Here is a 56,688-nt window from a genome sequence, read left to right as displayed (position 1 = left end):
GGAGATCGCCGCCACCATGAGGCCGATGACGACCGAGATCTGCGCGCCGTAGATGCAGCGCGACAGCAGGTCGCGGCCCAGGTTGTCGGTGCCGAACGGATGGCCCCACGAAGGCGCCTGCAGCCGCGCGCCCATGTCGACCTCGTTCATGCCGTAGGGCGCCAGCACGTCGGCGAACACGCCGAAGAACAGGAACACCACGGCGATCATGAAGCCGGCCGCGCCCAGGCGCTTTTCGCGGAACAGCTTGCGCACGAACCACCGGAGCTTGCCGGGGCGCACGGGCGGCGCGCTGCTGGCGGTCGCCAGGCCGGGGGCCTGCGCGGTGGAATGGATCTGCATGTTGGCGGCCATCAGCGTTGCCTCACTTTCGGGTCGATCAAGCCGTAGCTCAGGTCCACGAGCAGGTTGATCAGCATGACGGTCAGCCCGACGACGAAGAACACGCCGGTGACCACGGGGTAATCGCGCTGGTTGACCGCGTCGAGCAGCAGCATGCCCATCCCGGGCAGCACGAAGATCTGCTCCAGGATCACGGCGCCGCCGATCAGGATGGGCGCCTGCGCGCCGATCAGCGTGATGACGGGGATGAGGCCGTTGCGGATGGCGTGGCGCGTGAGGATCAGCGACTCGCGCAGGCCCTTGGCGCGCGCGGTGCGGATGTAGTCCTGGCGCAGCACCTCCAGCATCATGGTGCGCGTCATGCGCATGGTGATGGCGGAGAGCGACAGGCCCAGGATGATCGCGGGGATGATCATCTGGCGCAGGTTCTGCACCGGGTCTTCGCGGAACGGCATGTAGTGGATCTCGGGCGACCAGCCCCACCAGATCGACGGGAACACCGTGACCATGGTGCCGATCCAGAAGCTGGGCATGGCCAGCATCAAGAGCGAGAACGAGCGCGCGATGTAGTCGCCCGCGGCGTCCTGCTTGACGGCCGAGTACACGCCCACCGGGATCGCCACGCTGAGCGCGATGATCATCGCCAACAGGCCCAGCTCGAACGTGACTGGCAGCCGCGTGGCGATCATGCTGATCACCGAGTCGCCCTGCCACAGCGAGTTGCCCAGGTTGCCGTGGAAGGCCAGCTGGCCGATCCAGATGCCGTACTGCTGCCACATGGGCTTGTCCAGGCCGAGCGTTTGCAGCAGCTGGTCACGCGTGAGCTGGTTGGAGCCGGCGTCGTTCTGGCTCAGCATCAGGTCGACCACGTCGCCCGGCACCATGCGCACGATCACGAAGACGATCACGCTGGCGATGAACAGCGTGGGCAGCAGGGCCAGCAGGCGCCGCAGGATGTAGGCCTGCATGGTTACCTGCCGCCCGGCCGCGGGCCGGAAGTGGAGGCCGGCATGGGGTGGCCGCCATGGCCGCGCCGCGCTTGGGCAAAGGGCCGCGCTGCGGCCCGCCTGGATTCAATGTTCACCGTTGTCTCCTGTACTTCGCTTGTCGAACCACCGGCCGGTCTGGCGCCGCTGCTGGCCTGCCTGCCTGTCGCGAGGCGCCCCATCTGCGTGGGCGGCGTACCGCGAATGCCAATCCGTGGAGCGATGGGCCTCAGCCCCCGCTACACGCCCTGGCAAGCTTGGTGAATGAATCATACCGAGACCACTAAATCGGTCAAACGAATCTGCCGATACGGCCCGATTTCTAGGGTATCCCCCTAGACATTCGCTCGGTTTGAGTGCCAACCATGACCCTGGACGGGATTCCGAACGCATCGCAAGGCCGACCGAACGACAAACCGGCTTCACAAAAACGATGCCAGTGACGGATGGAAGCGTAAATTCTCCCTGCGTGCTACGATTCAAGAGCACATACCGCAATCACTAATCAACGTGCCGCGTCATGGAGTGGACGGCGCGGGCATCGGGAATCCGGCGGTTGGGCGATCCAAGTCGTTGTTTATGAATGACTTTTCAAACCGCAGGCGGCGTCGCTGCCACAAAAACATACCGAGACCATGATTTCCCAACGTGACCCCCATGTGACCGCCACGCTGGACAGCTCTGCCAGCGACGAGGCCCAGTACAACGCGCAGGTCATGCGCGACCTGCCGCGCAACTTCATGGCCAACCTGGCGCACGGCATGCTGGGCCTGACGGGGTTCAGGCTCATGAGTGCGCCGACCTTCGTTCCGGCCTACATCTACATGCTCTCGGGCTCCAAGCTGGCCGTGGGCCTGGCGCTGGGCGCGCAGTTCCTGGGCATGGCGCTGTCCTCCATCTGGGGCGCCACGCTGATCGAGCACCGCGACCAGGTCATGAAGGTCGTGTACTCGGTCGGCTGGATGATGCGGCTGCAGATCCTGGGCCTGTCGCTGAGCGCATTCGTCCTCACCGGGTCCTGGGCGTTGGGCGCGGCCTGCGTGTTCCTGGCGCTGTTCGGCTTCTTCGGCGGTGTGCAGGGCGTGACCTTCAACGTGCTGATGTCCAAGGTGATCCCGGTCACCAAGCGCGGCAAGCTGACCGGGTTGCGCAATTTCCTGGGCGGGCTGACGGCCTCCGGCGTGGCCTACCTGGGCGGCGAGTACCTGGTCGGCATGAATGCCTTCGGCAACGGCTACGCGTCCACCTTCATGCTGGCCTTCATCCTGACTAGCATCGGCATCAGCGCACTGACCTTCGTGCGCGAGCCCAAGTCGCTCTCGGTGCGCGCATCGCCGTCACGCTTCATGCAGCGGCTGGCCGACGTGCCCAGCCTCTTGCGCGCCGACCCGCACTACCGGCGCTTCTTCTTTGCGCGTGCGCTGGCCGCGCTCGGCACCTCCGCCGTGCCGTTCTACATCCTGCACGTGGGCCAGTTCGTGAGCCTGTCGGGCGCCACGCTGGGTTATTTCTCGCTGGCCTTTTTGCTGTCGCAGACCATCAGCAACCTGGCCTGGGGCCGCATCGCCGACCGGCATGGCTACCGGCTGGTGTTCATCCTGAGCGTGTGCATGTGGTGCGCGGCCACGCTGCTGCTGGTGCTGGGGTCTTCGTTGCCGCTGTTCCTGCTGGCCTTCTGCGGGCTGGGGGCGGGCTTCGGCGGCTACCAGGTGGCGGCGCAGAACTTCGTGCTGGAGTTCGGCAAGGCGCACGAGCTGCCCATGCTCATCGCCGTCTCCGACACGGCCTCGCATCTGATGATGGCTATCGGCCCGCTGGTGGGCGGCATCATCGCCACGCAGCTGGGCTATGCCCACATCTTCTGGATGGCGCTGGCATTCAAGACGGCCGCGCTGGCGATGGTGCTGAGCATCGAGGAGCCGCGGCACCGGCACCGTGCGGCGATGCCGGCGCGCTGACCGGGTCGCGCCATCGGCTCAAAAGCCAGACAACAAAAAAGCGGCCGAGGCCGCTTTTTACTGGTGTGCGAGGCTTATGCCTTGTCGACCATGTCCTTGACGGCTTCTTTGCCATCGCCAACCTGCTTCTGGGTCTTGCCTTCGACCTGCTTGGCGATGCCCTTGGCTTCTTGCTCGCGGCTGCCGGTGACTTCGCCGACCTTCTCTTGCACCTTGCCGGCTGCATCCTTCAGGGCGCCCTTGACTTGATCCGAGTTCATGGTCATTTCCTCTTGGGTTGTGCCACCTGTGCGGCGGCGGGGTTGCGATGGACAAATGTTAGGACTGGCCTCGGCGCCGCCGCGCCGGGCGGCGACCCGTTCAGCCGTGGGCCATCGCCTACGGCGCGTGCAAGGGACGGCGTGCCGTCCGACAGCGCGACGGCGCCAGCGTCGCAGTGCGCCACGCGGGACGGGCCGCCAGCATTGCAGGGCTTCGTTGCAGCCCGCTGCGAGTGACTGTCCCGAACCTGGAACCAACGCCGTGCCCCAGCGCATCACACCTGCAGTGAGCAGGACCTACAAGTGCCAATGCGGCCGCCCCGTCTTCTTCCGCAACACGCAGTGCGTCATCTGCGGCAGCCAGCTCGGCTTCATTACCGAGCGCCTGACCGTGGTCGCGCTCGTGCCCGAAACGGCGCCCGACCTCTGGCGCATCGCCGGTGACGCATCGGGCACGGCCTACCGCTGCTGCGCGAACCGCTTGAGCGCCTCGGCGTGCAACTGGATGGTGCGGGCGAGCGCCGACGCGCTCGACCCGGACCGCGCCGACCCGCCCCTGTGCCTGGCCTGCCAGCTCACGCGCGGCATGTTCGACGTGAGCGGGCCGGCGGGCCAGCACCGCTGGCTCCAGCTGGAGACCGCCAAGCGGCGCCTGGTGGCGCAGCTGCTCACGCTGGGCCTGCCCGTGGAGCCGCGCGGCGAGGGCGACGACGGCATCGCCTTCGACCTGCTGGAGGCCACGCAGCCCGGCGAATGCGTGCTGACCGGCCATGCCAACGGGGTGATCACCGTGAACGCGGCCGAAGCCGACGACGCCCGCCGCGAAGCCATCCGCACCGCGATGCGCGAGCCCTACCGCACGCTGCTGGGGCACTTTCGCCACGAGATCGGCCACTACTACTGGGACCGCCTGGTGCGCGACGACCCGGCGCGGCTGGCGCAATTCCGCGCCCTGTTCGGCGACGAACGCCAGGACTACGGCAAGGCCTTGCAGCGCCACTACCGCGACGGGCCTGCGCCCTGCTGGGCGCTGACCTACCTCACGAGCTATGCCTCGGCCCACCCCTGGGAGGACTGGGCCGAGACCTGGGCGCACTACCTGCACATGACCGACACCCTGGACGCGGCGGCCAGCTTCGACATCGACGCGCTGCATGCCGAGTCCGAGTCCGACCCCTTCGAGGCGCGCCACCTGTGGGATCCACAGCACCCGGGCGCGCAGGATTTCCTGGGCCTGCTTAACTCGTGGGTCGAGCTCACGCAGGTGATGAACGAGCTCACGCGCAGCATGGGCCAGCCCGACTGCTACCCGTTCATCCTGCCGTACCGCGCGGTGGGCAAGCTCCAATTCATCCACGAGACGATCCGCGCGCAACGGGCGCAGGCGGCGCCGGTGGCGACGGACGCAGCGCTGGCCTGAGCCAGGCACTTCGGTCGACACCACATGCTCAAGATCCACCATCTCGGGGTTTCCCAATCCGAACGCGTCGTCTGGCTCTGCGAGGAACTGGCGCTGCCCTACCAACTGGTGCACCACACGCGCGACCCTGTGACCCGGCTCTCGCCGCCGTCGCTCACGGCGCTGCACCCGCTGGGCGCGGCACCGCTGATGGAAGACGGCGACCTGCTGCTGGCCGAGTCGGCCGCGATCGTGGAATACATCATCGTGAAGCACGGCGGCGGGCGGCTGAAGCTGGAGGCCGACCACCCGGATTACGCGGCCTACCTGTATTGGTTTCACTTTGCCAATGGCAACCTGCAGCCGGTGGTGGGGCGGCTCATGATGGTCACGCGCACGAAGGTGGCGGCGGAGCATCCGGTGCTGGTGGCCGTGCAGGGAAGGCTCGACAAGGTGCTGGCGCTGCTGGAGGCGCGGCTGGGCGAGGTGCCTTATCTGGCAGGTGAGGAATTCACGGCGGCGGACATCATGAGCGTGTTCTCGCTCACGACGATGCGGGCGTTCCAGCCGTTTGATCTGGGGCCGCATCCGCACATCCGCGCCTACCTGCAGCGGATTGGCGAGCGGCCGGCGTATCGGCGTGCGATGGCCAAGGGCGATCCCGGGCTGGTGCCGATGCTGGACTGAGGGCGGCGGCGCAGTCGCGCCGCAAGGACGCCAAGCGCCACCTGCTCGCGGGCCGCGTTCATGCGGGCATGCCTCTGCTTACCGCAGCCACAGCAGGGCCGTCTCGCACGGCGCTACAGCGGCTACGCGCCTGCTCCCTCTGCCGCGCGCGGGAGAGGGTCGGGGTGAAGGTTGGCCCCAACACTGACGCCCCTGTCAAAACTAGCATCCACCAAACAGTGGAAATTCGTTCCGACCAGTCCAGACCACGCCCGAATCGCCCTTAAGATCGTTGCACAACGTATCTAAATCGGCATTCCGCACAGGGGGACGGCACATGGGGCGGCGGCGTAAATCCAGTACCGCAGACGATCTGATGGACCTCGTTGCGTTGCTGCCCTGGTGGGCCGGCGTGGGTCTGGCGGGACTCTCCTACTGGCTGCTCCACGGCGTGGCAACGCGGCCACTGCCTGTGGTGCAAACCGGCAGACAAATCAGCGAGGCCTTGCCCTCGATGCTGTGGCAGGGCTTCGCCAACGGCGGCCAGTACCTCATTCCCTTCATCTGCCTCATGGGCGCCCTCGCGTCCTTCTTGCGCCGACGCAAGCGCCGGGCGCTGTTCGACCAAGCGTCGCAAGCCACCGGCGCGGACGCACTGCAGGGCATGTCGTGGCAGGAGTTCGAGATGCTGGTCGGTGAAGGCTTCAAGCGCCGCGGCTACGGGGTGCGCGAGACGGGCGGTGGCGGCGCAGATGGCGGCGTGGACCTGGTGCTGACCAAAGGCAGCGAGAAGTTCTTCGTGCAGTGCAAGCAGTGGAAGGCGTTCAAGGTGGGCGTGACCACGGTGCGGGAGCTGTATGGCGTGATGGCGGCCGGAGCGGCGACGGGCGGCTTCGTGGTGACGTCCGGGCGGTTCACCAAGGAGGCCGAGGCTTTTGCGGCGGGGCGCAATGTCGAGCTGGTCGATGGGCCGGCGCTGGCTGCCTTGCTGCGGGCTGCGAGGACGGCTGGGGCTGGCAGGCCGGGCGCCAGTGCTGCGCCCCGCGCTGAGACTGGCACCCCGCGCCCTGCGACTGACGCAAGGCAACACACGGCGCGTGGCACATCCGCAGGCACTGACGCGGCACCAGCTTGCCCGCGTTGCGACCGCCCCATGGTGCGGCGTACGGCGCGCAAGGGCTCAGCGGCCGGCAAGACGTTCTGGGGATGCTCCGGCTACTCCCAGGGCTGCCGTGGCACACGGGAGATCGCCGCACCGTGACTGCTCGTCCGCTGCTGAACATGCTGTGCCGGCCACTGCTGCTTACCACACTGGCCGCCACCTGCCAGTTGGCGCTGGGCCAGCGTCTACCCGCGCCGAGCCGCGACGTGTATCGGTGCGAAGTCAACGGCGAGGTCAGCTACTCGAATGCGCCCTGCCTGGGCGCTCGGCGCGTGGACGTGGAGCCGACGCGCGGATTGAGCAAGTCGTCGGGCAAAGACCGGACGGGGGCCGATGTGCGGAAGGAACGCAATAACGAATTGATGGCCGATGCACTGCGGCCGGTGTTCGGAGAAAGTGCGGCGCAACGAGCGCTGCGACACCGCAGGGCGAGGCTTGATCCGAACGCACGGGTTGCCTGTGAAAGGCTGGATGCCAGCTTGCCTTTGCTGGAACGGGAGCAAGGGCAGGTTTCGAAAGTAGACCGCAGCCGCGCGGAAGAGCGGTTGCTGTTTGATCGACAGCAATTTCAACGGTCGGGGTGCTGAATGGCCGACTACAGCCACTCAAGAGAAGGCAAAAGGCAAGACCTGACCCCGATTCACACGAGCGTTCACACCACCGCCACTTAAATAATTTAAAAAGATGAGCAAACCGTTCGATATAAAAGATTGCCAGTTTGGATTTATTCGTGCACAGTTTGACGCATCTTATCGTTTTAAAGGAGGCGATTGGGATAGCTTTGAATACAGGGGCTCTCAACTAGTGCACTACACCAACTTGAAAGGCCTAGCTGGAATAGTTGAGTCAGGTGGCTTCTGGCTTTCTGACTCGAGATTTCTTAACGATTCAGACGAGTACTTAAACGGCAGCAAATTGGCTATTGATCTACTATTGAATATTAAATCTCGGCCGCGCTATAAAAATTTCGAAAATGTACTTCGCTCGGTAATTGAAAAGTTAAAAAAGCCAGCTAAAGAAACATATTTTGTCTGCTCCTTTACCGATCTGCCAGATAGTCTCGAACAATGGAGAGGGTATGGAAATGGCCCCGATGCTGCAGCAATTGTTTTCAATCTAGAAGGAATTGGACGAAAGACTTTTACTGCTATGCCGATCATGGCTCCACAGAAAGTTATCTACAACGACTCAGTCAAAAAACTCAAATTACTTCGAGTCATAGCAAAATTTTCAATTGAATTTCGTAAAGATATATTTTTTAAATATCAGATCGATGAGGACGATTGGGCCGAAGCCCTTGCAAACGCGCTAGCAGGGGAATTCATAATATTCAAAGGAGAGGAGTTTTCGGCAGAGCAGGAAATTCGACTGGTTGCTGTCGCAAGCCATCTCCACCACTTTGAAGGTATAAAGCATCGCGTAGGAGGAAACTCAATAATTCCATATGTCAACACCGCGGATCTGAGACGTTCGAACAATGCAACCGAGGAAGGCAAAGAAAAGTTGCCCATCGTCGAAATCAGAATTGGACCAAACGCAAATCGTGCCGTCACTCTTTTAAGTACTAAGATATTTATGGAAAACTGTGGATATCAAGGCGTCACTATAAAACCATCGGCAAGTACCTATCGCAGCTGAAATTGGCAAGGCTCATTAGTCTGCTTCAACCCCTCAATTCAGAAAAATCCGGCCGACATTTCGATGGTGATCCACCACTATCAAAAAAATGCAGCCCTGCTGCGTCATCCACCTTGCTCAGAGGCTTGGACATTAACTAGTTGTTCTCACCCAAAAAGCGGCTCTGCTTGCCGAATCACGAAGAAACCGGTGCTTAATCTAGCATCCAATCGTGCAAGACAAGTGCGCCCAGCTTCAGGGGCTACTTGTTGCGACGGATTTCAGGGTTAGCTTCACCAACGGCGGCGATATTTAAAACAGTCAAAACCTGGCCCTACCGCCACTTTACAAGGAAAATAAATCTGTTGCGCAACTTACAATTTAAAGATCAAAATCGGAAAAATGAAATTTACCGACTTCATTCGATGAGCTTCAGCGCCAGCAGCTCAGGAGCGAACCAGACAGTTAGTCAAGAATAGAATACATCCCCACATGAAGAAAAACTCCGCCCGCATCGCGAGATAAAATCTTCATCAATTTCTCTGTGATCTATTTCGCGTAACAAGAGATTAGCTTAGAGCACACACTAAAATCGCAACAGCACACTATGACAAATAATCAAACAGCACTGATCCACGCAATTTTAAGACTTATGACACCATTTCTACTTTGGGGTGGACTCAAAACAGCGGCGCACATAGACGCTCTCGCGGGTGGGAAACTGCAAGGAACAATTGCGGCGATATTCAAAAGTGGCGCCGACATGACGCCTGCGATTTTTGTTGGTATTGGCTGCTTTTTAATAATTCTAGTAGGAGCCGGTATTGCAAAATTTACCGGCGATAGGAATATGCGCGGCTATGCCGGATTTTCTGCAATGTTTGTCGATGAGGCAGCGGGATTTGTCGCCCACTTTGCAGCGGCGCTGTTTTTCTTCAAGCTGGCAGAAGAACCATTGTATTTTGCAGTCGCTCTATTTTTGGCGTTTGTCGGCGCCTTTCTCGGGAAGCGCTTAGGCTCTTAGAGAAGAGCTGAACAACTTCGTTCCCGATGCAGTGTTGGGGCAGGTCTCGTCTGTTGCCCAGCCATCGACAGTTGAGCTACAGGCGCCCCATAAGGCGCTACGCCAGCACCCACCAAACGCTCAAACCGCTTCGTCTCCGAGGCCACGCTTTTCACCGAGCCCCGAGCCGATGCACAAGCGAAATCGGTGGACCAGGACTCGGTACTGTTCGTTTACTTCAAGTTCGTCAGATTTCCGAAGCTATCGCAGTGATAACGGCTTCGATCTGAGTAGCGTGGGAGAGAAATCCGGCGTTGAGCCACGCCGCTTGGCCCGGCTGTGGCTCGGAAACGTTCAACGGGCTTGGGGTCAGGTCTTGCCTATTGCCCAGACGTCGGTAGCCGATATGTGAAGTCGCCCCATAAGCTGGTGCTCCAGCAGCCGCCAAGCACGAAAACGCTTAATCGCCGAGGTCACACCGCTCGGCCGCTCTTCACTGCCCCCTGAGCCGCCCCACCAACGGCACCACCAGCACCGCCGCCCCCAAGGCCACCGCCGCCCCCACCCACCCCACGCTCGCCACGCCCCACAGCGGGATGCTCGCCCCGCCCATCACGGCGCCCAGCGCGATCCCGCCATTGGCCGCCGACACATTGATCGTCCCCGCCAGCGCCTGCGCCTGCGGCGCCGCCTTCATCACGCGGATCTGGCAGACGGGATACAGGGCCGTGTTGGCAATGCCCCAGACGGCCAGGGCGATGACCAGGCCCGTGTGGTGCGATGCCAGCGCCATGCTGGCCGCCATGCCGATGGCCAGCAGCGCGCTGAAGACGGCCGTGGTCAGCAAGGGCCTGCGGTCCACCCAGCGCCCGCCCAGCCAGTTGCCGGCCAGGCCCACGGCGCCGAAGCCCATGAGCCACCAGCCGACCAGGGCCGAGGGCACCAGCGCCACGCTTTCCAGCACCTCGGCCAGGTAGGTGTAGCCCGTGAACATGGCCGTGAACACGGCCACCGACAGCAGCACGTTGCCGACGAAGAAGCGGTCCTTGAGGATGCGCGCCTGCTCGGCCAGGCGCACGCGCTGGCCTGTCGCCATCTGCGGCATGACGACCTGCAGCAGCACCGCCACCAGCAGAGAGAGCGCGGCCAGCACCCAGAAGGCGCCGCGCCAGCCGATCGCGTCGCCGGCCACGGTGCCCAGCGGAATGCCGAACAGCATGGCGCCCGAGATGCCGAGGTAGACCAGCGCGACGGCGCGGCCGGCGCGCTCGGGGCCCGCCAGTTGCGCAGCCGTCTCGCTGGCCGTTCCCCAGAACACCGGCAGCGCCAATGCCGGCACGACGCGCGCGATGGCCAGCGTCCACAGGTTGGGCGCCATCGCGGCCAGGGCATTGGAGGCTGCGAACAGCAGCAGCACGCCGAGGAACAGCCGCTTGCGCTCGCGGTGCGCGAGCCAGGCGGTGAGCACCGGCCCGAACAGCATCACTACCACCGCGAACAGCGTGACCACCTGCCCCGCCGCGGACACCGAGACCGACAGGTCGCGGGCCAGTGCGGGCAGCAGGCCCACCATCAGGAATTCCGTGGTGACGATGACGAAGGCGGCAATGGCCAGAACCACGATGGAGGCTTGGCCGCCTGATGCAGCGGTGGCGGGGGAAACGGCAGGCGCAGTGGATGCGCCTGCGGGCAATGCCAGCCCGGCGGATTCAGCCACCGCTCAGGCCCGCCCGGAAAGGCGCGTGGTCGCAAGGTGGCGGTGATGCAGGCAGTGGTGAAGGAGCGGGTTCATCTGAAGGGTGTCCGTGGCGCGGCCAAAAGGGCAATGGCTTGCGGGAAGCCGGGCCACGGATCCTAGATTGATGCTGCTTTGCCTTCAATCACCCCGGATCGCAAATTTCAATTGTTCAAATAACATCAATGCAGCCGTGAAACGTGCCACCGGCCTGCCCCCCACACGAGACCCACATGCAACTGAACGCCCTGAGGTACTTCGCCATGGTGGCCGCGACCGGCAGCTTCGCCGCCACGGCCCGGCACTTCCAGGTGCCGGCCTCGTCGGTCTCTCGCTTCATCTCGGCGCTGGAGCGCGAGTTGGGCCAGCAGCTGCTGTACCGCAACACGCGCTCGGTACGCCTCACCGAGACCGGCGCGCGCTACGTGGCGCAGGTCAGGGAGGCGCTGGACGCGCTGGACCTGGCCACCGAGCAGGCGGCCGGCAAGGACTCGGCGGTCCGGGGCCTGATCCGCATCAACGCCCCGGTGGCGCTGGGCCGGCTGCACGTGGCGCAGATCATCCACAAGCTGCAGGCTGCGTACCCGGAGCTCACGGCCGAGCTGACGCTGACAGATGCGTTCATCGATCCGGTGCAGGAGGGTGTGGACATCACGGTGCGCATCGGCACCCTGCCGGACTCGGGCCTGATTGCCAGAAAGGTCGGCGATCAGAACACCGTGCTGTGCGCCAGCCCGGCCTATCTGCGCCAGCACGGCACGCCTGCGACGCCGCAGGATCTGGAACGGCACAGTTGCCTGGTCTACAAGGGCCAGTCGGGTGCGCAGCGGTGGTTCTTTCGGCGCACCAAGGACGATGCGCCGCTGATCGTGCGTGCAGAAGGGCCGCTGCGCAGCAACAACGCCGAGGTCCTGGTGGCCGCTGCGCTGGCGGGCCGCGGCATCGTGCTGTTCCCGACGTGGATCTTCGAGCGCGAGAGTTTCCGCGGCAGGAAGCTGGTCCGGCTGCTGCCGCAGTGGATGGGCACGGTGGATGTGCAGCCCGCCGAGATCCACCTGGTCTCACCGGAGAACCGGCTGCGGTCGCTGAAGGTGCGGACGGTGCTGGACTTCATGTTGAAGACGATTGGCAGCCCGCCGTACTGGGACGCGCTCTGAGGCCGGGTGGCGCCACGCCACAGCCGCGATGGCGGCGTCCACGCACGCAAAGCGTGCCTGGGCCGTGGCCTGCTTCCTGCTAAGCCTGGGCACTCCACCACCCGAGAGATGCCATGCGCAACTTCCATTCCACGCGGCGCGGCGCGCTGCAACTGCTGGCCGCCGGCGTCGCCGGTGCAGCCCTTCCGGCCTGGGCCCAGTGGCCCGACAAGGCCGTCAAGATCGTCGTGACGTTTCCTCCGGGCGGCTCCAGCGACGTGCTGGCGCGCATCATGGCCGAGCAGCTGGCCAAGAAGCTGGGCCAGCCCGTGGTAGTGGACAACAAGCCCGGCGCGGGCGGCACCATCGGCGGGGCGCAGGTGGCGGCCGCAGCGCCGGACGGCTACACGCTGATGCTGTCGAACACCACGCCGATCGCGTTGGGGCCGTTCACGCTGGACAAACAGCCCTACGACCCGCTGGCCGGCTTCACGCACATCGCCTACCTGGGCGCCGCGCCGCTGGTCATCATGGCCAGCAAGCCGTCGGGCATCAAGAGCTATGCCGAGTTCGAAGCGATGGCGCGCAAGGACGGGCGCATCGATTACGGCACCGGCGGCCCGGGCTCCATCGGCCACATCCACGGCGAGCTGCTCAAGCGCACGGCAGGGCTCAACATGGTGCATGTGCCCTACCGCGGCGGTGCGCCCATGACCACCGACCTGATCGCCAACACCATTCCGGTGGCGATCGACGTGATCACGTCTTACGTGCCTTTCTTCAAGAGCGGCCAGCTGGTGCCACTGGCCGTGACCGGCCACCAGCGCTCGCCGCTGATGCCGGACGTGCCGACCGTGGTGGAGCTCAAGCAGCCCAAGCTGGTGCTGGAGAACTTCTTCGGGCTCTCGGCGCCGGCCAGGCTGCCGGCCGACATCGTGGCGAAGCTGCACGCGGCCTGCAACGAGGTGCTGGCCATGCCCGACATCCAGAAGAAGCTGACCGAACTGGGCATCGTGGCCAAGGCCGAGACGGTGGCCGAGTTCAATGGCTTCGTCAAAGACCAGGTGGACGTGCTGGGCGCCACGGTGAAGAGCGCCGGCATCAAGCTGTGAGCCGGCGCGCCGGTCAGGGCAGCACGGGGCTGGCCACCGCCTGCTGGATGCGCAGGTCCGCATCGCGCTGCAGCAGCAGGCGCTCGGCCACCAGCTGGTTCGCCGCCGTCGTCACCGCCGCCACGTAGCCCGCCTGGTTGCCGTAGAGCGACTCCAGCGAGGGCCGCGTGTCGCCGGCTGCGAGCCGCGCGGCCTCCGTGGTGTGGAACGGGATGAACGCGCCCGTCAGGTTCGACAGGTCCACGATCCCCGGCGTGGCCACATAGTTGAACTCGATGCTCGTGCCCAGCGGCGCCCGCGCCTCCACGCTCTTGATGCCCGCCTTGGTCAGCCCCGTCGTCGCATCGACTTGCGGCACCAGGATCGCGTAGTCACGGCCCGTGTAGTACGGCGGCAGCAGCGTGGCGATGCCGGACTCGTCCTGCGGGATGTACTGCGGGCCGAAGTCGAACAGCGGGAAGCCGTTATAGCGGGCCAGGTAGTTGAACGCAGGCACCGCGGTCGGCGTGCCGGCCACGGGCCAGGTCACGCCCTGCATGGTCGGGAACACCAGCTGGTCCGGCCGCGCCAAGGTGCCGTCGGCCAGCTTGGGCACCTGGCTCGGCGGCGGCTCGGTGCCGCGCACCACCCAGTCTTCCAACGCCACGAACAGCGCGCGGAAGGTGTCGGTGAAGTGCACCACCGTGCCGGCCGGGTAGACGTTGCGCGTCGGTGCGTAGCTGATGCTGGCCGTGCCGCCGTTGCCGCCGTGCTGGGTGCTGGCGTAGTAATACAGGCGCGCGTTGTCGGGCTGGGCGATGTCGCGCAGGCCGAAGGCGTCGGTCAGCACCGGCGAGCCCTGCAGCTGCCAGAACTCCGTGCCCGACAGGCCGAGGAAGAACTTGGGGCAGGTGTTCGTGGCCGCGCAGCGCTTCATCACGCCGCCCTGCCGGCCGCTCACGTCGTCCACGTAGTCGGCCGCCAGGCCGCGCGGCGCGGTCTGGCCGAAGGCGGTGTGGTCGGTGCGCAGGCCGCCACCGCCGCCGGGCACGGCGAAGCGGGTGTTGATGTTCGTCTGGCGTGCGGCCACATGGGCGTACAGGCCGTCGAACACCTTGCCGCCGTCCAGCGCCTGGTTGAAGCCCAGGTGCAGGAAGGTCTTCATGGCATTGCCCGACTGCGAGGTGCCCTGGCCGATGGCGTGCGTGATGCGGCCGGCCAGCGGGTTGGCCGTGCCCGCGCTATCGGCCGTGGCCTTGCGGAAGAAGCTGACGGTGTCGCGCAGCGCGGCCAGGCCCACGCCCATGACCTTGGGGTCCTTGGCGACGTAGACCAGCTCGTACAGATACCTGGGATCGAAGCCGCCACGCAGGCAGACCTTGCTGGCGTCAAGCGTGCCGGGGAAGGCGTTGGTCGCGCTGCAGTCGGCGAACTTCCAGTCGCTGGCCGGGATCAGCTGGCGCGGGTCGGTCTCGTTGGCGCGGCGCGTGAGCGAGTAGCCGGGCAGCGTGTTGTCCAGGCTGGCGGGGGCGTACGGAATCATCGTGCCGTTGAACACACCGCCGGGCAGCGTCATGACGGGCGTGGCGGCACTGGGCACGAGCTCGGCGCGGTAGGGGCCGGTGATGCTGCTGCCGTCCGCGTTCTTGGCGACGGGCACGGTGGCCGTCAGGCGCGCGGGGTTGCTCTTGGGCACGTCGCCCTGCCAGGCCGAGTACAGCACGACGTAGCCGCGCTCCAGGTACACGGCGTCGCTGGGCGTGGCCGTGGGGTTGAGCATGGTGAGGATGTTGCCGCGGTTGGGCGCGTCGTAGCGCAGTACGCCGCTGGCCTTGGCCATGTCCTTGGGCTTGAGCATCGTGAACTCGGCGCTGTACTCGACCATGCCGCGTGCGTTGACCGGCGCCAGCGCCAGGTCCTGGATCACGGCGTTCTTCGGGTCCTTGGGGTCGACCTCGCCGCTGATGCTGCCGGTGAGCTTCTCGTAGGCGCCCACGGTGCCGTAGGTGCCGGGGAAGTCTTCGGTGGCGGTGACGCTGAGCTTGAGCTGCGGCGTCGCGGCCGGCGGGGGCGCGGGCTCGTTGTCGTTGTCGCTGCCGCCACAGGCGGCCAGGGTGCAGGCTGCGAGCAGCGCTGTCGTCTTCCAGATCGTGTGCATCGTCGGTCTCCTCGTTTTCAACAAATCATTGGCAGCGGAAGCTGGCCGCGTCGTCGGTGCTGCCGCTGCCCTGGTAGACGGCGGTCTTGGGGTAGCTGCACAGTGGCCTTGTGCGCACCACGGCGCCGCCGGTCACGCGGGCGGCCACGATGCTGTCGGGCGCCGTGCCCTGCTCCACCCAGCGGTCCAGCGCCATCAGCAGGTCGTTGGCGGCCGTGGGGTTGGGCGCCTGGCCGCCGCTGTTGCCGAAGGTGGTGGCGCCCGCGCCGCCGCCGCAGTGGCCCATGCCGGGCACCAGGAACAGGCGGTAGAACTTCTCCATCTCGGCCTGCGTGCCCTGCGCGGCCTTCACGCGCTCGGCGTAGGCGATGGTGTCGACCGGGTTGACCACGGCGTCCTGCCAGCCCTGGAACACGATGGCCTTGCCGCCGGATGCCTTGAAGGCCGACAGGTCGGCGCTGGTCTGGTCGACCAGCGGGCCGACCTTGGCGTCGGCATAGGCCAGGTCGCGGTCGTAGTCGAAGGTCCACCAGTTCCACTGCGGGTTGTCGAACACCCACAGCCGCCAGTAGTCGGCGCGCACCGGTTCGGCGCCGCCCCAGTAGCCGGCCCAGCCCGATTCGCTGCCGACCGGCAGGCCGGGGTAGATCTGTTGGCCGGTGCGTGCGTTCTTCGGGCCGGCGTAGATCTTCTGCGCCACGGCCACCTGCTCGGCCGTTAGGCAGTCGGCCGCGTCGGCACCCGTGCATTGCAGGCTGGCGACGTCGAACCTGTCGGCCGTGCAGGCGAGCGGGTTCTCCATGACGCCGTCAGTCACGCCGTCCAGCGCGTCACAGGCGGCAATCGCGCGCTGCGTGATCAGCGTGGCCTTGGCCGCGGTGAGGATCACGGGGCCGCTGGTGTTGGCCGCGCGGTTGGACAGGTAGCGGTGCAGGAACTCCACGTTCAGCCGCGTACGGTTGTTGCCCGGGGCGCCCGCGATCACGCCGTCGAAGTCGTCAGGGTAGCGCTGCATCTCGGCATAGCCCTGGTGGCCGCCGGTGGAGCAGCCGTAGTAGTAGGCGCGCGTGGGTTCCTTGGCCGCGAGGCCGGCGATCAGCGTGCGCGACGGCGCGGTGATGGCATGGATGGAGCGCGTGCCCCAGTCGCGGATCTTCTCGGGGTGGCCCACGCCCCAGAACATCTCGTTCGGGTCGGTGGACTGGTGGCCGGTGTCGCCGCCCACCACGGCGTAGCCCTGGCGCATGGCGTAGGCCATGTCGTTGGTGCTGAGCGCGGGGCTGTAGCCGCCGTTGCCGGTGACGACCATCTTGCCGTTCCAGGCCGTGCCCTCGGGCACCCAGACCTCGAACTTCACGAGCGAATCGCTGCTGGGCGTGGCCTCGCCCGTGATGCGGCAGAACGCGGGCAGGTTGGCGATCGCCGTGCTGCTGCCGGGGGGCGTGAAGCTGCCGGCGGCCACGGGCGTGGCGCCGGTCACGCTGGCGCCGCTGAGCTGCACGGTGGCCAGCGCGCTGGTCTCGCAGCTCCTGGGCGTGGCGATGGGGGTGCCGGGGTCGTCGCCGGCATCGGAGCCGCCACAGGCGGCGAGCAGGGCCAGGGCTGCGCAGCCCGCCAGGGTGCGGGGGGAAATCGGGTGCATGTTTGTCTCCTCGTTGTCGTCAAGGCTGTCTTGCCCCCTCGCCCCTTTGGGGAGAGGGTTGGGGTGAGGGGCCGGCTCAAGCTGGGCGCGGGCTTTGACGCCGCTGGCCCTCACCCCTGCCCTCTCCCAGAGGGAGAGGGAGTTAGGAGCCCTCACCCCTGCCCTCTCCCAGGGGAGAGGGAGTTCAGGTCACTCCGCCTCGATGCCCGCGGCCTTGATGACCTTGCCCCACTTGGCCGTCTCGGCCGCCTGGAACTTGGCCAGCCCGTCCGGTGTCGTCGTCCAGGCCACCGAGCCGCTGCCGTCGTAGAAGCTCTTGGCCGCCGCGCTCTTGGTGCCGGCGGCCAGCAGTTCCTGCAGCTTGGCGACCACGGCCGGCGGCGTGCCGGCCGGCGCGTAGGCGGCGAACCAGTAGCCCATGTCGTAGCCCTTCACGCCGGCCTCGGCAATCGTGGGCACTTCGGGCAGCAGAGGGTTGCGGTCCACGGTGGAAACGCCCAGCGCCTTGAGCTTGCCGCCCTTGACCTGCGGCACGCCGGTGGAGGTGTCGGTGATCATGAAGTCGATCTGGCCGCCCAGCAGGTCGGTGATCGCGTTCGGGTTGCTCTTGTAGGGCACGTGCAGGATGTCGGTGCCGCTGAGCTGCTTGAACATTTCGCCTGCCATGCGGCTGGACGAGCTGCCGCTGCCGAAGCTGAGTTTGCCGGGCGTCTTCTTGGCCGCGGCCACGAGGTCCATCACGTTGGTGTAGGGCGTGTCCATGCGCACCACCAGCACCTGGCCGCCCTTGCCCAGGCCGGTGATGGGCGCGAAGTCCTTCACCGGGTCGTAGCTGAGCTTCTTGTACAGGTGCTCGTTGGCCGCGTGCGTGGTGTTGGTGGTGATGAGCACGGTGTAGCCGTCGGCCGGCGCGCGGGCCACCTGGCTCGCGGCGATCTGGCCGCTGGCGCCGCCCTTGTTGTCCACCACCACGGGCTGCCTGGTCTGGTCGGTGATGGACTGGCCGAGCGCGCGCGCGATCTGGTCGGTGGCGCTGCCGGCGGCGAACGGCACGACGAAGGTGATGGGCTTGCTGGGGAAGGCCTGGGCCAGCGCGCCCTGCGCGAGCAAGGCGCCGGTGGCCAGCACAAGGCTGGTGGCGAGCAGCCGGCGGCGGCGGGTGGATGGGCGGTGCGTCATGGGTGTTGTCTCCAAGGGTTGAGGATCAGGAAAGTTCTTGTTCGGTGAGCGGCGGGCCGGCCAGGCGGGCCACCAGGTCGCGCGGCACCTGGATGGGCAGTTCGAGCAGGCGGAACGACAAGGCCTTGCCGTGGCTGTCCAGGTTCAGCGCGTCGTTCACGCCGCCGTCCAGCACCTCGTCGAGCACGAAGTTCATGGCCTGCAGGTTCGGCAGCACGTGGCGTGTGACGCGGGCCGGATGCCGGTGCGCGAACTGCGCGGCCACGGCCTCTTCGGTCACCTGGGCCAGCAGCAGCGGCCACAGCTCGGGGTGCCAGGCGATCACGCTGATGTTGGAACGGTTGCCCTTGTCGCCGGTGCGGCCGTGCGCGGCGCGGAACAGGGGGACGGTGATGGCAGAAGTCATGACGGGATGAAGCTGAAGGTGGCCGGCACATGCTCGCGCGGCAGGCTGCACGACACCGTGCCCAGGCGCTGGCGCAGCGCGGTGCGCACGCCGCCGCCGCCCGCGGGGCCGCAGGTGTAGAGCGCGGTGACCTCGCGGCCCAGGCGCTCGGCGGCCTGCTTGTCGGTATGGTTCATGGCGATGCGCAGGCGCACGTCCTGCGCGCCGCCGTCGGGCACGTCGGCCAGCCACTCGCCGCCGTCGTCGGCGAACACGCTGGCCACGCCGATCAGGTCGGCACGCAGCGGGCCCAGGCCGGCCAGGCGCTCGCGCAGCACCTGGGCCGCCAGCCGCGCGCGGCCCTCGGCGCGGGCGCCGGCATACGAGATCTCGCCCTCGGCGAACCAGCCCGTGGCGTGGCACACGTTGACCTTCAGGCCCGCGGGCCGCGCATGGCCGCGCACGCCAGACAGGCGCACCCGGTCGGGGCCGACTTCCTCTACCTGGGCCTCGCTGATGTCGGCCACCACATCGGGCGTGAGGTAGGCCGCCGGGTCGTGCACCTCGTACAGCAGCTGTTCCTTCACCGTGTGGGCGTCGATGCGCCCGCCCGTGCCAGCCGGCTTGGTGATGGTGCAGTCGCCGTTGGCATCGATCTCGGCGATGGGGTAGCCCAGGCTGGCCATGCCGGGCACGTCCTTGTAGCCGGGGTCGGCGTAGTAGCCGCCCGAGACCTGGGTGCCGCACTCGAGCAGGTGGCCGGCCATGGTGGCGCGGGCGATGCGCGTCCAGTCGTCGCGCGCCCAGCCGAAGTGGGCCAGCGCGGGGCCGACGGCGAGTGACGGGTCGGACACGCGGCCGCAGACCACGATGTCGGCGCCGGCCAGCAGCGCGTCGGCAATCGCCTCGGCGCCCTGGTAGGCGTTGGCGGAGACGACCTGCAGTTGTTGCAGCGTGCCGGGCAGCGCCTGCTCCAGCAGCGCGCGGTGGGCGGGGCCGCTCACGTCGTCGCCCTCCACCACCGCGATGCGCGGCGCGGGCAGGCCGAGTTCGTGCGCCAGTGCGTGGATGCGGCGGGCGGCGCCCACCGGGTTGGCGGCGCCGAAGTTGCTGACGATGCGCACGCCATGCGCCAGGCATTGGGCGAGCACGGGGCGCAGCAGGTCGGCGAGAAGGGGTTCGTAGCCCGCGTCGGGGTCGTGGCGGCGCGCGAGCTGGGCCAGCGCCAGCGTGCGCTCGGCCAGGGTCTCGAAAATCAGAAAGGCCGGGCCGCCGGCCGCGACCAGCGCGTCGACCACGGGGCCGGCCGCGTCCGTGCGGTCCCCCGAGAAGCCTGCCGCGCAGCCGATGCGCAAAAGTTCTTGGCTCACATGTCTCCTTGCTCGTTTGGCCGCAATGTAGGAGGCCTGGGTTAATCTGTGAATTCGAAAATTCGGATCAACTGATTTGGATCACAGATGAAACCCAACATCTCCACGCGCCAGTTGCAGGCCTTCGTGGCGCTGGCCGAGCAGCGCAGCTTCACGCGCGCCGCCGCGCTGTGCCACCTGTCGCAACCCGCCTTCAGCGCGCTGATCGGGCAGCTCGAAGCCACGCTGGGCCTGCGCCTGTTCGACCGCAGCACGCGGCATGTGGAGCCCACGGCCGAGGGCATCGAGTTCGAGGTGTCGGCGCGGCGTGTGCTGGCCGAGTTCGACGCCGCGCTGTCCGGCGTGTCGGACCAGCTGGCGCGCCGGCGCGGCCGGGTGTCGATTGCGCTGCTGCCTTCGCTGGCGGCGGGCTGGCTGCCCGGCATCCTGCGCGGCTACAAAGAGCAGCACCCGGGCGTGGAGATCGAAGTGGCCGACGTGCTGTCCGAGCCCTGCGTAGAGCGCGTGCGCAGCGGCCAGGCCGACTTTGCGCTGGCCGCCATACGCGCCGACACGCAGGAGCTGCGCGCCGAGCCCTTTTGCAGCGACGACTTCCACCTGGTCTGCCCCGCCGGCCACCCGCTGGCCGCACTGCCCGAGGTGCGCCCGCGCGACGTGGCGGCCTACCCCTTTGTGCACATGGCCCGCAGCTCCAGCGTGCGCCAGTACCTGGACGCCGCGCTGCACCCGCTGCAGATGCAGACGCTGATGGAGGTGGACCAGCTCGCCACCGCCATGGGCATGGTGCGCGCCGGCCTGGGCGTGAGCCTGATGCCGGCGCTCACGCTGTTCCATTTCGCGCAGCCTGGGCTGGTGACGCGGCCGCTGCCCTGGCCGGGGCTCAAGCGCAGCATCTACCTCATCCGCCGGCGCGAGCGCAGCCTGTCGCTGGCGGCGCAAACGCTGTACGAGCAGGTGATGGCGCAGCCGCCGCAGGTGCCATCTGCGCCGAAGAAACGACGAATAACCGTCTGACAGACAACTGTATTCGTATCCAGTAGCATGCCTGCATGGACATCAACCGCAAGCTCGCCATCCTGGCCGATGCCGCCAAGTACGACGCCTCCTGCGCGTCCAGCGGCACGACCAAGCGCGACTCGGTGGGCGGGCGTGGCATCGGCTCGACCGAGGGCGCCGGCATCTGCCACAGCTATGCGCCCGACGGCCGCTGCATCTCGCTCCTGAAGGTCCTGCTCACCAATTACTGCCTGTACGACTGCCTGTACTGCGTGAACCGCGTCAGCAGCAACGTGCAGCGCGCGCGCTTCACGACGGACGAGGTCGTGCAGCTCACGCTGGACTTCTACCGCCGCAACTGCATCGAAGGCCTGTTCCTCAGCAGCGGCATCATCCAGAGCCCGGACCACACAATGGAGATGGTGGTCGAGGTGGCGCGCAGCCTGCGCGAGGACCACGACTTCCGCGGCTACATCCATCTGAAGACCATTCCCGAAGCGAATGCCGAACTGCTGGCCCGCGCGGGCCGCTACGCCGACCGCCTGAGCATCAACATCGAGCTGCCCACCACCGACGGCCTGGCCGCGCTGGCGCCCGAGAAGGACGGCCAGGCCATCCGCCGCTCGATGGCCAACCTGCGCGTGCACATCGACGACGCCAAGGGCGAGGCCCAGGCCGCACGGCCCACCGCCCTGCCCTCGGCGCCCCCGCGCCGCGCCGCCGCCCCCAAGTTCGCCCCCGCCGGCCAAAGCACACAGATGATCGTGGGCGCCGATGCCGCCAGCGACCGCAGCATCCTCACCACGAGCGCGAACCTTTACGGCGCCTACAAGCTGCGCCGCGTCTATTACTCGGCCTTCAGCCCCATCCCCGACGCCTCGCGCGCGCTGCCGCCCACCGCGCCGCCGCTGGTGCGCGAACACCGGCTGTACCAGGCCGACTGGCTCATGCGTTTCTACGGCTTCGGCCATGACGAGATCGTGGGCGGCGAGGATGGCATGCTGTCGCTGGAGATGGACCCCAAGCTGGCCTGGGCGCTGGCGCACCGCGAGCGCTTTCCCGTGGACCTGAACCGCGCGCCGCGCGAGATGCTGCTGCGCGTGCCGGGCCTGGGCGTGAAGTCGGTCGACAAGCTGCTGATGGCGCGGCGCCAGCGCGTGCTGCGCGTGGACGACCTGGGGCGCCTGTCGGTGCCGCTGCGCACCGTGCTGCCCTTCGTGAGCGTGCCTGGCGTCGGGGCCGGCAAGGGGCTGGACAGCGCGCAGCTGGCCGCGCGGCTCAAGCCCCGGCCGCAGCAGGCCTCGCTGTTCGACCATGCGCCTGCTTGAGCAAGCGGTCACCGTCAGCCTGGCGTCGGACGACGACCTGGCGGGCTTCAAGGCCGCCGTGCGCCGCCTCGTTGCGCAGCAGATGGCGCCGCAGGACGTGCAGTGGCAGGTGGCCACCGCCGCGCACGGCGACCTGTTCTCGGAACCCGCGCCCGTCACCCAGGCCGCCCGCGCGCCCGCTTTCCGCCTGCCCGCCCAGGCCGTGCAATGGCTGGAGCATGCCGCCCTGCACTCCGAGCCCGGCCGCTTCGAGCTGCTCTACCGCCTGGTCTGGCGTCTGCTCGCCGAGCCCGGCCTGCGCGACGACCCGCTGGATGCGGACATGCTGCATGCCGAGCGCCTGTCGCGTTCGGTACGGCGCGACATGCACAAGATGACGGCCTTCGTGCGCTTTCGCCCGCTCGCGGCGCAGGCAGGCGAGCCCACCGAGCACGTGGCCTGGTTCGAGCCCGACCACCACATCGTGCGCGCCACAGCGCCCTTCTTTGCACGACGCTTCGCGCAGATGCGCTGGGCCATCCTCACGCCCGAGCGCAGCGTGCGCTGGGACGGCGAGACGCTGGACTTCGGCCCCGGCGCGCGCCGCGAAGACGCCCCGCCCGCCGATGCCGGCGAACAGCTCTGGCTCACCTACTACGCCCACATCTTCAACCCGGCGCGCTTGAAGCCGGACATGATGCGCAAGGAGATGCCGCGCCGCTACTGGAAGAACCTGCCCGAGGCCACGCTGATCCAGCCGCTCATGCACGCCGCCGCGCAGCGCAGCGGCCAGATGGTGGAAGAAGGCGCCACCGAGCCGCAGCGGCGCCGGCCTGCCAGCTCCATCGCGCTGCGCCTGGACCAACGCCCGGCCGATACGGCCCTGCCCGGCACGCTGGACGCCCTGCGCCTGGCCACCTCGCACTGCCGCGACTGCCCCATCGGCCAGCACGCGACCCAGGCCGTGCACGGCGAAGGCGCGGCCGGCGCGGCCTTGATGCTGGTGGGCGAGCAGCCAGGCGACCAGGAGGACCTGCGCGGCCGCCCGTTCGTCGGGCCGGCCGGCAAGCTGCTGCAGCAGGCGTTCGATCGGCTGGGCTGGCAGCGCGAGCTGCTGTACCTGACGAATGCCGTGAAGCACTTCAAGTTCGAGCTGCGCGGCAAGCGGCGCCTGCACAAGACGCCGGGGCAGAAGGAAGCCATGGCCTGCAGCCAGTGGCTGGAGCGCGAGATCGGCCTCGTGAAGCCCCAGGCCGCCATTGCCCTGGGCGCCACCGCGGCCCGCGCGCTCATGGGCTACGCGGTGCCTGTGAGCAGCGCCCGGGGCCAGTGGCTGCAGCGCGCCGATGGCCTGCCCGTGCTGGTCACGCTGCACCCGGCCGCATTGCTGCGCATGGAGGTCGGCGACCCACAAGCCGCCTTCGACGCCTGGCTGGACGACCTGCGCCAGGCCGCCGGCTACGCAGCGATCAGAACAGCTTCCACTTGAGCCCGATGGCCACCGCCGACGGGATGCCGAACAGCATCAGGAAGATCGGCAGCTCCTCGCCCCACGAATAGCCCGCATGCGTCACGCCGACCCACATGTTGAAGAAGGTCGCCACGCACCACAGCACCACGAAGCCGCCCGTCACCCAGCCCATCGCGTTGGGGAAGTTCTCGGCAAACAGCCGGCCCAAAATGAAGAAGGCGGCCAGCAGCAGGAAGCCGGCGGTGAGGAACATGGCAGTGCGCATCAGGGATTTCCAAGGTCAGGCCGACTCGCGGCGGGCCTTGCAATGTAGTGGTCCATCTGTGCAACAACGGGCCGTATAGAGCCCAGTGATCTGCGCAAGTTATGCCCATGCTAAGGTCGCCCGTGCCATGAAGACCCTGCTCATCGTCCACCACAGCATGACCGGCGGCACGACCCAACTGGCCCAGGCCGCGCTGCGCGGCGCCGGCACGGAGCCAGGCGTCACGGCCCGCCTGCTCAAGGCGCGCGACGCCGGCCCCGACGACCTGCTGGCCGCCGACGGCTATGTGTTCGCCACGCCGGAGAACCTGGCCGCCATCGCCGGCCTCATGAAGGACTTCTTCGACCGCTGCTACTACCCGGCGCTGGACCGCATCCAGGGCCGGCCCTACGCCACCCTGGTCTGTGCCGGCAGCGACGGCAGCAACGCCGCGCGGCAGGTCGAGCGCATCGCCACCGGTTGGCGCCTCAAGCCCGTGGCGCCCGCGCTGATCGTCTGCACGCACGCGCAGACGCCCGAGCAGATCCTGGCGCCCAAGCAGATCGGCGCGGCCGATCTGCACAAGGCCGAGGAGCTGGGTGCGGCGCTTGCGGCGGGGTTGGCGCTGGGCGTGTTCTGAGCGCGTGCGGCTGCTGCGCCGGCCAGCCTGCATCCACCGGTAGCGCCGCCACCAGGCGCGCCCTGGGTGGCCCGACGCCCAGGACATCGATGCCGGCCCAGCAGACCTGGCCCGCTTCCGCTATGTTCGACGGCGCGCCCCGCCGCTCCCAACCCCGTGCACACCCCGTGCAAGCCACAACCTGCCGCCATTCCATGAGCCACCTGTTCCAACCCCTGCAGATCGGCCCGCTCACGCTGGCCAACCGCATCACCGTCGCGCCCATGTGCCAGTACTCGGCCAGCGAGGGCACGCCCGGCGACTGGCACATGATCCACCTGGGTCAGCTGGCCATCTCCGGCGCCGGCATGCTCATCATCGAGGCGACCGCGGTCGAGGCCGAGGGCCGCATCACGGCTGCCGACCTGGGCCTGTATTCGGACGCCAACGAGGCCGGCCTGGCGCGCGTGCTGGACGCGGCGCGTGCCCACTCGCCGATCAAGCTTGCGATCCAGCTCGGCCATGCCGGGCGCAAGGCCTCCAGCCGCGCGCCCTGGGAGGGCGGCAAGCAAGTGCCCGTCGGCGAGCCGGGGGGCTGGCCGTCGTGGTCGGCCTCGCCCGTGCCGCATGCGCCGGGCGAGCAGCCGCCCCTGGCGCTGGACGCAGCCGGCCTGCGCCGTGTGCGCGACGCGTTCGCTGCCGCCGCCCGCCGCGCCGCGCGGCTGGGGCTGGACGGCATCGAGCTGCACGGCGCCCACGGCTACCTGCTGCACCAGTTCCTGTCGCCTCTGGCCAACCAGCGCACCGATGAATACGGCGGCAGCCTGGAGAACCGCATGCGCTTTCCGATCGAAGTGTTCGATGCGGTGCGCGCGGTGTTCCCGGCCGACAGGCCGGTCTGGATGCGCATCTCGGCCACCGACTGGGTGCCCGGCGGCTGGGACATCGAAGGCACGCTGGCGTTGTCGCACGCGCTCAAGGCCCGCGGTTGCGCGGCCATCCACGTGACCACGGGTGGCGTGTCACCGTTGCAGGCGATCCAGCTCGGCCCGCTCTACCAGGTGCCCTATGCGCAGCGCGTGAAGGCCGAGGTGGGCCTGCCGACCATCGCCGTGGGCCTGATCACCGAGCCCGAGCAGGCCGAGGCCATCATCGCCGGGGGCGAGGCCGATGCCGTGTCGCTGGCCCGCGCCATGCTCTACGACCCGCGCTGGCCCTGGCATGCGGCCGCGAAGCTGGGCGCGCAGGTCCGCGTGCCGCCGCAGTACTGGCGCTCCCAGCCGCGGGAGTTCAAGGACCTGTTCGAAGGCGCTACGTTCGGCGCGCGCTGAGCGGCCCGCTCAACGCGCCGGCACCACGTTGGCCCGCCCGTCCGGCGTCGGGCTGACGTCCGACGAGGTCGGTGGCGTGGGCGCGCCCTGCGGCACCACCACCGTGGCGCGGCCGTCCGGCGTCTCCACCGTCGTATCGCCCGGCACGCCGCCGCGCGCGCGGTCGAAGCGGGCGCCGGCCTCACGCACGCAGGCCTCGCGCAGCGGTGCCGGCAGCTGGCCGCTGTTGCAGGTGGCCAGGTCGCTCTGGTAGATCTGGCGGGCCTGCTCGGCCGGGCTGGGCGCCGGTTGCGCGACCGCCAGGGGCATGGCGATCAGACAGGCCCAGGGCGCGACGTTCAGCAGGAGGCGCGAGGCGGTGCGAAGGCTCATGTGCATTCTCCTAAGACTGCCGTGCAGCGTAGCCGCCGCGCACCGCCAGAGGTGTAGGACGGCATCGGCGCGCAGGGGCTGCCGCGGGCCGGCCCACGTCGGGCCTGGCAGCTACACAGAGAGCGGCGCTGTCTGACAAATGCACCCACACGGCAAGGCTAACCTCGCCAGGCGCTTCGCAAGCTCTTCTTCATCTCATGTCCGACACTGTTTCGCCTGCGCTCGCGGCCTCGGCCCGGCGCAAGACCCGCCGCAGGTCGGTACTGCCCCCCGCCAGTGCATGGCGCCGCTTCGTGGCCCTGGCCAAGCCCTACTGGCTCGGCGACCGCAAGAAGAGCGCCTGGTCACTGATCGCCCTGCTGCTCGTGCTGATGCTGTGCGAGACACAGCTGGCCGTGATGCTCAACGACAAGGCCGGCGAGATGACCTCGGCCCTGGCCGGCCGCGAGAGCGACCGCTTCTGGGACGCCGTGCGCATGAGCCTGCTCATCGTCGCCTTCGCCGCGCCCTGCTACGCGTTCTACTACTTCATGCGCGATACCTTCGCCAACCACTGGCGGCGCTGGCTCACGGGGCGCTTCCTGGACGGCTACCTGCGCGACCGCGTGTACTACGCGCTGGGCAGCCGTGAAGACATCGACAACCCCGACCAGCGCATCGCCGAGGACATCAACACGTTCACGGGCCGCTCGATCCACTTCCTGCTCATCCTGATCGGCTCGTTCATGCAGCTCATCGCCTTCAGCGCGGTGCTGTGGTCGATCTCGCACATGCTGGTCGGCTTTCTGGTGCTGTACGCGCTGATCGGCACGGGCGGTGCGCTGTGGCTGTTCGGCGGGCCGCTGATCCGGCTGAACTTCCTGCAGCTGCGGCGCGAGGCGGATTTCCGCTTCGGCCTGATGCAGGTGCGCGAGAACGCCGAATCCATCGCGTTCTACGGTGGCGAGCCGCAGGAGCGTGCGCAGATCGACCACCGCTTCGGCGCCGTGTTCCGCAACTACATGCGACTCATCCGGCGCCAGTGCGGCCTGAACCTGTTCCAGCGCGTGTTCAGCCAGCTCACGCTGGTGTTGCCCGCGGTGATCCTGGCCGGCGACGTGTTGTCAGGCGAGCTGGAGGTCGGCCGTGCCGTGCAGGCGGCCGGCGCATTCGCCGTGGTCCTGGCCGCTGCATCGCTGATCGTGGACAACTTCGAGAGCCTGAGCCGCTTCGTGGCGGGCATCGACCGGCTGCAGGCGCTGTCGCAACTGGTCGTGCCCGAAGCACCCGCGGCGCAGGCCGCCGTCGCCGCGGCGCCGGCCACGCAGATCCGCCACGAGAACGCCGCCAGCGTCGGCGCGCAGGGCCTCACGCTGTACACCCCGCGCGCCGAGCAGATGCTGATCGAGCGGCTCAGCTTCACGCTCGCGCCGGGCGATGCGCTGCTGATCACCGGCCCCAGCGGCTGCGGCAAGAGCTCGCTGCTGCGCGCGCTGGCCGGCCTGTGGCACAACGGCAGCGGCAGCGTCTCCCACCCGCCTCGCGGCGAGATGTTCTTCCTGCCGCAAAAGCCCTATGTGCAGGGCGGCACGCTGCGCAGCCAGCTGCTCTACCCGGGCACGGGCTCCGCGATGTCGGACGCGCAGCTGCTGGACACGTTGGCCCAGGTGCGCCTGTCCCGGCTGGCCGAGTGCGCCGCCGACCTGGACGCGGTGCAGGACTGGGGCAAGCGCCTGTCGGTCGGCGAGCAACAGCGCCTGGCCTTCGCGCGCGTGCTGGTGCACAAGCCGCACACGGTGATCCTGGACGAGGCCACGAGCGCCTTGGACCCGGACAACGAGGCTGCGCTGTACGCCCAGCTGCGCGCCAGCGGCGCCACGCTGGTCAGCATCGCCCACCGCGACGCGCTGCGCAGCTGCCACACGCACCACCTGGAGCTGCTGGGCGGCGGGCAGTGGCGGCTCGAGCCGCTCACCTGATCAGCCGCCGCGCTGCAACCACAGCAGCGCCTGCGGTGCCGGCATGGCAGGTGCGCACAGGTAGCCCTGGTACTGATCGCACTGCAGAGCCTGCAGCAGCGCCAGCTGCGCCTGCGTCTCCACGCCTTCGGCGATGGTCGTGAGCTGAAGCGCGCGCGCCATCTGCACGATGGCGCTGACGATGGCCCGATCGCTCTCGTCGTCCGGCAGGCCGCGCACGAAGCTGCGGTCGATCTTGAGCTTGCGGATCGGCAACTGCTTCAGGTAGGCCAGGCTGGAATAGCCGGTGCCGAAGTCATCGATCGCCAGGCGCACGCCCAGCGCGTCCAGCGCATGAAGCCGCTGCAGCGCCTCGGCCGCATCGCGCACGAGGATGGTCTCGGTCAGTTCCAGCTCCAGCAGCTGCGGCGCAAGGCCGTGCGCGTGCAAGGCCGCGGCCACGCGCGCCACGAAGTCGATCTGCTGGAACTGCAGCGGCGACACATTGACCGACACCGGCACCGCCAGGCCGGCCCGCTGCCAGTCGGCCGCCTGGCGCACGGCCTCGGCCAGCACCCAGCTGCCGATGGTGACGATGTAGCCCGACTCCTCGGCCAGCGGCACGAAGGACTCGGGCGCGACGATGCCGCGCTCCGCGTCGGTCCAGCGCAGCAGCGCCTCCATCGCCTGCACCCGGCCCGTCAGCAGATCGACCTGCGGCTGGTAATGCAGCTCGAACAGCCCTGCCTCCATGGCCTGGTGCATGGCGTGCTCGGTCTTCATGCGCGCCAGCAGCTGCATGTTCATCTGCGGCTGGTAGAAGCCCACGTCGCCGCGCCCGCGATCCTTCACGCTGTACATGGCCGTGTCGGCGCACTTGATCAGGTCGTCCATCGACGCGCCGTCGGCCGGGTGCATGGCCACGCCGATGCTGCAGCCGATGGAGAACTGCAGCGCGTCCATCTCGAAGGGGTGCGCCACGGTGGCGATCACGCGGCGCGCCACCATCTCGGCGGCGGCCACGTCGGCCTTGTGCAGCAGCATGACGAACTCGTCGCCGCCCAGCCGGCACAGGGTGTCGACCTGGCGCAGGCAGGACTGGATGCGCTGCGCCACCTCCACCAGCACGCGGTCGCCGAACTGGTGGCCCAGCGAGTCGTTGATGTTCTTGAAGCGGTCCAGGTCCACGAACAGCACCGCGAAACCGGTGCCGTCGCGCCCGGCCAGGCGCAGCGCGTAGTCGATGCGCTGGGCCAGCATCAACCGGTTGGGCAGGCCGGTCAGCAGGTCGGTGTAGGCCAGCTGCTCGATGCGCTGCTGGCTCTCGCGCTCCTGCGTGATGTCGCGGAACGAGTAGACCCGGCCCACCGAGTGGCCCTGGCTCTGCTTGGGCAGCGTGGTGCGCTGCAGCAGCCGGCCCGAGCGCAGCTCCAGCAGATCGGTGGCCTCGGCCAGCGGCGCGGCGGTGATCTCCTGCAGGCGCAGCAGGTAGGCCTCGCGGTCGCGCACGGCGTCGGCCATGTGCTGGCGCAGGGCCTCCTCGTCGCGCCGCACCAGCAGGGCTTCGGGCACGTTCCACAGCTCCGCGAAGCGCCGGTTGCAGGCGGTGGTCAGGCCTTGCACGTCGCTCACGAGGATGCCGTCGGCCGTGGATTCCAGCGTGGCCTGCATCTCGGCCAGCACCATGTCCAGCGCGTGCTCCAGCCGCTGCTGCGGCGTGCGGTCCTGCAGGCAGACCAGGAACACCCGTGCGCCGCCGGCCAGGTGCAGCAGGCTCACGCGGCGCTCCACGTGCAGCACCGTGCCGTCGCCGCAGCGCACCAGCGTGTCCGAGCGGATGGCCTGCGACAGCCCGGCGTCCACGTCGGCCCAGAAGAAGGCGTCTTCCGGTGCAGGGCACAGCGCCTGCACGGCCTGGCCCACGATGTCCTCGCCCGGCATGCGCAGCAGCTGCGCCGCCGCACGGTTGGCGTGCAGCACCAGCAGGCTGGCCGGGTCGACCAGGCACACGGCCTCCATCAGCCCATCGGCCAGCACGGCCAGCGCGCCGGCGTGCGCGGCCGGCCCGTCCACGCGCAACGCCGCCTGCGCGATGCCTGTGCCCTCCGTCGCTGCGCGGCGGGCCTCGCGCGGGGCCGTCACGCCATGGCCTCGGCCAACTGGGCGGGCTGCAAGGGCCGCTCGTAGAAATAGCGCACGCGCTGGCGCGGCGCCAGGTAGTGCAGCGCCGCACGCGGCAGCTGGGCGGGCTTCAGGCTGCGCCGGATGCCCAGCTCGGGCGCCGTCTCCAGGTCCAGGATCAGGGCCTGCTCGCTGGGCATGCTCGGGTCGTGCACGAGCACGCGCGGCTTGAGCGGCCGTGTGGAGTTGACCGACACCACGATGGCGTAGCGGTCGTTGACGAGCTGCACGACCGAGCCCGGCGGGTAGACACCCATCATGCGGATGAAGGCGCCCAGCACCACACCATCGAAGCGCTGCTTCTGGCTGGCGAACATCAGTGACAGCGCTTCGTGCGGCGTGAGCGCCTGGGCCAGCCGCGGCGGGTTGCACAGGTTGTCGTAGGTGTTGACCAGCGCCAGCACACGGCCACCGAGCGACATGGCATCGCCCACCAATGCAGCGGGGAAGCCGCTGCCGTCCACCATCTCGTGGTGCTGCGCGATGGCGTCCAGCGCCGCGCCCGGCAGCCCCATGCGCTTGCCCAGGCGCACGCTTTCGTTGATGTGCTCGCGGTAGACCGCGCGCTCGCTCTCGGAGAAGCCGGCGTCGTCGGCACGCATGCGCTCGGGCAGCTGGATCTTGCCCAGGTCGTGCAGCAGCGCGGCCAGGCCCAGCTCGGCCAGTTCGGTGGCGGACAGGCCCAGCGCCTTGCCCAGCAGCAGCGAGATCACCATCACGTTGACCGTGTGCGTGGCGCTGCGCTCGCCGGCTGCCTCGGACAGCAGGCGGATCGCGGCCTCGCCGTCCACCAGCACGTCGGCCACGCAGCCCTGCACCAGCGCCATGCAGCGCTCGCGCATGTGCACGGGCTTGAGCGACACGTCGGCCAGCACGCGTTCGTAGACCTGCACGGCTTCGCCGAAGCGGCGTTCGCAATGGCGCAGGTTGGCCTGCTGCACCTCGAGCAGGCGCTGGCGTTGCTCGCGCAGCGCCTCGGCTTCGGAGATCAGCTGCTGGGCCGCGCTCTGGCCGGCGGCCGGGTCGGGCCGTGGCGGCGCCGGCGTGCCGTCGTCCGGTTGCGCGCTGGTGCTCTGCTGCAGATCGCTCTTGGCCGGGAAATAACGTACGCGCGACAGGCCCAGGCTGCGGATGGTCCGGATCTGGTCGTCCGACGAAATCTTGAAGCTGCCGCGCGGGAACGGGTGGTCCATCCAGCCCAGGTCCAACTGCACGAACAGGCCCCGCCGCAGCTGACCGACGTCGATCATGTGCGACGAGGGCTCATCCATGGCCGGTCTGGCGTGTCATTGGCATCAAAAGATTATGCGTTGTTTGCTTGACACTCCGTAACAAAGAACGCTGATTCGCCACACTTTTGCATCAAGTTGCGCAATCAAGGCCAATGAAACGTTCTATACGTTCAAGTGATGCACCAAGGTGCCCGGTCGTGCGCCAGGCCCTGCCACAACGCCCAGCAGGCGCTGGCGCACAGCGCTGCGCCCACCGCGCGCGTGCCCCAGGCCGAGAGCGCGGCGCTGCGGGCGCCGGCCATGCCGCGCGGGCCGGCGCCGGCCCAGGCCGGCAGGCGCAGCAGCAACCACGGCGCCGCCCACAGCGACACGGCGGACCCGGCCGCGAACGCGAGCATGGCGGCGGCGCCATTGGCCGGGTGGCCCGTCAATGCGGCTGTCAACAGCGCGGCCTGTAACAGTCCGCAAGGCATCAGCGCCCAGGCCAGGCCGAGCCAGAAGGGCCCGCCACGCAGCGCCAGGCCGGCACGCGCGCGCTGCCACAGCCGCCGCCCCTCGCGCTCCAGCCAGGCCGGCTGGCGCCCTTGCAGCAGCAGCCAGGCACCGAGCGCCATGGCCAGCAGGTGCATGCCGGTCCAGGCCGGCCGCAGCGCGGCGCTGGCGCCGCCCAGCCAGCCCAGGCCCTGCAGCGACCATGCCGCCAGCGAACCCATGGCGGCATAGCCGCAGGCCCGCCCGGCATGGAACAGGCCCATGGCCTGCCGGCGGCGCGGCGCACCCGCGGCCCCGACGCCGGCACAGGCCGCCCCGCACATCAGCGCGCAATGCGGGCCGCCGGCCAGGCCCATCAGCAGGGCCGTCATGCCCAGTTCCACCGCCATGCCGGTGCCCGCCGCCGCCTGCTACAGCAGCCTCGCGAACTGGGCGCGCGTGCGGTCCGCCTGCGCATAGCGGTCGAACACCATGGCGATGGCGCGCACCAGCATCCAGCCGTGCGCCGTCACGCGCAGCGCTGCGGGCTCCAGCACGAGCAGGCCGTCGGCCTCGAAGGCGCGCAGCGCCTCCAGCTCGGCAGCGAAGTACTGGCGAAAGTCGATCAGCCAGGCCAGCTCGACGGACTCGAAGTGCAGCGTGCCCTGGCACATCAGCGCCATGATCACGCTGCGCCGCACCAGGTCGTCGCGCGTGAGCGCCAGCCCACGCACCACGGGCAACCGGCCCTGGCCCAGCAGGTCGCGGTACTGCTCCAGGGTCTTGGCGTTCTGGCTGTAGGTGGCGCCGACCTTGCCGATGGCCGAGACGCCGAGCGCCACCAGGTCGCAGTCGGGCTGCGTGCTGTAGCCCTGGAAGTTGCGGTGCAGCCGGCCCTGGCGCCTGGCCACGGCCAGGCTGTCGGTGGGCAGCGCGAAATGGTCCATGCCGACGTAGACGTAGCCCGCGGCCTGGAAGGTGGCCAGCGCGGCTGCCAGCATGGCCAGGCGCGCGGGGCCGCCCGGCAGCGCAGCGCTGTCGATGCGGCGCTGCGGCTTGAAGCGCTCGGGCAGGTGCGCGTAGCCGTACAGCGCGATGCGCTCGGGCCGCAGCTGCACCACCTGGGCCAGCGTGCGCGCGAAGGAAGCCGGCGTCTGCAGCGGCAGGCCGTAGATGAGGTCCACGTTCAGCGACTCGAAGCCCAGGGCGCGCGCCTGCGCCACAAGGTCGGCCACCTGCGCGAAGGGCTGCACGCGGTGCACGGCCTTCTGCACGGCCGCATCGAAGTCCTGCACGCCGAACGACAGCCGGTTGAAGCCCAGGGCCGCCAGCGCCTGCAGCCGCGCGCGGTCCACGGTGCGCGGGTCGACCTCGACCGCGTATTCGCCGCCCGGTGCCAGGTGGAAGCGCGCATGCAGCAACGCCATGAGCCGGGCCAGCTCCGCGTCGTTCAGGAAGGTCGGGCTGCCCCCGCCCAGGTGCAGCTGGGACACCGTCTGGCCCGGGCCGAGCGCGGCCACGTACAAATCCATCTCGCGCGCCAGGTCGTCCAGGTAGCGCACGGCGTTGTCGTGGTGCCGTGTGATGATCTTGTTGCAGGCGCAGTAGTAGCACAGCGATGCGCAGAACGGGATGTGCACGTACAGCGACAGCGGCAGCGCACGGCCCGCCGCGCCCTGGCGCCGCTGCTGCAGGGCCTGCACGCAGTCGTCGGGGCCGAAGGCTTCCACGAAACGGTCGGCCGTGGGATAAGAGGTGTAACGTGGCCCGGGCCGGTCGAAGCGGCGCAACACGTCTTCGGGAATGCAGCCGTCACTGGCGGGCCTGGCGGCCATCGTGGTGGTCATAAGAACTCCTTGCGCGGACTGTGCCGCGCGCGATCCGGCCAGGTATTGATGCAGATCAAGTGCAGCGACAGGCTGTTTGCGACAATTTGCGCTACGTCATGAAAGAACGCGATGCACCCGCACACCATCAAAGTCGCCTGCTCCAACTGCAACCTGCGTGAGCTGTGCATGCCGATGCAGCTCAACGCACAGGAGCTGCAGCGCATCGACGAGGTGGTGGCAACGCGCCGCCCCATCAAGCGCGGCGCCACGCTGTTTCGCGCCGGCGAGGCGTTCAGCTCGCTCTATGCGATCCGCACCGGCTTCTTCAAGACCTCGGTCGCCACCGAGGACGGGCGCGAGCAGGTCACCGGCTTCCAGATGGCGGGCGAGGTGATCGGGCTGGACGGCATCGTCAACGACAGGCACACCTGCGACGCCGTGGCGCTCGAGGATGCGGAGGTCTGCGTGATGCCCTTCGACCGGCTCGAAGAGCTGTCGCGCGAAGTGAACGCGCTGCAGCACCACGTGCACAAGATCATGAGCCGCGAGATCGTGCGCGAGCACGGCGTGATGCTGCTGCTGGGCAGCATGCGCGCCGAGGAGCGCGTGGCGGCCTTTCTGCTGAACCTGGTCAAGCGCCTGCATGCGCGTGGCTTCTCGCGCAGCGAACTCGTGCTGCGCATGACGCGCGAGGAGATCGGCAGCTACCTGGGCCTGAAGCTGGAGACCGTGAGCCGCACCTTCTCCAAGTTCGTCGACGAGAAGATCATCGAGGTCAAGCAGCGGCATCTGCGCATCCTGGACGCCGACGCCCTGCAGCGCATCGTCAACCCCCAGGTCTGCCACTGACGGCGCTCAGCGCCCGGCCACGGCCGGGCGCACGGCGGGCGCCTGGCCCGTGGCGGCATGGTTGCGGGCCACCATGGCCGGCTGCCGCGCGATCGACGTCGCCTGCACACGCGCCGCGGGCGCATCGCGCACCACGGGGTCGGCCCCACGGAACGCGATCACGGCCGTGGCGATGCTGGCCACCACCACGGCCAGCGGGCCACCGATGACCATCCAGACCATGCCGTAGCGCCACCATGGGCGTTGCGTGGGGATGGGGTTGGCAACGGGCATGGGAACACCTTTCTTCAAGGGCGCGGAACGAGGAACACGGACTTCTCTGCCAGATGCGTGCCGCCGTCCAGCATCTCGATCTCGAACTGGATGGGGTGGGAGCCGCTGGCCGCCGCCTGGTGCGGCAACTGCAGGCGCACGGCGACCCAGCGCGAGGCCGTGGCGTCGACCTGCACCTCGGGCTCGGACACCACGGCCAGGCCCGGCAGGCCGCGCACGCCGATGCGAAAGCGCTGGTGCGACTCCGTCGCGTTCATGACCTGCAGCCGGTACACGTTCTCGATGGCGCCGCCGGCCACGATGCGCGCCATGGCACCGCGGTCGCGCACCACGTCGACCTTGAACGGCGTGCGCAGCAGCAGGCTGGCGGCCAGGCCGCCCGAGACCAGCAGCAGCACGGCCGTGTAGGCCAGCACGCGCGGGCGCGCCACGCGGCGCCAGATCTGCGCGCGGCTCCAGCCCTTGTGTTGGCCCTGCTGCGTGGTGAACCCGATCAGGCCGCGCGCATCGCCCATCTTGTCCATCACGCCGTCGCACACGTCGGCGCAGGCACCGCAGCCGATGCACGCGTACTGCAGGCCGTCGCGGATGTCGATGCCGGTCGGACAGACCTGCACGCACAGCGTGCAATCGATGCACGAGCCCAGGCCGCGCGCAGCCGGCGCCGTGCCGCGCGGCCGGCTGCCACGTGGCTCGCCGCGTGCCGCGTCGTAACCCACGATCAAGGTGTCGCGGTCGAACATCGCGCTCTGGAACCGCGCATAGGGGCACATGTACTTGCAGACCTGCTCGCGCAGGAAACCGGCATTGCCGTAGGTGGCCAGGCCGTAGAACAGCACCCAGAACACTTCCCAGCCGCTCATCTGCGTCGTGAGGAAGGCCATGCCGAGCGCGCGCACGGGCGTGAAGTAGCCGACGAAGGAAAAGCCGGTCCACAGGCCCACGCCCAGCCACACGATGTGCTTGAACCATTTCTTGACCAGCTTTTCCAGCGACATGGCCGACGCATCGAGCTGCATGCGCGCGCCGCGCTCGCCCTCGATGCGGCGCTCGATCCACAGGAAGATCTCCGTGTAGACGGTCTGCGGGCACGAGAAGCCGCACCACAGCCGCCCGGCCACCGCCGTGAACAGGAACAGCGACAGCGCCGAGACCACGAGCAGCCCGGCCAGGTAGATGAAGTCCTGCGGGTACAGCACCAGGCCGAAGAGGTAGAAGCGCCGCGCCTCCAGGTCGAACAGCACGGCCTGGCGCTGGCCCCACTGCAGCCACGGCAGGCCGTAGAACAGCAGCTGCGTGAGCCACACCATGCCCCAGCGCCAGCGGGCCAACGGGCCCGTGACGCTGCGCGGGTGGATGGTGCGGTGCGCCTCGAACAGCGGCACCCCTGCGGCCTGGCCCTCGGCCTGGATCGCGATGGTCCTGCGGGACGAACCGGACGCCATACGCAGGCTCAGGGCCGGTTGGACAGGTGCCACACGTAGGAGGCCAGCACGCGGATCTGCGCCTCGCTGAGCTTGCCCTCCTGCGCCGGCATCTGGTTGTGCTTGCCGCCGTTGACCATGGCGACGATGGCGTCCTCGCCCCAGCCGTGCAGCCAGACGTCGTCGGTCAGGTTGGGCGCGCCCAGCAGCGGGTTGCCCTTGCCGTTGCTGCCGTGGCAGGCCGCGCATGCGGCGAACTTCGACTTGCCCAACGCGGCGCGCACCGAGTCGTGCGGCCCGTTCGACAGGCTCAGCACGTAGTGCGCGACGTTGCGCACATCGTCCGGCGAGCCCACCGCCGCGGCCATCGGCGGCATCTGGCCGGTGCGGCCCTTGGTGATGGTCTCCACGATCACGTGCGGCTCGCCACCCCACAGCCAGTCGCCGTCGGCCAGGTTCGGGAAGCCCTTGCTGCCGCGCGCGTCCGAGCCGTGGCACTGCGCGCAGTGGTTCATGAACAGCCGCTCGCCGATGGCCATGGCCTGCGGGTCGCCGGCGATGTCGGCCGCCGGCATGCCGGCGAACTTGGCGTACAGCGGCGCCGTGTCGGCCTGCATCTGCTGCACGGCGGCCTGGTGCTCGCCCGTGGACGACCAGTTCAGCGTGCCGGGCCTGTCGCCCAGGCCCGGGTACAGCACCAGGTAGACCACGCCGAACACCGTGGTGATGATGAACAGCCACACCCACCAGCGTGGCAGCGGATTGTTCATTTCGCGCAGGTCGCCATCCCAGACATGGCCCGTCGTGTTGTCGCCATCGGGCGCGACCCTGGCCTGGCCAGCCGCCCACAGCAGCAGCATGCAGCCCACGATGCCGCCCAGGGTCACCACGATGATCGCGATCGACCAGAAGCTGCTGGTGAAGTCACTCATGATCTTGTCTCACTCTTGTTCGAATGGCAGGCGCGCGGCCTCGTCGAAGTCCGCGCGGTTGCGCCGCGACCAGGCCCAGGCCCAGATGCCGACGAAGCACGCCAGCGAGGCCACGGTGGCCAGCGAGCGCAGAACGTTGATGTCCATGTTCGGTTTCCAATCAGTTCAGCGGGCATTGCACGGATGCAGCCGACGCAACGGTGTGTCGGATACAGCGCCGTCCAAAGGCCGCGGAGCAGGCCATGCCGACAGCCGCCGCGGAACTGGCTCTGCCAGGCCGCTGGCGGCGCCCCTGGAGGGCGATGGACCGGCTACACGCAGTGCGCCGGGCAAACGGGGTGGGTTCATTTCACGGCCAGGCCGAGCGATTGCAGATAGGCGATCGTGGCGTCCATCTCGGTCCTGCCCTTCACGTCCTCGGGCGCCCTGGCGATCTCCTCGTCGGTGTAGGGCGTGCCCAGGCGGCGCAGCGCGCGCATGTTGGCGGCCAGCTGCGGGCCGTCGATGGTGGCCTTCTCCAGCCAGGCATAGGCCGGCATGTTGGACTCGGGCACCACGTCGCGCGGGTTCACGAGGTGGATGCGGTGCCAGTCGTCGTTGTACTTGCCGCCCACGCGGTGCAGGTCGGGCCCGGTGCGCTTGCTGCCCCACTGGAACGGACGGTCGTAGACGAACTCGCCGGCCAGCGAGTAGTGGCCGTAGCGCAGCGTCTCGGCCTGCAGCGGGCGGATCATCTGCGAGTGGCAGTTGTAGCAACCCTCGCGGATGTAGATGTCGCGGCCGGCCAGCTGCAGCGCGGTGTAGGGCTTCACGCCCTCGATCGGCACCGTGGTGGAGCGCTGGAAGAACAGCGGCACGATCTCCACGAGCCCGCCCACCACCAGCACCAGCAGGATCAGCACGATCATCAGAAGGTTGCTGGTCTCGATCTTCTCGTGCGCCCCGCGCTTGTCGATGTTCTGCGACATGGTCGTTCTCTCGTTGGTCAGGAATGCGCGGCCGCAATCGACGGGATCGGCGACACCGACGGCCGCGCCTGCGCCATGGTCATGACCATGTTCCAGGCCATCACCAGCATGCCGAACAGGTACAGCACGCCGCCCAGCAGCCGCACGGCGTAGAACGGATAGGTGGCCTTGACGGATTCGGCGAAGGTGTAGGTCAGCGTGCCGTCGGCGTTCACGGCGCGCCACATCAGGCCCTGCATCACGCCGGCGATCCACATCGCGGCGATGTAGAGCACGATGCCGATGGTGGCGCTCCAGAAGTGCAGCTCGATGGCCTGCACGCTGTACATCCGCTGCTGGCCGAACAGGCGCGGGATCAGGTAGTACAGCGACCCCATGGTGATCAGGCCGACCCAGCCCAGCGCGCCGCTGTGCACGTGGCCCACCGTCCAGTCGGTGTAGTGGCTGAGTGCGTTGACGGTCTTGATCGACATCATCGGCCCCTCGAACGTGCTCATGCCGTAGAACGACAGGGCCACGATCAGAAAGCGCAGGATGGGGTCGTCGCGCAGCTTGTGCCAGGCACCCGACAAGGTCATGACGCCGTTGATCATCCCGCCCCAGCTGGGCGCCAGCAGGATCAGCGAGAACACCATGCCGACCGACTGCGTCCAGTCCGGCAGCGCCGTGTAGTGCAGGTGGTGCGGGCCGGCCCACATGTAGGTGAAGATCAGCGCCCAGAAGTGCACGATGGACAGCCGGTAGCTGTACACCGGACGCTCGGCCTGCTTGGGGATGAAGTAATACATCATCCCGAGGAAGCCGGCCGTGAGGAAGAAGCCCACGGCGTTGTGGCCGTACCACCACTGCACCATGGCGTCCTGCACGCCCGCGTAGGCCGAGTAGCTCTTCCAGAAGCTGGCCGGCATGGCCGCGCTGTTGACGATGTGCAGCAGCGCCACGGCGATGATGAAGGCGCCGTAGAACCAGTTGGCCACGTAGATGTGGCGCACCTTGCGCGTGCCGATGGTGCCGAAGAACACGACCGCGAACGACACCCACACCAGCGCGATCAGGATGTCGATCGGCCATTCGAGCTCGGCGTATTCCTTGCCCGAGGTGTAGCCCATCGGCAGGCTGATCGCCGCGGCCACGATCACGGCCTGCCAGCCCCAGAACGTGAACGCCGCGAGCTTCTCGCCGAACAGCCGCACCTGGCAGGTGCGCTGCACCACGTGGTAGGCCGTGGCGAACAGCGCACAGCCGCCGAACGCGAAGATCACCGCGTTGGTGTGTAGCGGCCGCAGCCGGCCGTAGCCGAGCCAGGGAATGCCCAGGTTGAGCGCGGGCCACGTGAGCTGGGCCGCGATGACCACGCCCACCAGCATGCCCACCACGCCCCAGACCACCGCCATGACCGTGAACTGACGCACCACCGTGTCGTTGTAGACCGTGCTGTGCTGACCCGGATGGTTCATCGTTGCCCTCTCGCTTGCTGCTCTTTGCATGACGACAGGCAGTGTCTGGCGGCGCCGGCGCTGGCGCTTTGATGCAGGTCAATCAACGCTGCGGCGGGTCGCCACCGGGGATCACGCCGCTCTTTCTCTTCCACGCCCGCCGGGGCGCGCAAGCGGCGACCAGGACGCCTGTGGCGCGCGCGCTCAGGCGATGCTGCGCTGGTGGGGCCGGCCGGGCTCCATGCACTTGCCAGCGAGCGCAGCGGGTCGTGCGCCCTGGCGCATCTCTGGATCCACCGCGAGCGCCGAGCGGGCCCACTCTTCGAAGTCGCGCGCAGACAAGGGGCGGGAGAACAGGTAACCCTGCGCCACGTGGCAACCTTCCTGCGTCAAGAGCTGGCGCTGGGTCTGCGTCTCGACCCCTTCGGCCACGACGATCAGGCCCAGGCTCTTGCCGATCTGCACGATCGCGCGGCACAGAGGCAGGGCGCTGTCCCGAAAGCCCAAGTCGGCCACGAAGCTGCGGTCGATCTTGAGCTCGGTGATCGGCAGGCGGTGCAGGTAGCTCAGGCTGGAATAGCCCGTGCCAAAGTCGTCCATCGACATCCGAACCCCCAACGCCTGCAGCGCGGTGATGGTCTGCACCGTCGCGGCATGGTGGTCGAGCATCACGCCTTCGGTGATCTCGATGATGAGATCGCAGGGCCTCAAGCCATGCGCACGCAGAGTCTCCTCCACCAGCCGGGGCAGTCCGTCGTCGTGCAGCGTCAGCGCGGAGAAATTGATGGACAGCGTGGGCACCTGCAGCCCACGCGCGCGCCACGCCGCCAGTTGCGCGCAGGCGGTGCGCAGCACCCAGCGACTCAGGCCGTCGATCAGGCTGCACGCCTCGGCCAGCGGGATGAACGTGATGGGCGGCACGTTGCCACGCACGGGGTGGTGCCAGCGCGACAGCACCTCCACGCCATGCAGCGCGTTCGTCGCCAGGTCCACCTGTGGCTGGTAGTGCAGATGCAGCGCGCCCTCGTGCACCGCCTGCTCCAGGTCCGCTTCGAGCGACAGGCGTTCCTGGGCCTGCGCATTGAGTTCGCTGCTGAAGAAGGCGAACGAGCCGCGCGCTTCGCTCTTGGCCTGGTACATCGCCATGTCGGCGCGGTGCATCAGCACGTCCAGGCTGGTGCCGTCGGCGGGAAACATGGCGATGCCCAGGCTGGCGCAAGGGCGGATGTTGGTGCCGCCCAGGCTCACAGGCTGGTGCAGCACGGCCTGCACGCGCTCCACCATCTCTGCCGTCTGCAGTGCATTGCATGCCGGCAGGACCATCAGAAACTCATCGCCGGACAGCCGCGCGACGATGTCGGCGCTGCGCCGGTCCTGCAGCAGTCGGGCCGCCACGGTCTTGAGCATCTGGTCACCGGCTGGATGGCCGAGCGAGTCGTTGACGTGCTTGAAGCGGTCCAGGTCGATGAACACCACGGCCACCGGCGTGTCGTTGCGCGCAGAAGTGGCCAGGGCCTGTTCGGCCTTGGCCTTGAGCAGGCTGCGGTTGGGCAGATTGGTCAGCGGGTCGTAGAAGGCCAGCCGGTGGATGCGCGCCTTGGAGCGCTCACGCTCCAAGGCCAACGCGCACAGATGGACGCAGGCCGCCATGAGCTTGCGATGGAAGCCGTCCGGTACCCTGCTCTCGGCGTAGTGGAACACCACGGCGCCTGCGATCGACCCATCGACTGTCCGGATCGGTACGGCCCAGAAGCTGCGGTAGCCCACAGCCAGCATCGGATCCCTGAACGCGCGCCAGCGTGCGTCCGATGTGATGTCGATGAGGACGCCATCCGCGCCGAAGGCGGTGTGTTCCTGGCCGGCCACCATGTCCAGGTGCAGCGTCTGCCGTGACAGATGCTCGAGGTAGGGCCGCGGAATCTGCGGTGCCGCCAGGGGGTTGACCCGGCCGCCGGCATCGAAGCGCAACACGCAACTGGCCGTGCCCGGCAGGATCCGGTCCACCTCCTCGCACACCATGGTGGCCACGTCGCTGATCGAGCGCTCTGCCGCGATGGCCTCCAGCACCCGATGCTGCATCACCTGGTGCATCTTCGACTCGGTGATGTCGGTGATGACGCTGACCGTGCTGACGAGCCTGTGGTGCGCGTCCATCACGGGGTTGGTGGAGACATTGCACCAGTACCGCTCGCCCTGGTGGCCACGCAACAACTCCTGTCGTTCATGGGAGATGCCCTGCGCCAGTTCCGCGTGCAGCCGCTCGGTCTCGCACGCCGGGAACCCGGGGGCGAGCAAGGCGGGCGGGACCTGGCCAGCGGCCTCGGCGATGGTCATGCCGAACATGCGCGTGAAGCCTTCGTTGACGTAGACGATGCGCCAGTCGGCTCCCGTGATGATGACGGCATTGCCGGTTGCACCGGCCACCAGGGACAGGCGCCGCGTCTCTTCCTGCGCCTGGCGTTCGCGTTCGATCCGGGCGGTGACGTCGCCGGCCATCTTGAAGATGCGGACCACCCGCCGTTGCGCATCGAAGATGGGCGCATAAGTGGCCTCCAGCCAACGCTTCGCGCCAGCGCGGGTCACGCGCTCGCACAGGTCAGTGTAGGCGACGCCCTCGCGCAAGCGCTGCCAGAACACGGCGTAGGCTTCTGATGCGGCGTAGCACGGCTCGCAGAAGACCGCGTGTTGAACCCCCTGCACCTCGTCCAGCTCGTAGCCAAAGATCTCAAGGTAGCGCGGGTTGGCATACAGGAGCATGCCCTCGGGCGAGAACTCGGCAATGGCCTTGACATGGTCCAGCGTCCGGATGATGGCGTTGCGCTCGGCGAGATCGCGCGATGCGACCGGGCTGCTGGAGGATGTGGTCATGAGGGGTTGCGGCGTTGGCGGGCAAAAGGGGCCTCGGAGAAACACGGGCACCCAACGCATGTCGCCGGCAGGAGTTGGAGCCGCGATTCTGGACAACGCCCCGCATTTGGGCCGTGACTTAATCGACTCGCCGCCAAACTTGTCCGCTATTTGCACGATAGACGTCGACTATTCGTCTCCAAATTGCACCAAAAGGCGGCGCACGCCTTTCCACTGAGGCTAGTCCCGCAAGATCCGCTCGCCCTCCGACTCCACGTCCTCGAATTGCCCACGCTCGATCGCCCACCACAGGCCACCGAGGATGCAGAACACCAGCACCACCGACAGCGGGATCAGCAGGAACAGGATGTCCATCAGCCGGGCTCCTGCACAGGCCGCGGCACGCGCACCGGCAGCGGCGCCGGTTCGGGTGCGGGCAGTGCCAGCGACAGGCGCAGCGCGTTGAGCACCACGAGCAGCGAACTGGCCGCCATGCCCAGCCCGGCGAGCCAGGCGGGCATGAGCCCCGCCACGGCCAGCGGCACGCTGACGGCGTTGTAGACCGCGGCCCAGGCCAGGTTCTGCCGCACCACGGCGAGCGTGCGGCGGGCCAGCGCGAACGTGTCGGCAATGGCCATCAGCGCGCCGCCCGGCACCACGAAATCGGCTTGCGCCTGGGCCAGCGGCACGGCCTGGCCGAACGCGAAGGACACGTCGGCACCGGCAAGCACCGGCCCGTCGTTGAGGCCGTCGCCGACCATGGCGGTATGCCGGCCTCGCTGCTGCAGCCCGCGCAAGGCCTGCAGCTTGCGCTGCGGTGAACAGCCGCCACGCGCCTCGGCGATGCCCAGCACCGAGGCCGCGCGCGCCACGGCCGTGCCGGCGTCGCCTGACAGCAACTGCACTTGCAGGCCCATGGCCTGCAGACGGGCGATGGCGGCCTGCGCGTCGGCACGCAGGTCTTCGTGCAACACGAAGGCGGCCAGCATGCCTTGCGCATCGGCCAGCCAGATGGTCATGGCCTCAGCGCCATCGGCGTGGATACCGCAATGCGCGGCCGAGCCCAGGCGCAGCTCGCCGGGCCAGGGCCAACCGTTGCGCCACAGGCGCGCGCGCACGCCGGCGCCGGGCTCCTCGACGAGGCCGGTCACCTGCCACAGGTCCTCGTTGCCCGTATCGCGCCCGGCGGCGGCCAGTGCGCGCGAGGCCGGGTGCAGCGAGCGCGCGGCCAGCGCTGCGGCCATGGCCAGGGCCTGCGCACGGTCCACGCCGGCCCGCGTGCGCACCGCGCCCAATGCCAGCGCGTCGTGCGTCAAGGTGCCGGTCTTGTCGAACACTACCGTGTCCACGCGCGCCAGCGCCTCCAGCGCCTGCAGCCGGCGCACGAGCACGCCGCGGCGCGCCAGCGCGCCGGCGGCCGCCAGCATGGCCGCGGGCGTGGCCAGCGACAGCGCGCAGGGGCAGGTGACGACCAGCACGGCCACGGCCACCATCAGCGCGTGGCCCGGGTCCTGCGGCCACCAGTACAGCGCAGCGCCGGCCGCGGCCAGCAGCACGGCGAGCAGGAAGGGCCGCGCGATGCGGTCGGCCAGTTGCGCCAGCCGTGGCCGCGAACGCGCGGCTTCGTCCATCAATGCGGCGATCTGCGCGAAGCGCGTGGCCTCGCCCACGGCCGTCACGCGCACGCGCACCGCCGCAGCCAGGTTGTAGCTTCCGGCCAGCACGGTCGCGCCCGGCCCGCGCGGCATGGGCCGCGACTCGCCGGACAGCAAAGCCTCGTCGGCCAGCGTCTCGCCTTCGAGGATCACGGCGTCGGCGACGAAGGCCTCGCCGGGCTTCACATGCAGCACATTGCCCACGGCCACGCGGTGCGCGGCCACCTGCTCGCGCCGCCCGTCGGCACGCTCGCGCTCCACGCCGTCGGGCAGGCGCTGCAGCAGCATGTCCAGCGCGCCGCCCGTGCGGTCGCGCAGGCGCGCCTCCAGCCAGCGGCTGCTGAGCAGGAAGAACACGAACATGTTCAGCGAGTCGAAATACACCTCGGCACCGAAGAGGCCGTCGGGCTCGAAGGTGCCCGCGCTGCTGACGGCGAACGTGATCAGGATGCCGAGCGTGACCGGCGTGTCCATTCCCAGGCGGCGTTGGCGCGCATCACGCAGCGCCGCGCGCAGGAACGGCCCGCACGAGAACAGCATGACGGGCAGGCTCAGCACCCAGGATGCCCAGCGCATGAGCGCCTGCGCGTCCGCCGAGATCTCGCCGGGCGCGGCGACGTAGGCCGGCCAGGCGTACATCATGACCTGCATCATGCAGAGTCCGGCCACGAGCCAGCGCCACAGCATCTGGCGCGCCGCGCGCCGGCGCTCGGTGCGCACCGCCAGGTCGGCCAGCGGCACGCCGCGATAGCCGGCCGCGCGCACCGCCGCCAGCCACTGCGAGGGCCGCACGCTGCCCGCGCGCCAGACCACGCGTGCACGCCGGCTGGCCGCGCCCACCTCGGCCGCCAGCACGCCGGGCACGGCGCGCAGCGCGGCCTCCACCGTCAAGGCGCAGCTGGCGCACGTCATGCCCTCGACGGCCATGCTCGACTCCCACACGCCCTCGCCCGCAGCGGCTGACGGGCGGCTGAACGCAGGCCACTCGGCAGCGTCGTCGATCCATTCCAGGCCGGCCGGCGTGGGTGCTTGCGTCAGATCGAGAGGGCTGGCCGGCATGGCGTGGAGGGTATGTGCGGGCCATTCCCCCGGTCTTGATGTGGATCAACCCACAGCAGTGCACGCGGACTATTCTTGTCCCATCAACCTTCAGGAGAACACACCATGTACCAACGCATTCTTGTCGCCACCGACGGTTCGGAACTGTCGCAAAAGGCCGTCGACAGCGCACTGGGCCTGGCCGCCCAACTCGGCGCCAGCGTCGTGGCGGTGAAGGTCGTGCCGCCCTACCCGCAAAGCTACTTCGAAGGCGCGATGGCCATCGACCTCAAGCAGGTCGCGCAGACCGAGGAACACTGGAGCGCTGCCGCCATGCGCGAGCTGGAAGTGGTGCAGAGCGCAGGCCTGGCGCGCAACGTGACCGTGACGCCCCTCGTCGTGCGCTCCGACCAGGTGTCCGAGGCGCTGATCGCGAGCGCGCAGAAGCACCACTGCGACCTGATCGTGATGGCCTCGCACGGCCGGCGCGGCGTCAGCCGGCTGTTGCTGGGCAGCGAGACGCAGCATGTGCTGACGCACTCGCACATCCCGGTGCTGGTGCTGCGGTAGGCACAGGCCGGCCCGGCTGCGCGCCACCGGCCGCAGGCCTTGGCCGCGCGCCAGCCCCAGCCCACAATCGCATGCCGCCGCGCCGCATTGCGCGGCCCACCAGGCGCCACGCATGCAACACATAGCGAACCGGGTCTTCATCTCCTACCGGCGCGATGACGCGGCCGGCTACGCTGGCCGGCTGGAGGAAGCGCTGGAGCAGCGCGCCGGCCGCGGCAGCGTCTTTCGCGACGTGCTCGACATTCCACCCGGCGACGATTTCGTGGCCGCGATCCGCGCGCGGCTGGCCGGGGCGCAGGTGGTGCTGGTGCTCATCGGCCCGCGCTGGCTGGGCGGCGAGGCGCCCGGGTCGCGGCGCATCGACGCGGCCGACGACTTCGTGCGGCTGGAGGTCGCGTTGGCGCTGGACAGCCCCGCCCGCGTGGTGCCGGTGCTGCTGCCCGGCGCGGCCATGCCGGCCGAAGCCGCGCTGCCCGACCCCTTGAAGCCGCTGGCACGGCGCAACGCCATGCACCTGAGCGATGCGAACTGGGATGCCGACATCGACCGCCTCGTCCACGCCATGGCCCTGCCGCGACCGCGCCGCGCCTGGCCCTGGGCGCTGGGCGGCGCGGCCGTGGCGGCCTGTACCGTTGCAGCGCTGTGCTGGTTCAAGCCCTGGGCCACCCCCGCACCCGACCCCGCAGCACGGCTGGTGGGCACTTGGCAGGCAGAGGTCGCCTACGCCTGGGGCGCCAGGCACAGCGAACGCTTCGAGTTCAAGCGCCATGCCGGCGAGCTGACGGGCACCGCCAGCTTCCTGGCCTACCCGCGCGCCATCGACAAGCTGGAACTCACGGGCAACAACCTGCGCTTCGAGACCCACACGCAGCAATCGATGGGCAGCGAGACGCGCGAACTGACCCACCGCTACAGCGCCGAACTGCGCGGCCAGCCGCCCGACGAACGGCTGGCGCTGCGCATGCAGACCAGCGGTGCGTTCGACAGTAACCCGCCGTTGGAATTCGAGGCCCGGCGCGTGGCGGGGCCGGCGGCGGCGCCCGCCCGCTGAGGCCGCTCAGGCGAACAAGGCCTTGTACTGCTCGCGCAGCAGATTCTTCTGCACCTTGCCCATGGTGTTGCGCGGCAGCTCGGCCACGACGAAGCAGCGCTTGGGGATCTTGAAGTTCGCCAGCTGCTGCTTGAGCGTGGCCAGCAGCGCCTCGCCGTCCAGCACGCTGCCGGGCCGGGCGATGACCACGGCCACGCCGACCTCGCCGAAGTCCGGGTGCGGCACGCCGACGACGGCGCTCTCGGCCACGCCCGGCATGTCGTTGATGAAGCCCTCGATCTCGGCCGGGTAGACGTTGTAGCCGCCGCTGATGATCAAGTCCTTGCTGCGGCCCACGATGGTGACGTAGCCCTGCGCATCGACGCGGCCCACGTCGCCAGTCTTGAAGAAACCGTCGGCCGTGAACTCCTCGGCCGTCTTCTCGGGCATGCGCCAGTAGCCCTGGAACACGTTGGGGCCGCGCACCTGGATGCCGCCGATCTCGCCCTGCGGCACGGGCGCGCCCGCATCGTCGACCACGCGCAGGTCCACGCCCGGCAGCGGAAAGCCCACCGTGCCACCGCGCCGGTCGCCGTCCTTGGCGTGGTAGGGGTTGGAGGTGAGCATGGCCGTCTCGCTCATGCCGTAGCGCTCCAGGATGGTGTGGCCGGTGCGGGCCTGCCAGTCCCGGAAGGTCTCGATCAACAAGGGCGCAGACCCGGAGATGAACAGGCGCATGTGGCGCACGGCCGCCTTGTCCAGCGCGGGCTCGGCCAGCATGCGCACGTACAGCGTGGGCACGCCCATGAACACCGTGGCCTCGGGCAGGCGCGCGATCACGGCCTTGGGGTCGAAGCGCGAGAACCACAGCATCTTGCTGCCGTTGAGCAGCGCGCCATGCAGGGCCACGAACAGGCCGTGCACATGGAAGATGGGCAGCGCGTGGACCAGCACGTCGCCCTTCTCCCAGCCCCAGTAGTCCTTGAGCACCTGGGCGTTGCTGAGCAGGTTGCGGTGGCTCAGCATCGCGCCCTTGCTGCGCCCGGTGGTGCCGCTGGTGTAGAGGATGGCGGCCAGGTCGTCGGGGCCGCGTTGGGCGGGCTCGTGCTGGTCGCTGCAATGCGAGGCACGCTCCACCAGCGTGCCGCTGCGGTCTTCGCCCAGGGTGAAGACGTAGCGCGTGCCGGCCTGGAACGCGATCTTGCTGACCCAGCCGTGGTTCGCGGGGCTGCAGACCACCACGGCCGGCTCGGCGTTGCCGATGAAGTAGCCGATCTCGGCGCTGTGGTAGGCCGTGTTGAGCGGCAGGAACACGTGACCCGAGCGCAGTGTGGCCAGGTACAGCAGCACGGCCTCGACCGATTTTTCGACCTGCACGGCGATGCGCGAGGCCGGCGGCAGGTCCAGCCCGTCGAGCAGGTTGGCCAGCATGGCGCTGGCGCGGTCCAGGTCGCGCCAGCTGTAGGTCAGCCCGGCGCCGGCGTCGATGGCGACCGCATCCAGGTCAGCCGGGAATGCCGCGCGCAGGGCGGCGAAGAGGTTGTGGTTGTCGGTGGTCGTTGTCATGTTCGGTTCCATCTCTTGGTGCCGCCGCACCCTAAGCCCTGCCCTCTCCCGCAGGCGGGAGAGGGAGACGGAGCGGCCCTGCCTTGCCCTTCTCCCGCGCGCGGGAGAGGGTTGGGGTGAGGGCCATACGGCCGCTAGTCAAGTTTCGCGCCAGAGGCTTTCACGACCGCCGCCCAGCGCTTGATCTCTGCATTCACGAAGCCGCCGAATTGTGCCGGGCTCAAGGTGCCGAACTCAGCGCCGTTGCTGGCCCACACGGCCTTGATCTCGTCGGCCGCGGCGGCGCGGTTCACCTCCTCGACGATGCGGGCCTGGATGTCCGCAGGGGTGCCCTTGGGCGCCCACAGCCCGTACCAGGTGGTCACGGTGTAGTCGGGCAGGCCCACTTCGGCGGCGCAGGGCACGTCGGGCAGCGAGGGGTTGCGCCTGGTGCCGGAGACCATCAGCGGCTTGATGCGCCCGCCCTTGATGTGCGCGGCCGAGGAGCCCAGGCCGTCGAACATGACGTCCACGTTGCCGGCGATCAGGTCCTGCAGCGCGGGGCCCGCGCCTCGGTAGGGGATGTGGGTGATGAAGGTCTTGGTCTGCTGCTTGAACAGCTCGCCGGCCAGGTGGTGCGAGGTGCCCGCGCCGGCCGACGCGTAGTTGTAGCGCGCCGGGTTCTTGCGCACCAGGTCGAGGAAGGCCTTGATGTCGGGCACATCGACGCGCTTGGGGTTGACCACCACCACCTGCGGCACGTTGGCCAGCAGCGCCAGGGGCACGAAGTCCTTCTCCAGGTCGTAGTCGAGCTTGGGGTACATGGACGGCGCAATGGCATGGTGCACCGCGCCCATGAACAAGGTATAGCCATCGGGCTGGCCGCGCGCCGCCGCGCTGGCGCCCACGGTGCCGCCAGCGCCGCCCTTGTTGTCGATGACCAGCGTCTTGCCCGTCAGCTTGGCGAACTGCGCGGCCAGCGGCCGTGCGAACGCATCGGTGCCGCCGCCGGCCGGGAACGGCACGACCATGGTCACGGGTTTTGCGGGCCAGGCCGGCTGGCCGAATGCCAGTGGGCTGGCGCAGGCCACGCCCGCGGCGCTGGCCATGCGCAGGACGTCACGTCGGTGCATGTTCATGGGTTCGTCTCCATCGTTGTAGAAATGCGGGTTCAATGCAGCACCTGGCTCGCGTCTGCCGCGCGCACCAGGGCCTCGGCATCGGCCGGCAGCAGGAAGCCTTCGGCCTGGGCCTGCGCGGCGGCCTTGCGCACGGCAGCCACATAGCCCGCGTGGTCGCCGTAACGCTCCTGCAGCGACAGGCGCGGGTCGCCGCTGGCCTGGCGTTCGGCCGCCGTGCGCGCGAACGGAAGCATGCCGCCCACGTAGTTGCAGATCTGGCCTTCATGGAACGGCCGCGCGCCGCCGGCCGTGATGTTCCAGCCCAGGTAGGTGCCCAGGGGCGCGCTGGTCAGCACGACAGGCACGCCGCCCAGTTCGTTGCCGTCGGCGTCCACGCGCGGCGCCAGCATGGGCAGCACCTGGCGGATCGGCGGCGGCGCGTTGCTGGCGATGCCCGAGCCGTCGGCGGCGTTGAAGCCGGGGCCCCAGTCGTAGTCGATGACCGGCATGATGAAGTCGGGCTCGGGCAGCGTGGGCCGCAGCTGCGGCAGCGTGGGGAAGCCCATGGCCGCCTTGTTCGCGGCCACCAGCGTGCCGCGCGACTCGCCGGGCCGTGGCGCCAGCGTGGGCCAGCGGCTGGGCGGCGGCTCCTGGCCCTTCATCACCCAGTTGCGAAAGTGCACGCGCAGCGCGTTCACGGTTTCGGTGTGCGGCACAGGGTTGGCCGGCAGCACGCCGGTGCCGTAGTTGTTGCCCGGGCAGGCCGGGCCGGTGGTGGGCAGCGCCACGCCGGGCAGGCTGGTGTCGAAGCCGCCCAGGCCGCCGCCGTGGTGCGAGCTGGCGATGTAGTAGCGCCGCACGTTGGCGGGCAGCGGCAGGTCGGCCTTGCCATCTGTGCCCACCCATTCGGGCGTGAGCTTGAGCGCCCAGACCTCGGCCGAGCCGAAGTGCTCGATGATCTTGGGGCAGCTGCGCGTGGCCTCGCAGCGGTCCAGGATGCCGGCCGGCGCGCCGCCGCGCACCGGGTCGGGATGGGCCGCCCACCACTGCGGCCCTTCGCTGCCGGCCTGGTAGAGCTCCAGCACGCCATCGGGCTGCGCCCAGCGGAAGTTCAGCGCGATGCGCCGGCCCGCGATGATGGGCCACAGCCCGTCGTGCACCTGGCGCCCAGCCGCGTCGCGGTTGAAGCCCAGGTGCAGCCAGCCGCGCAGGAAGTTGCCCGACTGCGAGACACCGCGCCCGATGCTGTGCGTGACGGCGCCGGCCACGGGGTTGGGCGTGCCATGGTCGTCGGCGCGCGCGGTCTTGAAGAACTGGCCCACGTCGCGCCACGCGGCGAAGCCCAGGCCCAGCACATACGGGTCGGCGGCCTTGAACACCACCTGGTAGAGCTTGCGCGCGTCGAAGCCGTTCTTCAGGCAGATCTGCGTGGGGTCAGGTTGGCCGGGAAAAGGGTTGGCCGCGTCGCAGCGCGCCCAGGCCCAGTCGGCGGCGGGCACCTCGGCCTCGCCGATGACCTCGCCGCGCGTGGACTCGGCCGTGCGCGTGACCAGGCGCGACTGGCGCGTGTCCAGGCTCGCGGGCTTGTAAGGCACCGGGTTGGTCTGCACCAGCAGCGGCTGCGAGGCCGGGCCGCTGCGGTTCACGATGCGGCCGAACACCTCGCCCGTGACGGCCGAGCCGTCGGCGTTGCGCGCCACCGGCACCTGCAGCCAGTGCGGCTGCGCCACGGCCGCGGTGGGCCGCACGGCGGTGGCGCCGGCGTTGTCGCCCTGCCAGGCGCTCGTGAGGTCGATGTCGCCCCAGGCGCGCTCCTGCACCACGTTGTCGCGCTTGCGACCGCGGTTGGGCACCTCGTGCCACAGCAGGCCGCTGGCCTGGGCCAGGTCCACCGGCTTGGTGATGACGAAGGTGGCGGTGTAGCGCACCTTGCCGTCGGCGTCCCTGGCCAGGGCGATGTCCTGGATCAGCGCGTTGGCGGGCGCGGCCGGGTCCAGCTCACCGAAGGCGCGGCCGGCGATCTGCTCGAACGCGATGCCGCCGCCATCGGCCGCGGGCAGCGGCACGGTCTCGTCGATCACGATGCGCGTGATGCGGGCCTGGGCTGGGCCGGCCAGCGCGGCGGCCAGGGCGACGGCCAGGGCCACCGCGGGGCGCGGCCGGTGGCGGCCGCGCAAAGTCCATCCTTGTTGCATGTCTCTCTCCAGTGGCTTCGTTCTTCTACTTGAGGGCGGTCGGGGCGCCCGGGCCGCGTGCTTCAGAGCAGCAGCCGCTCGATGTCGGACGACAGCGGGATGCGCCCCGCCAGCGTCATGGCCCGGTGCTTGTCGAGCCGGCGCAGATCATAGAGATAGTTCACCATGAGCCCATAGGCCTGCTTGACGCCCTTGGGCGAGGGGTCGCCGGCCCAGTTGAGCCGCTCCACGCGCGCACCGTTGCCCAGGTGGAAGCGCGCCACCGGGTCGAGCGGGCGGCCGTCGCTGAGCTCGCGGCCCAGGTAGTGCGCGGCGCACTGCAGCAGGAAGCGGCGCACGGGCGACTTCTCGTCCAGCGTCAGCACGCTCTCGGCCGCAGACAGCACCTGCTCGGCCTGCGGTGTCCTGGTGCCCAGCACGCGGCCGAGCTCGCCGCGCTCCTTGTCGGACTGGAGCGCCAGCATGGCCGCGGCGTTCTTGCCCAGCCAGGCACGAAAGCCCGGGATCGGCGAGAGCGTGGCGAAGTGCTTGAGCTTGGGAAATTCCTCGCGCAGCGTCTCCACCACGCGCTTGATCAGCGAGTCGCCGAAGCTCACGCCGCGCAGCCCCGTCTGCGTGTTGCTGATCGAATAGAAGATCGCCGTCGTGGCCTTGGCCGCGTCGGCCGCGGCGGCATGCTCGTCCAGCAGCGGTGTGATGCCGGCGGCCATGTGGTCGATCAGCGCCACCTCCACGAAGATCAGCGGCTCGTTCGGCAGCCGCGGATGGAAGAAGCCGTAGCAGCGGCGGTCGCTGTCCAGCCGGTTCTTCACGTCGTTCCAGCTGCGGATGTCGTGCACCGCTTCGTAGCGGATCAGCTTTTCGATCAGGGACGCGGGCGAGTCCCAGCTGATCCGGCGCAGTTCCAGGAAGCCCACGTCGAACCAGGTGGAGAACAGCGCCTCCAGCTCGGCGTCCAGCGGCATCAGGCGGCGGTCGGCCTTGAGCTCGCGCAGCAGCTCGGCCCGCATGTCGACCAGGAAGCGCAGGCCGGCCGGGTCGACCACGAAGCGCTGCAGCATGCGCGTGCGCGGCGACACGAAGGCACTGCGCAGGCGGATCTCGGCCGCGCCCTGCTCGGGCGTGCCGTGCGTGGCGTCGTAGTGCTCGCGGGCAGCCTTCACCTGCTCGGCATCGGGCGCGAACTGCTCGACCATCAGCAGCCACAGGTCGCGCCGCTCGGCTGGCGTGGCCGACGCATACCAGGCGCTGATCTGACGCGCGCGGCGGCCGGCTTCGACCTCGCTCACATGCGGGTCGACCACGGCCTGCAGCTGCGTCATCAGCCGGCGCAGCGCGCTGGGCGTCAGCGTCTCCGGGTCGCGGCGCACAGTCGCGCGCAACCGGGCCTGCGTGCTGCGTGGCGCGCTGGGCTTGTCGTCGGCCGGCTTGGGCGTGGGCATCAACAGCGCGACGCTGCGGGAGATCCAGTCGGATGCATTCATGTCAATTTTCCACGGCGCGACGCGCCACCCGCAGCCCACAAAACCGCCTCGCAAGCAAAGGTTCGGAAGGCCGCGGAGCAGGCCATGCCAGCAGCCGCCGCGGAACTGGCTCTGCCAGGCCGCTGGCGGCGCCCCTTGAGGGGGATGGAATGGCTACACGAAGTGAGCCATTCAAACGGGGTGGTTTCATTTCATGATGGGCGGTGCTGTGCGCCATCATGGTGACGCATGGCCGCGCAGCGCCACAATGCCACGCATCACCCGGACCGGTAACAGGGAATTGCATGTGGCGCACGGCGCCACAATGCCAGCCGACCCAGCCCATGCAAGGAGAGACCATGAGCCTGCAAGCCATCCGCACCGCCTTGATCGCCACCGCGCTGGTGCTGGACACTGCCCATGCGCAGACGCCGAAAGCCGCCCCGCCGGAACAGGCCGTGGTCTACACGCGCGCCACCGTGCAGTCGGTGTTCGTCGAGGACGCCAGGCACTACATCCGGCTCAAGCTCGGCCCGGGCTCGGGCCTGCCGTTCCGCACGCTGACCTTCCGCGTGCGCGACCCGGCCCAGGTGGCCGCGTTCACGCCCGGCATGGGCGTCGAGTTCATCGCCGCGCGCGTAGGCGACGAGAACACGCTGACGGCGCTGCGTGCAGCGCCAGGCATCAAGCGCTTCGAGTCACATTGAGCAGCGACGCTACCAACCTGACCCGTCCACCATCTGGATCACCCATGCCCGAGACCACGACCCTGCCCTCCCTGCCCGAACTCGGCGCCCGCGTGGGCGCGCGGCTGCGCGAGCGCGGCGACACCGTGGCCGTGTCCGAGTCGTCGGCCGGTGGGCTGGTCTCGGCCGCGCTGCTGGCCGTGCCCGGTGCGTCGGCCTATTTCAAGGGCGGGGCCGTGGTCTATTCACGCCGCGCGGGCCGCGCGCTGCTGGGCATGACGGCCACCGACATGGAAGGCCTGCGCGCCGAGACCGAGCCCTATGCGCGGCTCGTGGCCGGCAAGATCAAGGACAGCCACCACGCCACCTGGGGTATCAGCGAGAGCGGCGCCGCCGGCCCCTCGGGCAGCCCCTATGGCGACCCGGCCGGCCGCGCCTGCCTGGCCGTGGTCGGTGGCGCGGCGCACAGCCGCGTGGTCGAGACCGGCCTGACCGACCGGCCCACCAACATGGACCTGTTTGCGCGGCATCTGCTGGCCTTGTTGGACGAGGTGCTGGACGCGACGCCGCAGTCGGCCGTCTGATCCAGCACACAGCAGCCTCTGGCTGGCCGACACTCGCGGCCATGCCCGCCTTCCTGCGCCACTGCATCCGCCGCGCCACCATCGCCGTGCTGCTATGCGGCTGGGTAATCGCCGCCGTGGCCCAGCCGGCCGACGCGCAGCGTGACGCGGCCGACATCAAGGCGCGCTTCGCGCGCTGGATCGATCCGCCCGTCGTGCAGATGGAACTGTTCGGGCTGCCGCAGCGCGAGGCTGGTGACGCCGTGCGCCGCGTCGTGCACCAGCAGCACGATGCGGCCGTCGACGCGCTGCTGGCGCTGGCGCGCGAGCCGGCCCAGGCCGCCCAGGCGCTGGCCGCACTGCGACGCCACGCGCGTGCCGGCCAGCCTGCGTTGGCCGAGGCCTTGCTCGCGGCCCACGCCCAGACGCTGCAAGCCAGCGCGCCGCAAGGTGCCGCCCTCACCAGGCGCCACGCACTGGCCTTGCGCGAACTGCCGGCCGCGCTGTGGCTGCAGATGAACCCGACCGGCCACCGCGCCGAAGTGCTGCAGGTGCGGCGCACGGGCCTGTTCGGCGCGCAGGCCGGGCAGCAAGCCCTGGCCGGCCTGCGCGAAGTGTGGGCGAACGACCCCAGAGACCCGACGACCGCCATGCTGCTGCTGTGGCTGGGCGGCGATGCGCTCGATGGCGCGACCCGGCAAGCCGCCATGGCGGTGGCCACCGGCGCCGCCGACGTCACGCTCGTGGCCGCCGCCCATGCCGAGGCCGCAGGCCGGCTGCTGCAACAGGGCGCGGTGCAGCCGGCCATCGACGCGCTGGGCCTGTCGCTGCGCGCCATCGAGGATGCATGCGCGCGCGGCCAGCGCGGTGTGCAGCCGCGCGACGAGGCGCTGGCGCTGGGCCGGCTCGGCCAGCTGCGCGCGACCATCGGCGACTCCGCCGGTGCTGCCACGCTCTGGCGCGCGTCGCTGGCGCAGCGCCAGCGGCTGGCCGCTGCGGCCGGCGACGACGTGCAGGCTGGCCTGGACCTGGCCAGCGCCCACGCAGCGCTCGCGCTGCTGCCCGGCCTGGCCCCTGACGCACGCCAGCGCCACACGGCCGACGCATTCGCCGCCTACAACACGCTGGCCGAGCGCGACCGCTTCACGCCGATGCTGGACGCCGCGAGCTGGTCCGGCATGACGGCCACGCTGGCGCTGTTCGCCAGCGCGCTGACACTGGCCGGCGGCCTGCTGCTGCTGTTGCTGTACCGCTGGCGCGTTGCCCGCTGGATGGCCCGCGCCGCGGCCTCGCCCGTGGCAGCGCCCGGCGCCAGCCCACTGCGCGCGGGCCGTGTCGAACTGCGGCCGGCCCCGGCGACCAGCCCCTCGGTGGCCGACCCGCGCTGGGGCGCGACGCTGGTCCAGGGCCTGGCCGGCGTGCTGTTCTCCGCCGTGGCCACCGCACTCACGTTGGCGATGGCCGACATGGAATTCCTGCCGCTGCGCGTGGCCACGATGTTCTGGGCGCACCTGCTGGGCACCGTGGTCGTGCTGTGGCTGCTGTGGGCAGGCGCGCGGCGGGCGCGGCAGTGGCTGCTGGGCGGCTACCTCGGCGGCCTGCTGTTGCTGTGCGTGGTCGTCAGCGCGGGCGGCACGCAGCCGCTGGTGCTGGGCAGCACCACGCTGCCGCCGTGGACCAACCCGCTGGCGTACTGGGTCATCACGGCCCTGCCCTCGTTGCTGCTGCTGTTGCTGTTGAACCGGCGCGTGCGCTCGGTCGGGCCCGTGCTGATCACCATGGTGCTGCCCATGGGCCTGGGCGGCATGCTGGCGATGGTCGCCAGCAGCAGCTTCGCCGGCCTGCGCGCGCAGGTCTGGCTGTCGCAACAGCTGGGCGGCGTCGCCCCGCTGACCCTGCAGGCCGCCGTCTTCCTGGCCGGTGCCTTGCTGTTCGCACCGCTGGCCGCGCTCGCGGCCTGGGGGTTGCAGCGGGCCGACGCCCGCGGCTGGGTCAACGACCAGACGCTGGTGGC

The 56,688-nt window shown here is 69.1% G+C and carries 49 protein-coding genes (2 of these 49 running past the window's edge); 21 read left to right on the top strand and 28 right to left on the bottom strand.

Annotated elements, in window-relative coordinates; all coding sequences use genetic code 11:
- Positions 1-342, bottom strand: the 5' portion of a protein-coding gene (locus ASF43_RS02690; protein ID WP_235578108.1) for an ABC transporter permease. The gene continues 576 nt to the left of window position 1, outside the view; only the first 342 of its 918 coding nucleotides appear in the window; it begins with the start codon at positions 340-342; its stop codon lies off the left edge, out of view.
- A gap of 11 nt (positions 343-353) precedes the next feature.
- Entirely contained in the window at positions 354-1,310 is a 957-nt protein-coding gene (locus ASF43_RS02685; protein WP_056176248.1) for an ABC transporter permease, read from the bottom strand.
- 653 nt (positions 1,311-1,963) lie between these two features.
- Between ASF43_RS02685 and ASF43_RS02680 the strand changes: the two genes are divergently transcribed.
- Positions 1,964-3,286 (top strand): MFS transporter, encoded by a 1,323-nt coding sequence (locus ASF43_RS02680; RefSeq protein ID WP_056176245.1) that lies wholly within the window; start codon positions 1,964-1,966, stop codon positions 3,284-3,286.
- 74 nt (positions 3,287-3,360) lie between these two features.
- Here the strand turns inward: ASF43_RS02680 and ASF43_RS02675 are convergent, their stop codons facing one another.
- A complete protein-coding gene (locus ASF43_RS02675; RefSeq protein ID WP_056178050.1) occupies positions 3,361-3,546 on the bottom strand; it encodes a CsbD family protein in 186 nt (61 codons plus the stop codon).
- Between the two features lie 262 nt (positions 3,547-3,808).
- Here ASF43_RS02675 and ASF43_RS02670 point away from each other — a divergent pair, with 262 nt between their 5' ends.
- From ASF43_RS02670 to ASF43_RS30335, 6 genes are all read left to right on the top strand, one after another.
- Complete coding sequence (locus ASF43_RS02670; RefSeq protein ID WP_235578107.1) at positions 3,809-4,966, top strand: putative zinc-binding metallopeptidase; 1,158 nt, start codon at positions 3,809-3,811, stop codon at positions 4,964-4,966.
- 24 nt (positions 4,967-4,990) lie between these two features.
- Positions 4,991-5,632 carry a glutathione S-transferase family protein gene (locus ASF43_RS02665; protein ID WP_056176239.1) on the top strand — a complete coding sequence of 214 codons (642 nt, stop codon included), beginning with the start codon at positions 4,991-4,993 and terminating at the stop codon, positions 5,630-5,632.
- A gap of 316 nt (positions 5,633-5,948) precedes the next feature.
- On the top strand, positions 5,949-6,872 hold the full coding sequence (locus ASF43_RS02660; protein ID WP_056176236.1) for a restriction endonuclease: 924 nt from the start codon (positions 5,949-5,951) through the stop codon (positions 6,870-6,872).
- Positions 6,869-7,360 (top strand): hypothetical protein, encoded by a 492-nt coding sequence (locus tag ASF43_RS30340; RefSeq protein WP_156373103.1) that lies wholly within the window; start codon positions 6,869-6,871, stop codon positions 7,358-7,360. The genes ASF43_RS02660 and ASF43_RS30340 overlap by 4 nt, the downstream gene beginning before the upstream one ends.
- A 97-nt stretch (positions 7,361-7,457) precedes the next feature.
- Positions 7,458-8,411, top strand: coding sequence for a DUF2971 domain-containing protein (locus tag ASF43_RS29605; protein WP_082497552.1), 954 nt, complete (start codon positions 7,458-7,460; stop codon positions 8,409-8,411).
- A gap of 586 nt (positions 8,412-8,997) precedes the next feature.
- The gene (locus tag ASF43_RS30335) at positions 8,998-9,414 is read left to right on the top strand and encodes a hypothetical protein (protein ID WP_156373102.1); all 417 of its coding nucleotides are present in this window, start codon (positions 8,998-9,000) and stop codon (positions 9,412-9,414) included.
- Positions 9,415-9,886: 472 nt separating this feature from the next.
- On the opposite strand, the gene ASF43_RS02655 is transcribed toward ASF43_RS30335, so the two are convergent.
- Positions 9,887-11,017 (bottom strand): MFS transporter, encoded by a 1,131-nt coding sequence (locus tag ASF43_RS02655; protein WP_056178049.1) that lies wholly within the window; start codon positions 11,015-11,017, stop codon positions 9,887-9,889.
- A gap of 344 nt (positions 11,018-11,361) precedes the next feature.
- Between ASF43_RS02655 and ASF43_RS02650 the strand changes: the two genes are divergently transcribed.
- Together ASF43_RS02650 and ASF43_RS02645 are read left to right on the top strand one after the other, a co-directional pair.
- A complete protein-coding gene (locus ASF43_RS02650; RefSeq protein ID WP_056176233.1) occupies positions 11,362-12,285 on the top strand; it encodes a LysR family transcriptional regulator in 924 nt (307 codons plus the stop codon).
- 113 nt (positions 12,286-12,398) lie between these two features.
- Entirely contained in the window at positions 12,399-13,376 is a 978-nt protein-coding gene (locus ASF43_RS02645) for a tripartite tricarboxylate transporter substrate binding protein (protein ID WP_056176229.1), read from the top strand.
- Positions 13,377-13,389: 13 nt separating this feature from the next.
- Here the strand turns inward: ASF43_RS02645 and ASF43_RS02640 are convergent, their stop codons facing one another.
- From ASF43_RS02640 to ASF43_RS02620, 5 genes are all read right to left on the bottom strand, one after another.
- On the bottom strand, positions 13,390-15,513 hold the full coding sequence (locus tag ASF43_RS02640) for an alpha/beta hydrolase domain-containing protein (protein WP_056176226.1): 2,124 nt from the start codon (positions 15,511-15,513) through the stop codon (positions 13,390-13,392).
- A gap of 25 nt (positions 15,514-15,538) precedes the next feature.
- Positions 15,539-17,155, bottom strand: coding sequence for a tannase/feruloyl esterase family alpha/beta hydrolase (locus ASF43_RS02635; protein WP_056176221.1), 1,617 nt, complete (start codon positions 17,153-17,155; stop codon positions 15,539-15,541).
- Positions 17,156-17,344: 189 nt separating this feature from the next.
- Positions 17,345-18,334 (bottom strand): tripartite tricarboxylate transporter substrate binding protein, encoded by a 990-nt coding sequence (locus ASF43_RS02630; RefSeq protein WP_056176218.1) that lies wholly within the window; start codon positions 18,332-18,334, stop codon positions 17,345-17,347.
- 25 nt (positions 18,335-18,359) lie between these two features.
- Positions 18,360-18,740 (bottom strand): hypothetical protein, encoded by a 381-nt coding sequence (locus ASF43_RS02625; RefSeq protein ID WP_056176215.1) that lies wholly within the window; start codon positions 18,738-18,740, stop codon positions 18,360-18,362.
- Positions 18,737-20,089: an acyclic terpene utilization AtuA family protein gene (locus ASF43_RS02620; protein WP_056176214.1), complete on the bottom strand. Its 1,353-nt coding sequence runs from the start codon at positions 20,087-20,089 to the stop codon at positions 18,737-18,739. Before ASF43_RS02620 ends, ASF43_RS02625 begins: the two co-directional genes overlap by 4 nt.
- Before the next feature lie 87 nt (positions 20,090-20,176).
- Here ASF43_RS02620 and ASF43_RS02615 point away from each other — a divergent pair, with 87 nt between their 5' ends.
- From ASF43_RS02615 to ASF43_RS02605, 3 genes are read left to right on the top strand one after another with little or no spacing between them, the layout of a single operon-like run.
- Complete coding sequence (locus ASF43_RS02615; RefSeq protein ID WP_056176211.1) at positions 20,177-21,103, top strand: LysR family transcriptional regulator; 927 nt, start codon at positions 20,177-20,179, stop codon at positions 21,101-21,103.
- Between the two features lie 35 nt (positions 21,104-21,138).
- Positions 21,139-22,413 (top strand): putative DNA modification/repair radical SAM protein, encoded by a 1,275-nt coding sequence (locus ASF43_RS02610; protein ID WP_056176207.1) that lies wholly within the window; start codon positions 21,139-21,141, stop codon positions 22,411-22,413.
- Complete coding sequence (locus ASF43_RS02605; protein ID WP_056176204.1) at positions 22,400-23,881, top strand: UdgX family uracil-DNA binding protein; 1,482 nt, start codon at positions 22,400-22,402, stop codon at positions 23,879-23,881. Before ASF43_RS02610 ends, ASF43_RS02605 begins: the two co-directional genes overlap by 14 nt.
- On the opposite strand, the gene ASF43_RS02600 is transcribed toward ASF43_RS02605, so the two are convergent.
- Entirely contained in the window at positions 23,862-24,128 is a 267-nt protein-coding gene (locus tag ASF43_RS02600) for a hypothetical protein (RefSeq protein WP_056176201.1), read from the bottom strand. The two genes, ASF43_RS02605 and ASF43_RS02600, sit on opposite strands and share 20 nt — an antisense overlap.
- A 127-nt stretch (positions 24,129-24,255) precedes the next feature.
- Here ASF43_RS02600 and ASF43_RS02595 point away from each other — a divergent pair, with 127 nt between their 5' ends.
- Both ASF43_RS02595 and ASF43_RS02590 read left to right on the top strand, forming a co-directional pair.
- Positions 24,256-24,747, top strand: a complete 492-nt coding sequence (locus ASF43_RS02595; protein ID WP_056176198.1) for a flavodoxin family protein — start codon at positions 24,256-24,258, stop codon at positions 24,745-24,747.
- 194 nt (positions 24,748-24,941) lie between these two features.
- On the top strand, positions 24,942-26,057 hold the full coding sequence (locus ASF43_RS02590; RefSeq protein ID WP_056176195.1) for an NADH:flavin oxidoreductase/NADH oxidase: 1,116 nt from the start codon (positions 24,942-24,944) through the stop codon (positions 26,055-26,057).
- Positions 26,058-26,066: 9 nt separating this feature from the next.
- On the opposite strand, the gene ASF43_RS02585 is transcribed toward ASF43_RS02590, so the two are convergent.
- Positions 26,067-26,429: a hypothetical protein gene (locus ASF43_RS02585; protein WP_056176193.1), complete on the bottom strand. Its 363-nt coding sequence runs from the start codon at positions 26,427-26,429 to the stop codon at positions 26,067-26,069.
- 197 nt (positions 26,430-26,626) lie between these two features.
- Here ASF43_RS02585 and ASF43_RS02580 point away from each other — a divergent pair, with 197 nt between their 5' ends.
- On the top strand, positions 26,627-28,387 hold the full coding sequence (locus ASF43_RS02580; protein WP_082497551.1) for an ABC transporter ATP-binding protein/permease: 1,761 nt from the start codon (positions 26,627-26,629) through the stop codon (positions 28,385-28,387).
- Here ASF43_RS02580 and ASF43_RS02575 read toward each other — a convergent pair whose 3' ends face one another.
- The 4 genes from ASF43_RS02575 to hemN form a co-directional block, all read right to left on the bottom strand.
- Positions 28,388-30,508 carry a bifunctional diguanylate cyclase/phosphodiesterase gene (locus ASF43_RS02575; protein WP_235578106.1) on the bottom strand — a complete coding sequence of 707 codons (2,121 nt, stop codon included), beginning with the start codon at positions 30,506-30,508 and terminating at the stop codon, positions 28,388-28,390.
- The gene (locus ASF43_RS02570; protein ID WP_056176187.1) at positions 30,505-31,818 is read right to left on the bottom strand and encodes an HD-GYP domain-containing protein; all 1,314 of its coding nucleotides are present in this window, start codon (positions 31,816-31,818) and stop codon (positions 30,505-30,507) included. Before ASF43_RS02570 ends, ASF43_RS02575 begins: the two co-directional genes overlap by 4 nt.
- Positions 31,819-31,949: 131 nt before the next feature.
- On the bottom strand, positions 31,950-32,642 hold the full coding sequence (locus tag ASF43_RS02565; RefSeq protein WP_235578105.1) for a sulfite exporter TauE/SafE family protein: 693 nt from the start codon (positions 32,640-32,642) through the stop codon (positions 31,950-31,952).
- A gap of 39 nt (positions 32,643-32,681) precedes the next feature.
- The gene (hemN, locus tag ASF43_RS02560) at positions 32,682-34,097 is read right to left on the bottom strand and encodes an oxygen-independent coproporphyrinogen III oxidase (RefSeq protein ID WP_235578104.1); all 1,416 of its coding nucleotides are present in this window, start codon (positions 34,095-34,097) and stop codon (positions 32,682-32,684) included.
- Between the two features lie 111 nt (positions 34,098-34,208).
- Here hemN and fnr point away from each other — a divergent pair, with 111 nt between their 5' ends.
- Positions 34,209-34,928: a fumarate/nitrate reduction transcriptional regulator Fnr gene (gene fnr / locus ASF43_RS02555; protein WP_056176181.1), complete on the top strand. Its 720-nt coding sequence runs from the start codon at positions 34,209-34,211 to the stop codon at positions 34,926-34,928.
- 6 nt (positions 34,929-34,934) lie between these two features.
- Here the strand turns inward: fnr and ASF43_RS02550 are convergent, their stop codons facing one another.
- From ASF43_RS02550 to ASF43_RS02510, 9 genes are all read right to left on the bottom strand, one after another.
- On the bottom strand, positions 34,935-35,201 hold the full coding sequence (locus ASF43_RS02550) for a nitrogen fixation protein FixH (RefSeq protein ID WP_235578103.1): 267 nt from the start codon (positions 35,199-35,201) through the stop codon (positions 34,935-34,937).
- Positions 35,202-35,215: 14 nt separating this feature from the next.
- Entirely contained in the window at positions 35,216-36,646 is a 1,431-nt protein-coding gene (gene ccoG, locus ASF43_RS02545) for a cytochrome c oxidase accessory protein CcoG (protein WP_056176178.1), read from the bottom strand.
- Between the two features lie 8 nt (positions 36,647-36,654).
- Complete coding sequence (gene ccoP / locus ASF43_RS02540; RefSeq protein ID WP_056176175.1) at positions 36,655-37,557, bottom strand: cytochrome-c oxidase, cbb3-type subunit III; 903 nt, start codon at positions 37,555-37,557, stop codon at positions 36,655-36,657.
- 9 nt (positions 37,558-37,566) lie between these two features.
- Positions 37,567-37,704 (bottom strand): CcoQ/FixQ family Cbb3-type cytochrome c oxidase assembly chaperone, encoded by a 138-nt coding sequence (locus tag ASF43_RS02535; RefSeq protein WP_056176172.1) that lies wholly within the window; start codon positions 37,702-37,704, stop codon positions 37,567-37,569.
- Between the two features lie 197 nt (positions 37,705-37,901).
- A complete protein-coding gene (ccoO, locus tag ASF43_RS02530; RefSeq protein ID WP_056176169.1) occupies positions 37,902-38,525 on the bottom strand; it encodes a cytochrome-c oxidase, cbb3-type subunit II in 624 nt (207 codons plus the stop codon).
- A gap of 17 nt (positions 38,526-38,542) precedes the next feature.
- The gene (gene ccoN, locus ASF43_RS02525; protein WP_056176166.1) at positions 38,543-39,982 is read right to left on the bottom strand and encodes a cytochrome-c oxidase, cbb3-type subunit I; all 1,440 of its coding nucleotides are present in this window, start codon (positions 39,980-39,982) and stop codon (positions 38,543-38,545) included.
- 183 nt (positions 39,983-40,165) lie between these two features.
- Entirely contained in the window at positions 40,166-42,829 is a 2,664-nt protein-coding gene (locus tag ASF43_RS02520) for an EAL domain-containing protein (protein WP_082497550.1), read from the bottom strand.
- Positions 42,830-43,048: 219 nt separating this feature from the next.
- Positions 43,049-43,183 (bottom strand): cbb3-type cytochrome oxidase assembly protein CcoS, encoded by a 135-nt coding sequence (gene ccoS, locus ASF43_RS02515; protein ID WP_056176163.1) that lies wholly within the window; start codon positions 43,181-43,183, stop codon positions 43,049-43,051.
- A complete protein-coding gene (locus tag ASF43_RS02510; RefSeq protein WP_056176160.1) occupies positions 43,183-45,522 on the bottom strand; it encodes a cation-translocating P-type ATPase in 2,340 nt (779 codons plus the stop codon). Before ASF43_RS02510 ends, ccoS begins: the two co-directional genes overlap by 1 nt.
- Before the next feature lie 105 nt (positions 45,523-45,627).
- Here ASF43_RS02510 and ASF43_RS02505 point away from each other — a divergent pair, with 105 nt between their 5' ends.
- Together ASF43_RS02505 and ASF43_RS02500 are read left to right on the top strand one after the other, a co-directional pair.
- Complete coding sequence (locus tag ASF43_RS02505) at positions 45,628-46,071, top strand: universal stress protein (protein ID WP_056176157.1); 444 nt, start codon at positions 45,628-45,630, stop codon at positions 46,069-46,071.
- Between the two features lie 112 nt (positions 46,072-46,183).
- Entirely contained in the window at positions 46,184-47,122 is a 939-nt protein-coding gene (locus ASF43_RS02500) for a toll/interleukin-1 receptor domain-containing protein (protein WP_056176154.1), read from the top strand.
- A gap of 6 nt (positions 47,123-47,128) precedes the next feature.
- Here ASF43_RS02500 and ASF43_RS02495 read toward each other — a convergent pair whose 3' ends face one another.
- From ASF43_RS02495 to ASF43_RS02480, 4 genes are all read right to left on the bottom strand, one after another.
- Positions 47,129-48,667, bottom strand: a complete 1,539-nt coding sequence (locus ASF43_RS02495) for a malonyl-CoA synthase (protein WP_056178040.1) — start codon at positions 48,665-48,667, stop codon at positions 47,129-47,131.
- 134 nt (positions 48,668-48,801) lie between these two features.
- Positions 48,802-49,785: a tripartite tricarboxylate transporter substrate binding protein gene (locus tag ASF43_RS02490; RefSeq protein ID WP_056176151.1), complete on the bottom strand. Its 984-nt coding sequence runs from the start codon at positions 49,783-49,785 to the stop codon at positions 48,802-48,804.
- Between the two features lie 32 nt (positions 49,786-49,817).
- The gene (locus ASF43_RS02485; RefSeq protein WP_056176149.1) at positions 49,818-51,962 is read right to left on the bottom strand and encodes an alpha/beta hydrolase domain-containing protein; all 2,145 of its coding nucleotides are present in this window, start codon (positions 51,960-51,962) and stop codon (positions 49,818-49,820) included.
- Positions 51,963-52,024: 62 nt separating this feature from the next.
- Positions 52,025-53,446: a malonyl-CoA decarboxylase gene (locus ASF43_RS02480; protein ID WP_056176146.1), complete on the bottom strand. Its 1,422-nt coding sequence runs from the start codon at positions 53,444-53,446 to the stop codon at positions 52,025-52,027.
- 338 nt (positions 53,447-53,784) lie between these two features.
- Here ASF43_RS02480 and ASF43_RS02475 point away from each other — a divergent pair, with 338 nt between their 5' ends.
- The 3 genes in view from ASF43_RS02475 to ASF43_RS02465 are tightly spaced (at most 44 nt apart) and all read left to right on the top strand, a layout consistent with a single transcriptional unit that may run on beyond the window.
- Positions 53,785-54,132, top strand: a complete 348-nt coding sequence (locus ASF43_RS02475) for a copper-binding protein (protein ID WP_056176144.1) — start codon at positions 53,785-53,787, stop codon at positions 54,130-54,132.
- A 44-nt stretch (positions 54,133-54,176) separates the two neighbouring features.
- Positions 54,177-54,695 carry a CinA family protein gene (locus ASF43_RS02470; RefSeq protein WP_056176142.1) on the top strand — a complete coding sequence of 173 codons (519 nt, stop codon included), beginning with the start codon at positions 54,177-54,179 and terminating at the stop codon, positions 54,693-54,695.
- A 41-nt stretch (positions 54,696-54,736) separates the two neighbouring features.
- Positions 54,737-56,688, top strand: partial view of a hypothetical protein gene (locus ASF43_RS02465; RefSeq protein ID WP_056176139.1) — the 5' portion only. The gene runs 766 nt beyond the window's last position; the window shows 1,952 of its 2,718 coding nt (coding positions 1-1,952); its start codon is at positions 54,737-54,739; its stop codon lies beyond the right edge, outside the window.

Origin of the sequence: Pseudorhodoferax sp. Leaf267 (assembly GCF_001422405.1) — a bacterium.
GTDB lineage: Bacteria > Pseudomonadota > Gammaproteobacteria > Burkholderiales > Burkholderiaceae_C > Pseudorhodoferax.
Note: the sequence above shows the minus strand (reverse complement) of the source record. Positions and strands in the feature narration are given on the sequence as shown.

What these genes read in the sequence shown, in the direction of transcription:
- ASF43_RS02685 (WP_056176248.1), bottom strand. Translation starts at nt 1,310, where the DNA reads ATGCAGGCCTACATCCTGCGGCGCCTGCTGGCCCTGCTGCCCACGCTG.
- ASF43_RS02680 (WP_056176245.1), top strand. Translation starts at nt 1,964, where the DNA reads ATGATTTCCCAACGTGACCCCCATGTGACCGCCACGCTGGACAGCTCT.
- ASF43_RS02675 (WP_056178050.1), bottom strand. Translation starts at nt 3,546, where the DNA reads ATGAACTCGGATCAAGTCAAGGGCGCCCTGAAGGATGCAGCCGGCAAG.
- ASF43_RS02665 (WP_056176239.1), top strand. Translation starts at nt 4,991, where the DNA reads ATGCTCAAGATCCACCATCTCGGGGTTTCCCAATCCGAACGCGTCGTC.
- ASF43_RS02660 (WP_056176236.1), top strand. Translation starts at nt 5,949, where the DNA reads ATGGGGCGGCGGCGTAAATCCAGTACCGCAGACGATCTGATGGACCTC.
- ASF43_RS29605 (WP_082497552.1), top strand. Translation starts at nt 7,458, where the DNA reads ATGAGCAAACCGTTCGATATAAAAGATTGCCAGTTTGGATTTATTCGT.
- ASF43_RS30335 (WP_156373102.1), top strand. Translation starts at nt 8,998, where the DNA reads ATGACAAATAATCAAACAGCACTGATCCACGCAATTTTAAGACTTATG.
- ASF43_RS02650 (WP_056176233.1), top strand. Translation starts at nt 11,362, where the DNA reads ATGCAACTGAACGCCCTGAGGTACTTCGCCATGGTGGCCGCGACCGGC.
- ASF43_RS02645 (WP_056176229.1), top strand. Translation starts at nt 12,399, where the DNA reads ATGCGCAACTTCCATTCCACGCGGCGCGGCGCGCTGCAACTGCTGGCC.
- ASF43_RS02640 (WP_056176226.1), bottom strand. Translation starts at nt 15,513, where the DNA reads ATGCACACGATCTGGAAGACGACAGCGCTGCTCGCAGCCTGCACCCTG.
- ASF43_RS02635 (WP_056176221.1), bottom strand. Translation starts at nt 17,155, where the DNA reads ATGCACCCGATTTCCCCCCGCACCCTGGCGGGCTGCGCAGCCCTGGCC.
- ASF43_RS02630 (WP_056176218.1), bottom strand. Translation starts at nt 18,334, where the DNA reads ATGACGCACCGCCCATCCACCCGCCGCCGCCGGCTGCTCGCCACCAGC.
- ASF43_RS02625 (WP_056176215.1), bottom strand. Translation starts at nt 18,740, where the DNA reads ATGACTTCTGCCATCACCGTCCCCCTGTTCCGCGCCGCGCACGGCCGC.
- ASF43_RS02615 (WP_056176211.1), top strand. Translation starts at nt 20,177, where the DNA reads ATGAAACCCAACATCTCCACGCGCCAGTTGCAGGCCTTCGTGGCGCTG.
- ASF43_RS02610 (WP_056176207.1), top strand. Translation starts at nt 21,139, where the DNA reads ATGGACATCAACCGCAAGCTCGCCATCCTGGCCGATGCCGCCAAGTAC.
- ASF43_RS02605 (WP_056176204.1), top strand. Translation starts at nt 22,400, where the DNA reads ATGCGCCTGCTTGAGCAAGCGGTCACCGTCAGCCTGGCGTCGGACGAC.
- ASF43_RS02600 (WP_056176201.1), bottom strand. Translation starts at nt 24,128, where the DNA reads ATGCGCACTGCCATGTTCCTCACCGCCGGCTTCCTGCTGCTGGCCGCC.
- ASF43_RS02595 (WP_056176198.1), top strand. Translation starts at nt 24,256, where the DNA reads ATGAAGACCCTGCTCATCGTCCACCACAGCATGACCGGCGGCACGACC.
- ASF43_RS02590 (WP_056176195.1), top strand. Translation starts at nt 24,942, where the DNA reads ATGAGCCACCTGTTCCAACCCCTGCAGATCGGCCCGCTCACGCTGGCC.
- ASF43_RS02585 (WP_056176193.1), bottom strand. Translation starts at nt 26,429, where the DNA reads ATGAGCCTTCGCACCGCCTCGCGCCTCCTGCTGAACGTCGCGCCCTGG.
- ASF43_RS02580 (WP_082497551.1), top strand. Translation starts at nt 26,627, where the DNA reads ATGTCCGACACTGTTTCGCCTGCGCTCGCGGCCTCGGCCCGGCGCAAG.
- ASF43_RS02570 (WP_056176187.1), bottom strand. Translation starts at nt 31,818, where the DNA reads ATGGATGAGCCCTCGTCGCACATGATCGACGTCGGTCAGCTGCGGCGG.
- ASF43_RS02565 (WP_235578105.1), bottom strand. Translation starts at nt 32,642, where the DNA reads ATGACGGCCCTGCTGATGGGCCTGGCCGGCGGCCCGCATTGCGCGCTG.
- hemN (WP_235578104.1), bottom strand. Translation starts at nt 34,097, where the DNA reads ATGACCACCACGATGGCCGCCAGGCCCGCCAGTGACGGCTGCATTCCC.
- fnr (WP_056176181.1), top strand. Translation starts at nt 34,209, where the DNA reads ATGCACCCGCACACCATCAAAGTCGCCTGCTCCAACTGCAACCTGCGT.
- ASF43_RS02550 (WP_235578103.1), bottom strand. Translation starts at nt 35,201, where the DNA reads ATGCCCGTTGCCAACCCCATCCCCACGCAACGCCCATGGTGGCGCTAC.
- ccoG (WP_056176178.1), bottom strand. Translation starts at nt 36,646, where the DNA reads ATGGCGTCCGGTTCGTCCCGCAGGACCATCGCGATCCAGGCCGAGGGC.
- ccoP (WP_056176175.1), bottom strand. Translation starts at nt 37,557, where the DNA reads ATGAGTGACTTCACCAGCAGCTTCTGGTCGATCGCGATCATCGTGGTG.
- ASF43_RS02535 (WP_056176172.1), bottom strand. Translation starts at nt 37,704, where the DNA reads ATGGACATCAACGTTCTGCGCTCGCTGGCCACCGTGGCCTCGCTGGCG.
- ccoO (WP_056176169.1), bottom strand. Translation starts at nt 38,525, where the DNA reads ATGTCGCAGAACATCGACAAGCGCGGGGCGCACGAGAAGATCGAGACC.
- ccoN (WP_056176166.1), bottom strand. Translation starts at nt 39,982, where the DNA reads ATGAACCATCCGGGTCAGCACAGCACGGTCTACAACGACACGGTGGTG.
- ASF43_RS02520 (WP_082497550.1), bottom strand. Translation starts at nt 42,829, where the DNA reads ATGACCACATCCTCCAGCAGCCCGGTCGCATCGCGCGATCTCGCCGAG.
- ccoS (WP_056176163.1), bottom strand. Translation starts at nt 43,183, where the DNA reads ATGGACATCCTGTTCCTGCTGATCCCGCTGTCGGTGGTGCTGGTGTTC.
- ASF43_RS02510 (WP_056176160.1), bottom strand. Translation starts at nt 45,522, where the DNA reads ATGCCGGCCAGCCCTCTCGATCTGACGCAAGCACCCACGCCGGCCGGC.
- ASF43_RS02505 (WP_056176157.1), top strand. Translation starts at nt 45,628, where the DNA reads ATGTACCAACGCATTCTTGTCGCCACCGACGGTTCGGAACTGTCGCAA.
- ASF43_RS02500 (WP_056176154.1), top strand. Translation starts at nt 46,184, where the DNA reads ATGCAACACATAGCGAACCGGGTCTTCATCTCCTACCGGCGCGATGAC.
- ASF43_RS02495 (WP_056178040.1), bottom strand. Translation starts at nt 48,667, where the DNA reads ATGACAACGACCACCGACAACCACAACCTCTTCGCCGCCCTGCGCGCG.
- ASF43_RS02490 (WP_056176151.1), bottom strand. Translation starts at nt 49,785, where the DNA reads ATGAACATGCACCGACGTGACGTCCTGCGCATGGCCAGCGCCGCGGGC.
- ASF43_RS02485 (WP_056176149.1), bottom strand. Translation starts at nt 51,962, where the DNA reads ATGCAACAAGGATGGACTTTGCGCGGCCGCCACCGGCCGCGCCCCGCG.
- ASF43_RS02480 (WP_056176146.1), bottom strand. Translation starts at nt 53,446, where the DNA reads ATGAATGCATCCGACTGGATCTCCCGCAGCGTCGCGCTGTTGATGCCC.
- ASF43_RS02475 (WP_056176144.1), top strand. Translation starts at nt 53,785, where the DNA reads ATGAGCCTGCAAGCCATCCGCACCGCCTTGATCGCCACCGCGCTGGTG.
- ASF43_RS02470 (WP_056176142.1), top strand. Translation starts at nt 54,177, where the DNA reads ATGCCCGAGACCACGACCCTGCCCTCCCTGCCCGAACTCGGCGCCCGC.